The sequence below is a fragment of the Magnetospirillum moscoviense genome (assembly GCF_001650635.1).
GTDB lineage: Bacteria > Pseudomonadota > Alphaproteobacteria > Rhodospirillales > Magnetospirillaceae > Magnetospirillum > Magnetospirillum moscoviense.
The window spans coordinates 115,344-173,014 of sequence record NZ_LWQU01000130.1; the positions used below are offsets into that span (position 1 = coordinate 115,344).

At 64.0% G+C, this 57,671-nt stretch carries 49 protein-coding genes and 1 pseudogene (2 of these 50 cut by a window edge); 29 read left to right on the top strand and 21 right to left on the bottom strand.

The window, feature by feature from the left end; all coding sequences use genetic code 11:
* Both A6A05_RS08570 and A6A05_RS08575 read right to left on the bottom strand, forming a co-directional pair.
* Nucleotides 1–789 carry the 5' portion of a lipid A deacylase LpxR family protein gene (locus A6A05_RS08570; RefSeq protein ID WP_068499415.1) on the bottom strand. Its footprint begins 240 nt before the window's first position, so only the first 789 of its 1,029 coding nucleotides appear in the window; it begins with the start codon at nt 787–789; the stop codon falls past the left edge of the window.
* Between the two features lie 56 nt (nt 790–845).
* Nucleotides 846–1,136: a PepSY domain-containing protein gene (locus tag A6A05_RS08575; protein ID WP_068499416.1), complete on the bottom strand. Its 291-nt coding sequence runs from the start codon at nt 1,134–1,136 to the stop codon at nt 846–848.
* Between the two features lie 134 nt (nt 1,137–1,270).
* Here A6A05_RS08575 and A6A05_RS08580 point away from each other — a divergent pair, with 134 nt between their 5' ends.
* Complete coding sequence (locus A6A05_RS08580; RefSeq protein ID WP_156520968.1) at nt 1,271–1,525, top strand: hypothetical protein; 255 nt, start codon at nt 1,271–1,273, stop codon at nt 1,523–1,525.
* Nucleotides 1,526–1,542: 17 nt separating this feature from the next.
* Here the strand turns inward: A6A05_RS08580 and A6A05_RS08585 are convergent, their stop codons facing one another.
* The 4 genes from A6A05_RS08585 to A6A05_RS08600 all read right to left on the bottom strand — a co-directional run bounded on the left by A6A05_RS08585 (nt 1,543) and on the right by A6A05_RS08600 (nt 3,557).
* Nucleotides 1,543–1,767 (bottom strand): hypothetical protein, encoded by a 225-nt coding sequence (locus A6A05_RS08585; RefSeq protein WP_068499420.1) that lies wholly within the window; start codon nt 1,765–1,767, stop codon nt 1,543–1,545.
* Between the two features lie 78 nt (nt 1,768–1,845).
* On the bottom strand, nt 1,846–1,995 hold the full coding sequence (locus A6A05_RS08590; RefSeq protein WP_068499422.1) for a DUF3096 domain-containing protein: 150 nt from the start codon (nt 1,993–1,995) through the stop codon (nt 1,846–1,848).
* Between the two features lie 141 nt (nt 1,996–2,136).
* Complete coding sequence (locus A6A05_RS08595; RefSeq protein WP_068499528.1) at nt 2,137–3,006, bottom strand: ADP-polyphosphate phosphotransferase; 870 nt, start codon at nt 3,004–3,006, stop codon at nt 2,137–2,139.
* 56 nt (nt 3,007–3,062) lie between these two features.
* The gene (locus A6A05_RS08600) at nt 3,063–3,557 is read right to left on the bottom strand and encodes a Spy/CpxP family protein refolding chaperone (protein WP_082910809.1); all 495 of its coding nucleotides are present in this window, start codon (nt 3,555–3,557) and stop codon (nt 3,063–3,065) included.
* Between the two features lie 219 nt (nt 3,558–3,776).
* On the opposite strand from A6A05_RS08600, the gene A6A05_RS08605 reads away from it, so the two are divergent.
* Together A6A05_RS08605 and A6A05_RS08610 are read left to right on the top strand one after the other, a co-directional pair.
* Nucleotides 3,777–4,097, top strand: a complete 321-nt coding sequence (locus A6A05_RS08605) for a hypothetical protein (RefSeq protein WP_068499424.1) — start codon at nt 3,777–3,779, stop codon at nt 4,095–4,097.
* Nucleotides 4,098–4,109: 12 nt separating this feature from the next.
* Complete coding sequence (locus A6A05_RS08610; protein WP_068499427.1) at nt 4,110–4,529, top strand: hypothetical protein; 420 nt, start codon at nt 4,110–4,112, stop codon at nt 4,527–4,529.
* On the opposite strand, the gene A6A05_RS21285 is transcribed toward A6A05_RS08610, so the two are convergent.
* Both A6A05_RS21285 and A6A05_RS21290 read right to left on the bottom strand, forming a co-directional pair.
* Nucleotides 4,514–5,554: an acyltransferase family protein gene (locus A6A05_RS21285; RefSeq protein ID WP_068499429.1), complete on the bottom strand. Its 1,041-nt coding sequence runs from the start codon at nt 5,552–5,554 to the stop codon at nt 4,514–4,516. The genes A6A05_RS08610 and A6A05_RS21285 overlap by 16 nt on opposite strands.
* A complete protein-coding gene (locus A6A05_RS21290; protein WP_216635776.1) occupies nt 5,551–7,809 on the bottom strand; it encodes an RIFT barrel domain-containing protein in 2,259 nt (752 codons plus the stop codon). Before A6A05_RS21290 ends, A6A05_RS21285 begins: the two co-directional genes overlap by 4 nt.
* 320 nt (nt 7,810–8,129) lie before the next feature.
* Between A6A05_RS21290 and A6A05_RS08625 the strand changes: the two genes are divergently transcribed.
* Both A6A05_RS08625 and A6A05_RS08630 read left to right on the top strand, forming a co-directional pair.
* Nucleotides 8,130–9,038 carry a GNAT family N-acetyltransferase gene (locus tag A6A05_RS08625; RefSeq protein ID WP_068499432.1) on the top strand — a complete coding sequence of 303 codons (909 nt, stop codon included), beginning with the start codon at nt 8,130–8,132 and terminating at the stop codon, nt 9,036–9,038.
* Nucleotides 9,039–9,042: 4 nt separating this feature from the next.
* Nucleotides 9,043–9,969 carry a glycosyltransferase family 2 protein gene (locus tag A6A05_RS08630; protein WP_068499433.1) on the top strand — a complete coding sequence of 309 codons (927 nt, stop codon included), beginning with the start codon at nt 9,043–9,045 and terminating at the stop codon, nt 9,967–9,969.
* Here A6A05_RS08630 and A6A05_RS08635 read toward each other — a convergent pair.
* Genes A6A05_RS08635 through A6A05_RS08645 form a run of 3 tightly spaced genes read right to left on the bottom strand, consistent with a single transcriptional unit; the run spans nt 9,938 to nt 16,266 of the window.
* Nucleotides 9,938–12,658 (bottom strand): oligosaccharide flippase family protein, encoded by a 2,721-nt coding sequence (locus A6A05_RS08635; RefSeq protein ID WP_068499434.1) that lies wholly within the window; start codon nt 12,656–12,658, stop codon nt 9,938–9,940. The genes A6A05_RS08630 and A6A05_RS08635 overlap by 32 nt on opposite strands.
* Complete coding sequence (locus tag A6A05_RS08640; RefSeq protein WP_068499437.1) at nt 12,651–13,694, bottom strand: polysaccharide deacetylase family protein; 1,044 nt, start codon at nt 13,692–13,694, stop codon at nt 12,651–12,653. Before A6A05_RS08640 ends, A6A05_RS08635 begins: the two co-directional genes overlap by 8 nt.
* Before the next feature lie 46 nt (nt 13,695–13,740).
* Nucleotides 13,741–16,266 carry a chemotaxis protein CheB gene (locus A6A05_RS08645; RefSeq protein WP_216635777.1) on the bottom strand — a complete coding sequence of 842 codons (2,526 nt, stop codon included), beginning with the start codon at nt 16,264–16,266 and terminating at the stop codon, nt 13,741–13,743.
* 425 nt (nt 16,267–16,691) lie between these two features.
* On the opposite strand from A6A05_RS08645, the gene A6A05_RS08650 reads away from it, so the two are divergent.
* Nucleotides 16,692–16,907, top strand: coding sequence for a hypothetical protein (locus A6A05_RS08650; protein ID WP_068499438.1), 216 nt, complete (start codon nt 16,692–16,694; stop codon nt 16,905–16,907).
* 103 nt (nt 16,908–17,010) lie between these two features.
* Here the strand turns inward: A6A05_RS08650 and A6A05_RS08655 are convergent, their stop codons facing one another.
* Entirely contained in the window at nt 17,011–17,277 is a 267-nt protein-coding gene (locus A6A05_RS08655) for a hypothetical protein (protein ID WP_068499440.1), read from the bottom strand.
* A 378-nt stretch (nt 17,278–17,655) separates the two neighbouring features.
* Here A6A05_RS08655 and A6A05_RS08660 point away from each other — a divergent pair, with 378 nt between their 5' ends.
* Both A6A05_RS08660 and A6A05_RS08665 read left to right on the top strand, forming a co-directional pair.
* On the top strand, nt 17,656–18,453 hold the full coding sequence (locus A6A05_RS08660; protein WP_068499442.1) for a lytic transglycosylase domain-containing protein: 798 nt from the start codon (nt 17,656–17,658) through the stop codon (nt 18,451–18,453).
* A 27-nt stretch (nt 18,454–18,480) separates the two neighbouring features.
* Nucleotides 18,481–19,884 carry a mannose-1-phosphate guanylyltransferase/mannose-6-phosphate isomerase gene (locus A6A05_RS08665; RefSeq protein WP_068499444.1) on the top strand — a complete coding sequence of 468 codons (1,404 nt, stop codon included), beginning with the start codon at nt 18,481–18,483 and terminating at the stop codon, nt 19,882–19,884.
* Between the two features lie 3 nt (nt 19,885–19,887).
* On the opposite strand, the gene A6A05_RS08670 is transcribed toward A6A05_RS08665, so the two are convergent.
* From A6A05_RS08670 to A6A05_RS08675, 3 genes are all read right to left on the bottom strand, one after another.
* Nucleotides 19,888–20,112, bottom strand: a complete 225-nt coding sequence (locus A6A05_RS08670; RefSeq protein WP_068499446.1) for a hypothetical protein — start codon at nt 20,110–20,112, stop codon at nt 19,888–19,890.
* Nucleotides 20,113–20,124: 12 nt separating this feature from the next.
* Nucleotides 20,125–20,337: a hypothetical protein gene (locus A6A05_RS20770; RefSeq protein ID WP_156520969.1), complete on the bottom strand. Its 213-nt coding sequence runs from the start codon at nt 20,335–20,337 to the stop codon at nt 20,125–20,127.
* Between the two features lie 74 nt (nt 20,338–20,411).
* On the bottom strand, nt 20,412–21,317 hold the full coding sequence (locus A6A05_RS08675) for an ice-binding family protein (RefSeq protein WP_216635778.1): 906 nt from the start codon (nt 21,315–21,317) through the stop codon (nt 20,412–20,414).
* Between the two features lie 318 nt (nt 21,318–21,635).
* On the opposite strand from A6A05_RS08675, the gene A6A05_RS08680 reads away from it, so the two are divergent.
* The 12 genes from A6A05_RS08680 to A6A05_RS08730 all read left to right on the top strand — a co-directional run bounded on the left by A6A05_RS08680 (nt 21,636) and on the right by A6A05_RS08730 (nt 41,100).
* Complete coding sequence (locus A6A05_RS08680) at nt 21,636–22,622, top strand: NAD-dependent epimerase/dehydratase family protein (protein WP_068499450.1); 987 nt, start codon at nt 21,636–21,638, stop codon at nt 22,620–22,622.
* A 395-nt stretch (nt 22,623–23,017) separates the two neighbouring features.
* Nucleotides 23,018–23,779, top strand: a complete 762-nt coding sequence (locus A6A05_RS08685; RefSeq protein WP_068499452.1) for a PEP-CTERM sorting domain-containing protein — start codon at nt 23,018–23,020, stop codon at nt 23,777–23,779.
* Nucleotides 23,780–23,909: 130 nt separating this feature from the next.
* Nucleotides 23,910–24,068, top strand: coding sequence for a hypothetical protein (locus A6A05_RS20775; protein ID WP_156520970.1), 159 nt, complete (start codon nt 23,910–23,912; stop codon nt 24,066–24,068).
* Between the two features lie 116 nt (nt 24,069–24,184).
* Entirely contained in the window at nt 24,185–25,450 is a 1,266-nt protein-coding gene (locus A6A05_RS08690; RefSeq protein ID WP_068499453.1) for an NHLP bacteriocin system secretion protein, read from the top strand.
* Entirely contained in the window at nt 25,447–27,633 is a 2,187-nt protein-coding gene (locus A6A05_RS08695; RefSeq protein ID WP_068499458.1) for an NHLP family bacteriocin export ABC transporter peptidase/permease/ATPase subunit, read from the top strand. The genes A6A05_RS08690 and A6A05_RS08695 overlap by 4 nt, the downstream gene beginning before the upstream one ends.
* A 3-nt stretch (nt 27,634–27,636) precedes the next feature.
* On the top strand, nt 27,637–30,579 hold the full coding sequence (locus A6A05_RS08700; RefSeq protein WP_068499460.1) for an NHLP bacteriocin export ABC transporter permease/ATPase subunit: 2,943 nt from the start codon (nt 27,637–27,639) through the stop codon (nt 30,577–30,579).
* 342 nt (nt 30,580–30,921) lie between these two features.
* A complete protein-coding gene (locus A6A05_RS08705) occupies nt 30,922–32,355 on the top strand; it encodes a TIGR03013 family XrtA/PEP-CTERM system glycosyltransferase (RefSeq protein WP_068499462.1) in 1,434 nt (477 codons plus the stop codon).
* A gap of 114 nt (nt 32,356–32,469) precedes the next feature.
* Complete coding sequence (prsK, locus tag A6A05_RS08710) at nt 32,470–34,575, top strand: XrtA/PEP-CTERM system histidine kinase PrsK (protein ID WP_068499464.1); 2,106 nt, start codon at nt 32,470–32,472, stop codon at nt 34,573–34,575.
* A complete protein-coding gene (prsR, locus tag A6A05_RS08715) occupies nt 34,572–35,942 on the top strand; it encodes a PEP-CTERM-box response regulator transcription factor (RefSeq protein ID WP_068499466.1) in 1,371 nt (456 codons plus the stop codon). The genes prsK and prsR overlap by 4 nt, the downstream gene beginning before the upstream one ends.
* The gene (gene prsT / locus A6A05_RS08720) at nt 35,939–38,725 is read left to right on the top strand and encodes an XrtA/PEP-CTERM system TPR-repeat protein PrsT (protein WP_082910816.1); all 2,787 of its coding nucleotides are present in this window, start codon (nt 35,939–35,941) and stop codon (nt 38,723–38,725) included. Before prsR ends, prsT begins: the two co-directional genes overlap by 4 nt.
* 3 nt (nt 38,726–38,728) lie before the next feature.
* Nucleotides 38,729–39,958: a glycosyltransferase family 4 protein gene (locus tag A6A05_RS08725; protein ID WP_082910817.1), complete on the top strand. Its 1,230-nt coding sequence runs from the start codon at nt 38,729–38,731 to the stop codon at nt 39,956–39,958.
* Nucleotides 39,955–41,100 carry a glycosyltransferase gene (locus tag A6A05_RS08730; protein ID WP_068499470.1) on the top strand — a complete coding sequence of 382 codons (1,146 nt, stop codon included), beginning with the start codon at nt 39,955–39,957 and terminating at the stop codon, nt 41,098–41,100. Before A6A05_RS08725 ends, A6A05_RS08730 begins: the two co-directional genes overlap by 4 nt.
* Here the strand turns inward: A6A05_RS08730 and A6A05_RS08735 are convergent.
* On the bottom strand, nt 41,034–42,191 hold the full coding sequence (locus tag A6A05_RS08735; RefSeq protein WP_068499471.1) for a glycosyltransferase family 4 protein: 1,158 nt from the start codon (nt 42,189–42,191) through the stop codon (nt 41,034–41,036). The two genes, A6A05_RS08730 and A6A05_RS08735, sit on opposite strands and share 67 nt — an antisense overlap.
* Nucleotides 42,188–42,811: a hypothetical protein gene (locus A6A05_RS20780; protein ID WP_156520971.1), complete on the bottom strand. Its 624-nt coding sequence runs from the start codon at nt 42,809–42,811 to the stop codon at nt 42,188–42,190. Before A6A05_RS20780 ends, A6A05_RS08735 begins: the two co-directional genes overlap by 4 nt.
* A gap of 171 nt (nt 42,812–42,982) precedes the next feature.
* Here A6A05_RS20780 and A6A05_RS21780 point away from each other — a divergent pair, with 171 nt between their 5' ends.
* Nucleotides 42,983–44,128, top strand: a complete 1,146-nt coding sequence (locus A6A05_RS21780) for a GNAT family N-acetyltransferase (RefSeq protein ID WP_245644235.1) — start codon at nt 42,983–42,985, stop codon at nt 44,126–44,128.
* Between the two features lie 11 nt (nt 44,129–44,139).
* Here the strand turns inward: A6A05_RS21780 and A6A05_RS08755 are convergent.
* Nucleotides 44,140–45,294: pseudogene (locus tag A6A05_RS08755) on the bottom strand (putative O-glycosylation ligase, exosortase A system-associated); the annotation flags it as partial.
* 96 nt (nt 45,295–45,390) lie between these two features.
* Between A6A05_RS08755 and A6A05_RS21485 the strand changes: the two are divergent.
* The 3 genes from A6A05_RS21485 to A6A05_RS08765 are packed head-to-tail and all read left to right on the top strand — an operon-like array spanning nt 45,391 to nt 48,060.
* Nucleotides 45,391–45,543 (top strand): hypothetical protein, encoded by a 153-nt coding sequence (locus A6A05_RS21485; protein ID WP_156520972.1) that lies wholly within the window; start codon nt 45,391–45,393, stop codon nt 45,541–45,543.
* On the top strand, nt 45,540–46,571 hold the full coding sequence (locus tag A6A05_RS08760) for a polysaccharide deacetylase family protein (RefSeq protein ID WP_068499478.1): 1,032 nt from the start codon (nt 45,540–45,542) through the stop codon (nt 46,569–46,571). Before A6A05_RS21485 ends, A6A05_RS08760 begins: the two co-directional genes overlap by 4 nt.
* Nucleotides 46,558–48,060, top strand: a complete 1,503-nt coding sequence (locus A6A05_RS08765) for an oligosaccharide flippase family protein (RefSeq protein ID WP_068499480.1) — start codon at nt 46,558–46,560, stop codon at nt 48,058–48,060. Before A6A05_RS08760 ends, A6A05_RS08765 begins: the two co-directional genes overlap by 14 nt.
* Here the strand turns inward: A6A05_RS08765 and A6A05_RS08770 are convergent.
* Genes A6A05_RS08770 through xrtA form a run of 3 tightly spaced genes read right to left on the bottom strand, consistent with a single transcriptional unit; the run spans nt 48,030 to nt 52,184 of the window.
* A complete protein-coding gene (locus A6A05_RS08770) occupies nt 48,030–48,812 on the bottom strand; it encodes a YdcF family protein (RefSeq protein ID WP_068499482.1) in 783 nt (260 codons plus the stop codon). The genes A6A05_RS08765 and A6A05_RS08770 overlap by 31 nt on opposite strands.
* On the bottom strand, nt 48,805–50,739 hold the full coding sequence (locus A6A05_RS08775) for an XrtA/PEP-CTERM system amidotransferase (protein WP_068499484.1): 1,935 nt from the start codon (nt 50,737–50,739) through the stop codon (nt 48,805–48,807). The genes A6A05_RS08770 and A6A05_RS08775 overlap by 8 nt, the downstream gene beginning before the upstream one ends.
* Nucleotides 50,739–52,184, bottom strand: a complete 1,446-nt coding sequence (xrtA, locus tag A6A05_RS08780; protein ID WP_068499486.1) for an exosortase A — start codon at nt 52,182–52,184, stop codon at nt 50,739–50,741. The genes A6A05_RS08775 and xrtA overlap by 1 nt, the downstream gene beginning before the upstream one ends.
* A 223-nt stretch (nt 52,185–52,407) precedes the next feature.
* Here xrtA and A6A05_RS08785 point away from each other — a divergent pair, with 223 nt between their 5' ends.
* The 5 genes from A6A05_RS08785 to A6A05_RS08805 all read left to right on the top strand — a co-directional run.
* Nucleotides 52,408–53,619 carry a TIGR03087 family PEP-CTERM/XrtA system glycosyltransferase gene (locus A6A05_RS08785; RefSeq protein ID WP_068499488.1) on the top strand — a complete coding sequence of 404 codons (1,212 nt, stop codon included), beginning with the start codon at nt 52,408–52,410 and terminating at the stop codon, nt 53,617–53,619.
* A 120-nt stretch (nt 53,620–53,739) separates the two neighbouring features.
* Nucleotides 53,740–54,363 carry an XrtA/PEP-CTERM system exopolysaccharide export protein gene (locus A6A05_RS08790; RefSeq protein ID WP_068499490.1) on the top strand — a complete coding sequence of 208 codons (624 nt, stop codon included), beginning with the start codon at nt 53,740–53,742 and terminating at the stop codon, nt 54,361–54,363.
* 58 nt (nt 54,364–54,421) lie between these two features.
* Nucleotides 54,422–56,053 carry an XrtA system polysaccharide chain length determinant gene (locus A6A05_RS08795; protein WP_068499492.1) on the top strand — a complete coding sequence of 544 codons (1,632 nt, stop codon included), beginning with the start codon at nt 54,422–54,424 and terminating at the stop codon, nt 56,051–56,053.
* Nucleotides 56,043–56,930 (top strand): P-loop NTPase family protein, encoded by an 888-nt coding sequence (locus A6A05_RS08800; RefSeq protein ID WP_082910821.1) that lies wholly within the window; start codon nt 56,043–56,045, stop codon nt 56,928–56,930. Before A6A05_RS08795 ends, A6A05_RS08800 begins: the two co-directional genes overlap by 11 nt.
* Before the next feature lie 65 nt (nt 56,931–56,995).
* Nucleotides 56,996–57,671, top strand: partial view of a TIGR03016 family PEP-CTERM system-associated outer membrane protein gene (locus tag A6A05_RS08805; protein ID WP_068499493.1) — the 5' end (the start) only. 1,025 nt of this gene lie beyond the right edge of the window; 676 of the gene's 1,701 nt are visible here — the first part of the coding sequence; its start codon is at nt 56,996–56,998; its stop codon lies off the right edge, out of view.

A 57,671-nucleotide genomic window follows, 5' to 3' on the forward strand; every position in this document is an offset into this window, starting at 1 on the left:
GGAATATCCCAGCTTGCCGTCCAGACGCGCGCCGTCGAAATAGTCGGTCCCGGACAGCCCCGGCCGCACCCTGGCTCCGCCGTAATCGACCTGAAGATTGCGGCCCCAGCGCAGCATCGCGCCAGCGCTGGCATAGGTGAACACGTTGCCGATTGTCGCCCCGGCTTGCGGAACGACATCGACACCGCCCCCGGGACCGCCCAGCAGGGCGAAACGCCACAGCCGCTCGTAGCTCAAGACGATGCCCGGCTCGTTGTCGAGTTCCTCGCCCCAGCCCCAGGCCTGCTTGATGCCGATGAATTGGTGATAGTCGTTCTGACTGGACCGCCCCATGGCGCCGGGGCCGACGATTCCGACGGACAGCTCAAGGTTTTCCAGGCTGTTGCCGGCGCTTTCCTGCAGCAGGCTGGTGCCCAGATACAGCCAGCCGGCATAGGGGCGGTCGCGGCCGTCGGGCGACTTCCTGCTGACATCTTCGGGGGTGAACAGGCTTTGCCCGACGAAAACGGAATAGCGCCGCGAAACCGCCTGGCCGGAATCGGGCGGGGCGATCAGGGCGAACGGCTCGGCCCACGGGCTGTCGGCCTTGATCGCCCCGGTGAGAAGCGAAATGCGCAGGCCCTGGGTGTAGTGACGGTCCGAACCGGTATAAAGGGAATCGTTTTCTTCCAACACACCCATGCGCGGGCTGTCTTCGGCAAGCGCGGGCCCGCACAGCGACAGCAACAGCCCGCAGGCCACAATCCCCTTGCGGGAAGGCGGCGATCGCCGCAGATCAAATGACGACATCGGCACACCCCCTTCATGGCCAGGTTCGGCAGCCGCGCCCCCCCCGAGAACCAGCCCTAATTGCCTTCGATGATCACCTGACCTTGCGGGGTCAGAACGATATTGACCGCGACGCCATTCCTGACCGCCGTCGCATGCCAGAAATTGTCGCAGCTTTTCTTCAGGCCGCTGATGTCAAGGAACCCTGCCGCTTCCATCTTCTTCTTCGCCGATTGGGCCGAGGACGCATCGATGATGTCGCCATCGAGGCATCCTTCCGCCTGGGCCGGGGAAGAAATCCACGGCCATCCGCCGATACCAAGCGACACGATCGTCACCACCACCATGGTCCATATCTTGATCAACATTGGCCACCTCAATTGTATATTATTTTCTACGCCATGTTTTATTTTTATAAATCCGTTAAGTAGATTCCGATTCTTTCCACGAGCATGGCAACACATGACATTTGACCTGGTCACATGAGGATCGGAGGTCAGGCATGGTTGAGAGTCCGCTGCAGCCGAACAGGTCGATGCCTTTGCCCTTGGCGAAGTTGCGCGGCTATTCCACCCCGCTGCCGTCCGGTACCGATCCGGCGCTGCTCCGCATCATTCAACGCTCGGTCACGGATGCCCGTGACGCCGGACTTGACCAGTGCGGGCAGACCCGCCAGGCCGCCGAGGCGGTTCAGCGCGTGAGACCGGACTTCGCCGCCGACGAGGCGCTGACCCTGGTCCAACGGACCCGGGACTGACACGGCGATCGCGCCCGTTATCGCCGGCGATACAGTCCGCCCCCGATCATCAGCAGGCCCAGGGCCAGGACCGCGCCACTGGCCAGCGGCGGGATGGCATAGGATGTGGCTTCCTGCGTCTGCACCTTCAGGTCGCCGATGGTGGCGACATCGTGGGTCTGGCGCATGGAAAAGCTGGGAACCGCCAGGCCGATGCCGCCAAGCACCACCAGAAGCACGCCCAGGGACATCAGCATGTTCATGATCGAATTCTCCCTGCGTCGCCGACGATTCTTCGGGGGCCCGGTGCGGGACGGAGCCGGTTGGGTGCGCGGGCACAGCTACTTGAAGAGCTGCGGGTACAGTCCGACCACGCCCACGATGATCAGATAGATCGCGACGATGTAGTTCAGCAGCCGTGGCTGGACCAGAATCAGAATTCCGGCCACCAGGGCGATAATCGGCTCGAGCCGTAGCGATTGGAAATCCATGTGCCTTACCCCAGTGCGAGTTGGCCGCCGCGACGAACGCCGCCCTGACCAACGCCAGGCGGGATTCGTCAGCGAAGATCCACCCCCGACAGTAGCGGCCCGGCCCGGTTGCCGGCAGGATCGGAAACTACCTGCGGTCGTTCACCGGACCAGTTGGGCGCGGACCGACAACAATTGCCGCCGCCGTTCGGCATCCGATTCCGGGGGCGTCATCTTCAGCCCCTCCAGCGTATCGACGATGATCTTCGACACGATCAGCCGGCTGGTTTGCTTGTCGTCGGCGGGTACCACGTACCACGGCGCCTCGCGGGTGCTGGTCGCTCCCAGGCAGGCCTCGTACGCCTCGATGTAGGCCGGCCAGAACCGGCTTTCCTCGACGTCGGCGATGTTGAATTTCCAGTGCTTGCGCGGATCGTCGATGCGCTCGATGAAGCGCTTGCGTTGCTCGTCGCGCGAAAGGTGCAGGAAAATCTTGATGATCTTCGTCTGGTTCAAGTGCAGATGCGCTTCCAGATTGACGATCGAGCGATAGCGGTCGCGCCAGACCGAATTCTCGTTCTTGGGCAATCCGGGAATCCCTTCGCCCCGCAGGATTTCCGGGTGGACCCGCACGATCAGGACTTCCTCGTAATAGGACCGGTTGAAGATGCCGATCCGGCCGCGCTCGGGCAGATCGCGGGTGGTCCGCCACAAGAAATCGTGCTGCAACTCGGCCGGGCTGGGATGCTTGAAACTGAAGACCTGGCAGCCTTGCGGATTGACGCCGGACATGACATGGCGGATGGCGCCATCCTTTCCGGCGGCGTCCATGGCCTGGAAGATCACCAGCACGGCATATCGGTTCGAGGCGAACAGAAGTTGCTGCAACGCGCTCAGATGCGCGACATGCCGGGCCAGACGCTTCTGGTAGTCACCGGTCGAAGCGCAGACCGGCGCGATGCGGGTCGGCCATTTCCCCAGATCGACACGGGCGCCGGCATCGACACGGAAATCCGTGGTGCTGATCTTCATCGCCATCCCCTTTCCGGACAAGGGGCGCCAAAGCGCCCCCTCCCAGCGTGATCAGTCTATTTGTAGTCGTAGTGGCGGCGATGGTCCTTGTCGTGATGCTGGGCCATGATCAGGTCGGCCTGCTTCTTCTGCTCGGGGCTGAGAACCGCGTAAAGCGCTTCGACCTGAGGGACCAGTTGCTTCAGTCCGCTGGAATATTGTTCGAGCATGCCCTGCCTGAGCTTCAGGCTGTCCACCACGGTCATGGTCTTGCCGCGCGACATCATGTCGGCCCGGCCGGCCTGGAAGGTCTTGGCGTTGTCGCGCATGGTCTGGGCGACGTTGTTCCACAATTCCTCCTGCGCCGACGTGATGCGCAGCTTGTCGTGAATTTCCTTGATCTTGCGCTCGCCATCGCCCGGATCACGCATAGCCTTGCCCGACGACATGGTCTTGGTCGGACTGTCGGACGGCTGGGCCCAGGAGTTCGACACCGGCAGGGTGGCAAGGGCGGCGCCGATAAACCCGGCCACGGCAATGGCCCGTCCCGAGTGAATGGTGAAAAGTTTCATGATAAATCCTCGCAGGATTGGGCTTGAGCGGGAGAATCCCGCACAATCTCCACATCACACATTGAAACGCGCGCCAGACAATAGTATCGGCATGTACCTACACATATAAACGCGCAGCCCATGCTCAATCAAATTGAGTAGTTTCCACAACTCTACGCCAGCCACTATTAGACCCATTCTCACTTTATTGATTAATATCCATAATATGGAGAATCTTCCATGGCCGACCTGACCACACCCGAGGCGATTGGCGCCAAGTCTCCGGATCTGCAATTGGTGATGGCCGATATCGCCACTCTGAAGCGCGATCTGGCCGCCCTGCTCACCACCATGTCCGGAATCGTCGCCAGCGACGTAGCCGGAGCCAAAGGCCTGGCCGTCCATCTGGGCGACGACATGCGCCAGGCCTATCACGACCTGGCGGCCCAGGGCGAACGCACGGTCAAGGCCATCGGCCACCAGGTCGAGGAACGGCCGGTGGTCTTCCTGTTGCTGGCCTTCGCCGCAGGCTTCCTCGGCAGTCGATTGCTTCCGCGCTAGGGCCGCCGAGCGATGGAGCCCATCATCCGAGCGGTGGTTCTGTCCTTGGTTCAAGGCAGCGCGACCGGAAGTCGGCAATCGCCATCCAACAGCCTGGCCGCCGCCACCTTGTGGGCGGTGGCCAGCGCCGTGTTGGCCACCGCCGCCATCGCCGCCGCCGCCGTGGCGCTATGGCTGTGGCAAGCGGCCAGCATGGGGCCGATCGGCGCCACCCTTGTGGTGTCAGGGATGTTGCTGGCGGCCGCCCTGGCCGCCTGGGCCGCCCTGCGCCGTGCCCTGGTCCAGCCCAAGCATTCCCCCCCGGCATCGAGCGACGCCCTGGACCTGCTGCTGCGGGAATCGGGACGGCTGTTCCAGGAAAACAAGGGCGCGGCGCTGGCGGCGGCCTTCGCCGCCGGCTTGGCGGCAGAGCGCTATCAACGGGACAAATAGCGGAACAGACGGCGGACCAGGCGCATCAGCGGATATTCCACCAGCCGCGACACCACGATGCCGCCGCCGATCCCGGCGACCACCAGGATTGCGTATCGCGCCCAGACCCACTCGCCCAGCCCGATGCGGTCCCACAGCTTGTCCGCCAGGCCGATAAAGGTCAGGTGGAACAGATAGATGGAATAGGACGCACGCCCCAGCCACGCCATCGCCGCTGCCGACCGGAAATGGCCGCCACGTTCCCGCCCCACCAATCCGACGACGATCAAAGCCGAAGCCAGGCCATAGCTCCAGCGGGTCGAGGGGGCGTAACCATCGAACCAGCCGGCCACCTCGGCGGCGGCCAAGGCCGTGATGAGCGTCAGCCCCACCCAAAGAATGTCGCGGGAAAAGGCCACAGGGTCTTGCCGCACCCACCAGGCCGCGCCCATGCCCAGAAAGAATTCCAAATTATAGGCCGAAACGAAGACCGGCATCAGCCCGACCGGCTGCCCGGCAAGCGCGACGGCGATGGCGGCAAGCCACACGCCCAGCAGGGCCAGACCTGCGCCGCGATGAAGGATCAGGACGGCGAAAACCGCGTAGAAGATGATCTCGTGCTGCAAGGTCCAGGCGACGCCGACCAGCGGTTCCGCCCGCGTCGGCAACAGGGTTGCCGCCCATCCCACCTGGGCGGCAGTCGGCGCAGCAATCCGGCCCGACCAAAACGCAGCCGCCACGGTCAAGCCCAGGATGACCCAGTAGATGGGATAGATGCGGGTGAAGCGGCGGGCCGCGTAATGGCCCAGTCGCCGGGGCCGGCCCAGGTCGCCGCCATGGACATGCAAGATGATGAAGCCGCTGATGACGAAGAAGAAATCCACCCCGGCATGACCGAACTGAAAGGCCTGCTTGCCCAGCGGAAAGCCGACATTCTTATCGAGATGACGGGCGGCGTGATACAAAACGACGGCAATGGCGGCGACGGCTCGCGCCAACTCGACGGATTGCAGCTTGACGATGGCCGGGGCGGGACTGGCGGTCACCGCCGGATGCCGCGCGGCACGATGGCGAAGGTCGGGTTGGTCGGGAAGGCCCGCACCATGCCCGGGGCCTCGACCTGCAGCCGCCTGTACGCCATGGCCGCGCCGGCGATGTCGAAATCGGCGGCAATGGCCAGGACGGCGTTGGCGTTGGCGACATAACCCCCGGCACTGTCCGGTTCCCCGAAGGGAAAGGCCGGCGGGCACACCTTGACGTCGGGCCAGTTCAACTCGAACAAGGCGCGCCAGGTGGGAAGGATGGGCCCGCCCCGCTCGCGGATCTTGATGTAATAGGCCGGCGCCATCTGGTGGCAGAACCCGTCGGCATCGGCGGCCCAGCGGCCAACCGAAAACCGCCCCAACCAGCGCAGCACCTCCTCGGCCCCGGGAACCCCCTGCTGGGCCAATTGACCGAAGGCCATGAACAGGAAATCCTGCTGCCAGGGCGCCATCACCCCCGGATCGTCCGGCTTGGCGATGATCCCGAGCACCGAGCCTTGCGCCGGATCGGCATTGCCGGCATATCGCTTGATGTACCAGGCGACATTGGCCGCCAAGCGGCTGTTGAAATAGCCCTTCATCGGATGGGAATCGGGCAGGATCAACGCTGCCTCGCCCAAGGTTCGCAACGACCAGGCCTGGCCGCGCACCTCGTTGGCGAAGATCAGTCCGGCCGATCCGCCGCGATAGACCGGATCGACGCTGGCCAGCACCCAATTGGCCCAGAAGGCCACCTCTTCCAGATAGAACAGATCGCCCGACAGCAGATAGGGCAGATAGGACAAGGACGGATGATGGGCGATTTGTGCCGTCCACGGGCTGTCGCCGATGGTGACGGCCGGAAAGGCATCGCGAGGGCGCGCACGGCCCGGCCCCATGACCATGGTCGGGTGATCGTCAAGGCTGATCGGCAAGTCGGTACGCTTGTCGCGGTAATGAAGCGGAACCCCGGCCCCGGCATCGGCGTTGGCGAACAAGATCGCCCGCGCCCCGGAATCCATGGTCAGCAGGGCGACCACCGCCCAACGCGGCAACAAGCCGATATCCGGCCGGCCGCCGGCGGTCGGCATATAGGTCATCACCTGGGCCGTCCCCAGCGGACCGGTGTCGCGCTTGGCGAAGGACGCCACGTCACGCTGAACGACGGCTGCCGGAATCACCAGGGTGGGGTCGAAATGCGGGACCGCCCCGGATTGCAGCAGATAGGGGATGTGCTGGGCGATCTCGGGCTCGGAGAATCCGTCGGACCACACCACCTTGTGCCAACGGGCGCGATGGGTATGGGAGACGTCCTCATGGTGATAGGCGACCACCCCATTGCGTCGGATGGCGATATCATAGGTGAAGTTCCGCGGGTCCGGCTCGGTGGCCCAGCCGTTCTCGAGGATCACGTCGGCGCGAACCGCCTTGGACTGGCCGTACCGGCGGACATGCAGCCGGGCCGATAGCTGCGGATGGACCTGGCCGGTGACGGGCGAGGTGAAGGGCACGACGATGGCCTGTTCATCCGCCACCGGGCCGGCCAGCCACACCGCCCCCGCTGTTTTCGGCGGCAAAGCCGCCACCCACGTCGCGGGCGGCTCGACGGCCAGATAGGGCAACACCGACACCCGCCCCGGCCCGTCATGATCCGCCGACACGACAAACGTCTCGCCGCGCCGGATGGTGGTGACCCACAATTTCTCATAGCCGTCATTGGCGCCGTTCCAGCGGGCGCCATAGCGGGTGCTTTGTCCGTTGATCACCGCAACGAAAGCCTGGGCGATCCGCATGAAAGGCGCCATGTCGCCCCCGGACATCGTCGGACCGACCACCAGACTGAACCGCTCGTCGCCGATGGCCAGAGTGATGGTTTGGCCCACCCGGAACGGCACCCCCGGCGTGGTGCCCTTACGATCGCCGAATTTGACCACGCTGACCTGGCGCGAGAACACGGTGATCTCGACGCCAAGGTCGAAATCAGGCTTGGCCGGGACCGCGATGGCCGGGGCCTGACCGGGAAGAATCGCCAAGGTCGTCGGGGAATGGGCCAGATCGGCGCTGATCACGGCGAAGCGCAAGGAGCCGTCGGGATGGGTGGCCCGAGCGTCCAACTGCAACGTCACCGGCGCGCCGCGATCGTCACGCCCGATCAAGGTGGCGCCGCCGGGCACGTCACCCGGCCTGAACGGTTGCCCAAAGGTGACCGGCAGCGCCCCACCCGCCCCGACCTGTCCGGTGACCCGCACACAGGTGACGGCATCGGCGGGGCAAGCCAACACATCTGCGGCAACAACAAGGCCCGCCACAAAGACGGATAACATCTTTACGAGCATCGTCATATACAATCATAGTTTTTAATTCGAGAAATATCGAATATTTTTCACCGTGACATAGATTAAAGTCGCCGCCAATCCAAAACGTGCTAGCGTAGCAAGCTATTGAACTCACATTGATTGGAAGATAATTGTCTGAGTATTATCACTCACATACTTATTCACCATTTGATGTCTCCCTACAGGACCGCACCCTGTGGGCCGATATCTGCGCGTCATCGCCGGATCTGGCCTCAGCGTTTCTGGCCTTTCCCTACATCCTGATGGCGGCGCAGGACTTTCCCGGCATCCGGATCTGCGCGATCAAACGCGAGGGCCGCACGATCGCCTTCCTGCCCTATCAATTCGCCAGCCGGACCCATCGATTGTTGGGCTTTGGCCAGCGGGTCGGCGGCGAGTTGAACGATTCCTTCGGCCTGGTGGCCGCCCCCGATTGCGAACTGTCCCCACTTCGGCTGTTGCGCCTGGCCGGGCTGAACGCGCTGTTGTTCACCCATCTCGACCAGGGACAAGCGCGCTTCGGATTGGCGGGATCGCAGCCGCAGCCCGGCCTTCGCATCGATCTGTCCTTGGGCAGCGCCGCCTATTGGGAAGCGCTCAAGCGTCGGGACAAGCGTTTCGTCGCCGACACCGAACGGCGCGAGCGCAAGCTGATCGAGGCCCATGGCCCGCTTCGCCTGTCCTTTCACCACGACAATTCCGACGCGGAACTGACCCGGCTGATCGCCCGAAAGCGCGAGCAATACGCCCGGACCGGGGTGGCCGACAGCCTGGCCGACGCCAAGACCCGGCAATTCCTGCGCCGACTGGTCAAAAGCGACGATCCGCTGTGCCGGGGGGTGATGAGCACGCTCCATGCCGGCAGTACCTGGGTGGCGTCGCATTTCGGCCTGATGCATCACGGCACGCTGCACTTCTGGTTCCCGGTCTACAATCCCGACCTGCAACCCTTCTCGCCCGGCCGCATCCTGGTGGCATCGCTGATCGGACAGGCCGATGCCCTGGGAATTCGCTGCATCGACCGGGGCGTCGGCGACAGTCAGGCCAAACGTGATTTCGCCAACGCCGAACACACCTTCACCCGCGGATTGTGGCATCGGCACACTGTCTCGGCGGGGCTGATCCGCGCCGGGCTTTCGCTGCGATGGCGGCTGGACGGGATGGGGGCTTAGAAGCATGCCGCACGAACTGGTCAGCGTCGTCATCCCCGCCCATAATGCCGCCCGGACCCTTCACCGCGCCTTGGCGTCGGTGTTTATCCAAGACATCTCGCCGCTCGAGGTCATCGTCGTCGATGACGGCAGTTCGGACCGCAGCGCCGATCTGGCCGCCGACTTCGCCGGCGGCGTGGTGCGGGTGATCCGGCTGGACCAGTGCCGGGGCGCCGCCAATGCCCGCAATCACGGCGTCGGCGCCGCACGCGGTGATCTGATCGCTTTTCTGGACGCCGACGACGAATGGATGCCAACCAAGCTGGCTCGTCAGACGGATCTGCTGCGGGCCAATCCGGCCATGGATTTCGTGTCCTGCGGCGCCCGACTGATCGCGCCCGACGGCAGCGATTGCGGCAATCTCTATCCCGGCCGGCCGCCGGCCTGGGGGCGTGAGGCCTGGCGGGTCCTGCTGGCCTACAACTTCATCGCCACCCCCAGCGTCGTCGTCCGCCGCCAGGCCTTGAATAAGGCGGGGGCCTTCGACACGACGCTGAAGGTCGGCGAGGATCAGGATATGTGGATCCGCTTGGCCCTGGCCGGCGAACTGGGCTATGTCGATGCCATGCTGGTTCAGGTCCACGAGACGCCCAACAGCCTGTCCAATGGCAATTTCCAAGACCAGTTGGTCTATACCCTGCCGATGATCCGCCGCCATATCGCGGCCCAGCATGACCACCTGACCCCGCGCCAGGTCAACGCCATCATGGGCAACCGGCTGGGTCGGCTGGGCGGAGCGGCCCTGGGACGCGGCCTGCGCCGGGACGGCGCCGGCCTGATCGTCCGCGCCATGGTTCGGGGAAATCGCCCCCTCAAGAACGCCTTGCTGCTGCTGCGCGCCGCCCTTCCGGTGGAATGGCTCAAGCGGGTTCTTCGGCGACTTCATCGCTGACCGTTCCCACCACCCGGGCGAGGAACCCATCCATATCCGCCCGCAATTCCTCCTTGCGCCGCAAGATCGCCAGATTGAGGATGTCGCGCGTGCCGACCATCCTGGTCAGGTGCGCCACGATCTCGGCGGCATTGGCGGTCGCCGCCGGCACGATCTCGGTCAGCCCCATCAGCTCGTAGAAGGCCCAGTTCTTGGAATCATAAGCCAGGTTAAGGGTGGGCACGCCGACATTGGTGGCCAGGATGCAGGAATGCAGCATCTCGCATAGATGGATATCCAACAGGGCGTACCACGACAGCATCTCCTCTGGCGGGACATCGACCACGGTCAGCGGAATGCCGGCGCCTTGCAACAGCCGGGGGATCAGCCTTTCGGCGTCGGAATGGACGAAATAGAAGATGCGGCAATGGTGGGTGCGGCCAAGCGCCTGCAACACTTCGACCACCAGCGGAAACAGGCGCACCAGCAGCCGCGTCGAGGCCGGTCCGTGAAAGGCGAGGTTGAGCCCCAGCCACACCGTGCCGTCCGGCCTTTGCCGCGTCGGCACGATCTCCTTGCCGGTCAACAGCAGCGCCGGGTCGGGGATCAGGACGGGCATGCTGGCTCCGACCGCCAGGGCTTGGCGCGTCACCGCGTCGCGCACCGAGGTCAGGGTCAAGGTATCGACGAATTGTTCAAGCAACGCCGTCGATTTCGCCGTCAGCACCGGCTGGCCGGTTTGCTGGGACAGCAGGCAATTCAGCCCCAAGCCGAACCCGACGATGGGGCAAGTCAGGCACCGATAGGCCTCGAGGTGCCGGGACAGTCGCTCCGGCAGGTTGCCGTCGGCATCGCACGAGATATAGCCGCCGCCGGCGATCACCACCAGATCGGCGCGCTGGTTGGCCATGGTGACGAACGCCTTGTCGACCTGATCCCAGCCGAACTCGGTGATATCGATATCGCCGGGAAAGGCGCTGCGCAGCAACTGGATCGTGGCGCGCCGAATGGCGCTGTCGCCCCGGTTGGAATCAATGCGATCCTGGTAGGTGCTGTAATGGAAGTCCCACCGCCGCCACACCCGCCATTGGGCGATATCCAGCATCCGCCGGACGCGATTGCGGCCCCAGGCCAGCGGCGTCCTGGCCATGGGGCGTCCTTCGGCCTGGGACGAGAAGGTGCTGACGACGAAAATCCGGAGATGGCGGGATTGCGGCTCAAGGATCGACTGGGCCGGCTTGCGGGCGAAAGCGCTGATCAGGGCATATTCCGGCCCGGGCGGACGGCCGGCCAGCCACCACAGGAGCAACAGGCTGGCGGCGTAGGTCGAAGCCCCCAGACCGATGTCGAAGATCAGCCGTACCGGCGCCAGATCGGGAAAATGGGGATGGACCCAGCGGACCGCCGCCGCCATGGCGACGGCGGACAAGGCCGGCCGCCACAGCCGGATCAGCCAATCGCCGGGGCGCAGGGGAACGATCCGCGACAGGGCGACGAACACCCCGGGAATGAACGCCAAGGTCACCATCGTGCGGGTGGCGGCGACGGTCTCGACCGAGCCCAGCCACGCGGCGGCGACGATCGCCGGAACCGTCAGCGCAGCGCGGCTGACCGCTAAGGCGGCGCTGGTTCGGGCGTGGCCCGACGCCCCGATCAGGGTGATGCCGCTTTGCATGATCGCATAGAACGCTCCGCTCATGGCCAGCCATTCGACCAACGGCACCGCCTTGCTCCAGCGCGGCCCCAGCAGAACGGCGACAAAGTCCTCGGCCACCAGCATCACCCCGGTGGCGGTAGCGCAGACCACCAGGGCGGTGGTCGCGAACACCCCCAGATAGGCGTCGGCCAGGGCGGACTTGTCGCCGGCGATCCGCGAGAAGATGGGGAACAGGGCCCGGCTGGCGGGCAGGATCAGTTCGACGGTCGGAGCCGTGGCGGCATCGGCGGCGACGTTGTAATTGCCCATGGTGGCGGCATCGGTGGTGTTGCCGACGACCACTTCGTCGATCTTGTCTTGCAGGAACTGGGCGACATGGACCAGCAGCATCCAGGCGGAGAACGACCAGATTTCGGCCGTCTTGGTCAGGCACAGGCGGGGACGATAGGGATGAACCATGTAGCTGATCGCCACGGCGAAAACGCGGCCGCCCAGAATGCCCAGGACCAGGGCCCAATAGCTTTGCAGCCACAACGCCACCGCGATGGTGAAGATGAAGGTGATGACCCGCTGGGCGACCTGATAGGAATATTCCTTGGAAAACTGCAGGTCCTTGCGAAAGGCAACCACACCGATATTCTCGAAGCCACCGATGAAGGCCCGCAAGGCCAGCACCTCGATGATGTCGATGGCGCGCGGCTCATGGAAGAAGCCGGCGGCCCACGGCGCCAGTCCCCATAAGATCAAGGTGATGGCGGTGCCGATCAGGATCGACATGGTCCATACCGTATCGAAATGCTCGCGACTGGGATCGGGATGACGGATCAGGGCCAGGATCTGCCCGGTCTGGCCGAAAACCTCGACCAATCCGATCACCAGCACCGCCATGGCCGCCAACCCGAAATCTTCGGGCGACAGTAGCCGGGCCAGGATGAAGGTATTGACTAGGCCGATGGACCGCAGCGTCCAGCGCAGCGCCACCATCCAGGCCGAGCTTCGAACCAGGCTGCGGTTGACGTTGAAGACCGGCACCCGCGAGATCGCGTCACTCATGGACATCGCTTTCTTGGAGATTGGAGAGCGAGCGCAGCCGTCCCAGATGGCGGCGTTGCCGCAGAAACAACCATGTGGCAAGGCGATGGCGCTGCAGACGCCCGTGATTGTCGGCGATGTGTTGGGCCGCGATTTCCACCCGTCCCAAAACGGCCGCCGGCCGGCCGGCATTCAGCAGGTTGAGAACGCCGTCGCTGGTGAACAGCACCTTGAACCCGGCGGAAAAGGCGGCAGAGATCAGCGCCGGGGAATAGCGTCCATGGGGAAACGACATGGCGGGCCGGAAGGCCCCGGCCAGACTGCCCTCCAGGGCTCGCCACGACCGTTCGAGGTCTTCGAGCGGTTCAGCCATCATGGTCAGCGGCAGATGGGCCGCGCCATGCGACCCAACCTGCATGCCCGCCGCGACCAAGTCCCGAAGCCGCCCAGGCGTCAGCATGTGACGGGGTGATTCCTGGTCGATCCATGGCAACAGCGCCTGGTGGCGACAGCCGGGGGCGACGGCGCCATAGCGCACCAGGAGATCGAGGGCGGCGCAGTCGGCCGGAGGCGGTGCGCCATCCCCCTCGACCGCGTTCCATAATTGCGTGACGCTGGCCCGTTGGTCGCGCATGGCCGCCAGTAGCACCTCTTGCCACCAATACGGTCGCTCATCGAAGATCGCGTCGCTGCTGGCAAACGTCACCGCCGACATCGCCTCGGCCGCCAGGATCGGCGCCGCGTATTCAAGGTTGTCGTCCCAGCCATCGTCGAAGGTGATCAGCAGGCTGCGCCCGGGCAGAACGCCGCCGCCGCCCTGGGCGGCCATGACCGCATCGACATCGACGACGACATAATGACGGCGAAAGAAGGCCAGGCACTGGCCAAACAGTTCGGTGCTGACGGTGTAGGCCGGGTCCGCTCCGGCCAGGCGGGCGGCGGGAAGCACCCGGTGGAACATGACCACCGTCAGGGTCTGACGGTTCTTCAGGCGATGAACGGCATCAAGAAGACCGATCCGGTCGCCGCAGATCTTCGCCGCGTCGCGAACGCCCATGGCCGACCGCTCCTTGTCGTCTCGGCCTCCCCGGAGTGGGAAGGCGTTAATGCCGATACATCGTCGCCGACGCCTCCAGATTGCGGATGTTCGCGAAGGTGATGACCACTCCGTCGATGGAATTGTCCTTGGTGCGGTATGGCGATATGCGCACCCGATAGCGCTGCCCATCCCGGGCGTCGGCCTCACGTTCCTTGAAGGTCTCGGAGCCCAGGACCGCCTCGACATCATCGACCAGATGCGGATAGTCGAGAACGCTGACCATGTCCGACAGCGGGCGACCGACATCGGCCGGCATCAGCTTGAAAAGCTTGGTGGCCGATGGGGTGTAGCGGCGCAGGTGCATCCCGCCGTCCAGGAATATGGTGGCGACGTCCATGCAATTGAGAAGATTTTCCGTGTCGTTCTGGGCCGAGATCAGGCTGTCGATCTTGGCTTGGCGCTCGACGAGGATGGCCTGCAGTTCCTCGTTCATCGCCTGCACCTCCTCCTTCGCGGTCATCAATTCCTCGTTGGCGGATTGCAGGTCCTCGTTGCTGGAGGTCAACTCGTTGACCGAAGACCGCATTTCCTCGCGCATGACCAGCAAGGCGTCGCGCGCTTCCAGCAATTCCCAGGCATGGCCGTTACGGGCCAAAGCGGCCATCACCGGTCCTTTCGCCGCCGATTCCGGCCTCACCACGTTTTGAAAGACCACCAGCAGGCGGTCGCGCAGGGATTCTGGACTGTCGATCAACTGAACCGTGACGGCGACGACTTGCATCGTTCCGTTGATCTTGATCTCGACATCCTCGCCGCGAATCGTCCCGCCCTGCTGCTGGGCGCGGCGGATCAGGCCGGGCAGGACCGTCCGCAAGGCGCCACGCGCCATCGCATGGATGTTCAGGTTGACCTTGCCCGCCGCCGGTTCCAGATACGGCCCGATCTGCCCGCTGATATAGAGCAGATCGCCCGATCCGCTGATCAACACTGCCGGCGGAGCATAGGTCTGCTGGATCAGCTGATCGGTCAAGGTCGCGAAACTATCCAGCACGACCGCCCGCGGCGGCATGGAAGCCGTCTCGTCGGAACGGCCGGGTGTCGCGCCGGGATGCGGCTTGACCTCCGGCGCGGGCGGATCGAGCCGCCGGAACAGATGTGCCGCCCCCCCCACCGGTGCGAATAGACTGGCCGGCGGACCGGCACTTTCTGATCCGCCAAGAAGAAGCGTTCCGCCAGAATTCAACGCGTAACTGAAAATTGGCATCAATTTCGCTCGGAGGGCATCATTGAAGTATATCAGCAAATTACGGCATGATATGAAATCAAGCTTGCTGAATGGCGTGTCTACAATGATGTTATGGTGGGCGAATACTACCATATTCCTTATTTTCTTACACACATGGTATTTTCCATCATCCTCGACGAAGAATTGCGCAAGCCGCTCTGGGGACATGGTGGCGGCAATCGCGCCGGAATAGCACCCCTTGCGAGCCAGGATGACCGCCTCATGATCGAGATCGGAGGCATAGATCAGCACCTTTACCCTGTCTGCGGACTTACTGCGTTCCATGGCCTCGCGGAACAAGATCGCCAGGGAATAGGCTTCTTCACCGGTCGAGCATCCGGGAACCCAGGCCCGCACCGCGGCGCCATCGGATCGTCTTGCCAGGATCTCCGGGATCGTCGTCCTCTCCAGCTCCTCCCAGACCTCGGGATCGCGGAAGAACGCGGTGACGCCGATCAGCAACTCACGGGACAGCAAGTCGAGTTCGTGCGGATTGCCGAGCAAATAGGTCTGGTAATCGGCCAGATTGGCGATCTGATTGAGCGCAATGCGCCGCTCGATCCGTCGGATCAGGACCGTGCGTTTGTACAGTGAATAGTCATTGCCGCCATGGCGGCGCAGCAACGTGATGATCTCGTCAAGCTTGCCCTGGATCAAAGCTTCCGCCGCCGCATCTCCAGGCCTGGCCCGGATCGGATGTTTGAGATAGGCGGCGATCAGCGCGGGCATGTCCTCGGGCCGCGCCACGATATCGACGCCTCCCGCCGCGATGACCACCCGGGGAATGCCGTCGGACTGGGCACCGGCCGGGTCCTGAATCAGCGCCAGCCCAGCCCGTTCCCTGATCGCACCCAGACCGGCCACCCCATCGGCTTCCAGTCCCGAAAGCACCACGCCGATGGCGTCCTGCTGCCGATCCTCGGCCAGCGAGCGAAAGAAGGCGTCGATGGGCAAACGCATGCCATGCCGCTCGAAAGCCGGCGCCAGAGACAACATTCCGTGATGGATCGAAACGTCCTTGTCGGGCGGGACGACGTAGACCACGTTCGCCTCCACCACCATGCCATCGCTGACGGGGACCACGGTCATCCGGGTGACCGGACGCAGCAACTCGGCCAGAGCGCCGGCATGGTCCGACGACAAATGCTGGATAAGGACAAAGGCCATGCCGCTGTCGGCGGGAACGCTGGACAGAAACCGTTCGGTGGCATCCAGGCCTCCGGCCGAACATCCGATGCCAACAATCGGCAGTCCAAGGGCGGACGGAGCCGGCCGAGAACGGAGATCACCGGATGACAGAGCCATTTCCCACCTAACTCGATAGCTGAACCCCGGATAATAGAACCAGGGAACGCTCATCTAATACATTCGGAAAATACCCAGCCAAGATACCGGCCAAAGCCAAGGAACTTACACGGATGCCGACAACGCCTCCGACACCATTAGCGCCATTTTCATCACGATTTTCCTGTTGTTAGTTTTGTTGATATGATTTTTGTAATGCCATCCTTACACAATTTCCACATTATTTTAATGCAATGAATGAGTGAATTCCGACACTTATATACGTTATACGATGCTATACACTACACATACTGTCACACTTGAAACACATTGCACGAAAATCAGCTTTGAAATCTTGCCACATCATTGGTGGCAGCAATTATTTAGGAGATAATTCGATGTTACTCCCCCCTGTTCCTAATAGACTTAGCCTTCACGCGATTTCGATGCACCTTCTTTGGGCGAAAACCAATTGGCAGAACGTGCAGGAAGAGGCCTTGGACGGCTGCAGCGCCGCACAAGAACTGGTCTGCGCCCACAAGACGCATCACACCGTCTCCGTGGACACACTGAAGTCGTATCTGGCCCACCTCGCGTCGCGCCAGAACACCTGGAGCACTGCGACCGACGAAGGCCCCGCCAACGGCGCCATTCTCGCCTGACCTGCCGACATGGCAGCCCCACAACCAAGCCCGCCTTCCATGCCTGGAAGGCGGGCTGGCTGTTCACGCATCCGGGCCGCGACCGGGGTGCTTCTCGACCAGATCATTTGGATCCCGGCCACCGTGGCGGCATTTGCCCGGTGTGACGGACATAGCGCAACGCCAGCGACGCCTCGTGCAGGTGGCCGATAAGACCGTCCATCCGCGTAACAATCTCCATTTCCACCCGCGCCCCATCGACAACAGGAAAGCAGTTGCGATGAAGTAATTGCTCCGCCTCCGCCGCGAGTTTTAGCGCAACCGCATTCAACTCGTAAGCTATAACGGCAATTGTGGATTCCGGCTCACGCATATTCCTTTGCACGCTCATGACACGTCTCTCCCATGAAATTTTTTTATTTGTGACGCAGACTGGAAAAAAACAGACGAAAACACTACCACCCCACATCGTGGTCGCTGCTTTTTCCCATGACCACGGTAGCGAGACACCGGGGCGGTGGGTATCTTCGGGAAATACTCAATCAATACTTATAGATATCATTCATGGCAAATACATGGCTACATTCTAGTTATTCAGCGATCAGAGAACATGCCTCCGACACCTTACCGAAGCAAAATAAACAATTCACCACGAATGACCTGAAAACAAAAATCAAATGCCAAACTAACAAACATTATGGACAGCCACATAATGAATACCACGTCGATTATATTCATGGTTTTTGCTGCGGCCATGCTCGGGAGCACCATGGCTCACGCCCAGTATGACGAGGATGCCAGCGGCGAAGCCGCCCGCGCCATGGCCCTGCACTGTCCCTCGGCCGAGGCCGGCAGTGCCGAATCCCAATACCATCTGGGTTGGATGTATCTGTCGGGACGTGGCGTCAGGCGAGACGCCGTCAAAGCCGGGCGCTGGCTGGCCGATGCCGCCGCCAATGGCGACCCGCAGGCGGCCGCCGTGATGGAACGCTTCCGGATTGGCTCGGATGGCCTGGCGGCCCGATGCGCCTTGCGGAAGCCGCCACCGGGGCCGGCCGCATGGCGCGCCGTCGCCGCCCCGGCCGAGGTCGCCAGGCTTGTTTCCGACCTCGCCCCGCTGCACGGATTGGACCCCCGCCTGGTCTTGGCCGTGATCCAGGTGGAATCCGCCTTTCGGGCCGACGCGGTCTCGCCGCGCAACGCGCAAGGCCTGATGCAGGTGATTCCAGCAACCGCTGAACGGTTCGGAATCGATGACCCGCTGGACGTCCGCGGCAACCTGACCGCCGGCATGAAATACCTGCGGTGGCTGCTGTCTTATTTCCGCGGCGACGTCTCGCTGTCGCTGGCCGCCTACAATGCCGGGGAAAAGCGGGTGTTCGATTATGGCGGCATTCCGCCATTCCCCGAGACCAGGGCCTATGTCCTTCGCATCCGAACCTATTACCCCGCACTTCGCCACCCCTTCGACCCGCAGGTGGCGGCAGGAAGCGGTCGTCCCTGGCCGGCCATCTGTTCCGGGGACGATGTCACCGAGCCACCGGTTCGTTGCCCGACCGCCGACTGACCCATTCTTCTTCAGGAGTCTCGTCCGATGAAGCACCCGACCCCGGTAATCCTGTCCGGCAGCGCCGATTCCCAATTGTGGCCGCTGTCGCGCGACCTCACTCCCAAGCAATTCCTGGAATTGACGGCATCGCGCACGCCGCTCCAGGAAACCGCCCTGCGGTTGGATCATCCGCCGATCGTGGTGTGCAGCGCCGAGCATCGCTTCATCGTCGCCGAGCAGTTGGGGCAGATCGATGTCGCCCCCTTGGCGCTGGTGATCGAACCGGTCGGGCGCGGCACCGCGCCGGCGGCGGCGGTGGCGGCGTTGATCCTGGCCGACATGGATCCCGATGCCCTGATGCTGCTGATGCCGTCCGACCACCTGGTCGGCGATCCCGCCGCCTTGCGCCGTGCGGTCGAGGTGGCGACAATGCTGGCCGAATCGGGGGCCATGGTCGCCTTTGGCATTACCGCCACCACCGACAACCCCGCCTATGGATATATCCGGATCGGCAAGCCGCTTGCGGGCGGCTACCGGGTCGATCGGTTCGTCGAAAAGCCGGGCCAAACAGCCGCCCGGGAATACCTGGCTTCGGCCGAGTATTGCTGGAACAGCGGCATCTACCTGCTGCCGGTCGGTCTGTACCTGGCCGAGTTGGAGGCCTTCGCCCCCGGCACGGTCGCCCTGTGCCGCGACGCCCTGGCGCAAGGCCGGTCCGAGTCGAAGTTCATTCACCTGGATGATCAGGCCTTTGCCCAAATACCGGCGCAGTCGATCGATCATGCGGTGATGGAGCACTCCTCCAAGCTGGCGGCGGTCCCCGTCGATATGGGCTGGTCCGATATCGGATCGTGGGCGAAGCTGTGGCGCGAATCGCCAAGGGACGGCGACGACAACGCGATTATCGGCGATGTCGTCGCCCTGCAATCGTCGGGCTGCTACCTGCGCAGCGAAGACCGGCTGCTGACGGCGATCGGGCTGACCGACCTGGTCGTGGTGGTCACCGACGACGCCGTGCTGGTCACCGACAAGGCGCACGAACACGACATCGGCACCATGGTCACGCATCTGAAACAAGATGGCCGCGCCGAGGTGAGCACCGGAACCAGGGGCTGGCGGCCGTGGGGGTGGTTCGAGACCATCGAGGAAGGCGAGCGTTTCAAGGTCAAGCAGATCCACGTCGAGCCAGGCGGCAAACTCTCGCTGCAGAAACATTGGCATCGTTCGGAACATTGGGTGGTGGTCAAGGGGACGGCAATGGTCACCCGGGGCGAAACCACCCACATCCTGCGCGAGAACGAATCCATTTTCATCCCCGCCACCATGGCGCACCGGCTGGAAAATCCGGGACGGGTCCCGCTGCTGCTGATCGAGGTGCAATCCGGCGAATATGTCGGCGAGGACGACATCGTGCGCATGGACGATGTTTACGGACGCTCGGACCGGTAAGGATCAGTCCACATCATCGTCGCGGGATTCGGGCGGAGATGGCGCCTGGCCGACGGCCGGCCCGGGATCCAGCCAGCTGCGGCCGCAATAGGGCTGCCACCGCGGCGGATCAGAACACCAGCCGCCGACATTGTCGTCCGCGTTGGGAACGATCAGATCGATGAATTCACCCGGGGAATTACGCGTCGTCACGGCAACGACGCCGTGGATTTCCGTCGGAGGCGCCATGGCGGGGTCCGATCATGCCGAAAGGATGGAAGAAAGTCGCCGATGGACCTTGGCTCTCAGGGGATCGGCCATCGGCGGCGCAAGGCAGGTCAGGGCCAGACCGGCGCTCCAGCGTATCCCCTCCGGTTCCTCTCCGATCCGCCACAGGACGAACCGGAGCATCGCATCGGCCATCTCATCCGGGGGCGTGCCCTGAGGCAAAACCGGGATGGGAACGCTGTTCATGACGTCGCCTTTCGCACCACCGCCTTGGCGGGCGCAGCCGGAAGGGCCACGTCCGATCAAAGGACCAATTGCGGTCAGACCTTCGGGCCCTGCCGACGACGAGCCAGGCCAAGGCCGGCAAGGCCAAGGGCCAGAAGCGCCAAAGAGCCCGGCTCGGGCACATCGACCAAGTGGCCGATCAGACGAAAGCCACCGCCGGAGACGGATTCATAGCCGCCGCCATAGCCGCCCACACACCCCGAGCCGTCATTGATGGCAACGCGATTGCCGTCGGCCATGGTGACTGCGCCGCTGGTCGCGTTGATCCCGGCCAACGCCCTGCCGCAGGCGATCTGCGCGAACGGAGCAAGCGTAATGCTGGTGTTGGCAAGGATATTTCCCAAAAACAGCGTGCTGTCGCCCAGCGTCGCCGAACTCCCGACTTGCCAATACACGCCGTCGGCGGGATCACCATTGATCAGCGAGACCACCGATGACGACGCCGTCGTCAGCGTGCTGCCAATCTCGAACAGGAACACCGAATTGCTGACACCCTGAGAATCAAGGGTCAACACCCCGGTCAACTGCGCCGACGTGGCAAATTTGTAGACGCCGGGATAAAGAGTCAGCCCGCCCAGATCCACCCCTGTCAAAACCTGAGTCGGCAGCTGAAGGGCCAGGAAATTATATGCGACCAGGGCGTCGGCCTGGGCGAGTTGCGACACAGTCGTGCTGGACAATGCGCCGCCGGTGATGGTGGCGGGGGGAAATCCGGTAACGGAATTGGTGGGGGCTGCCCCGACGTTGCCGTCGATGGTGGTGGCTCCGGAACTGGTGACCCCGCCGCCGCCCAGGACGGCAAAGGTGCTTGCGGTGTCGCTCAGAAGAAGCGAGGCCGAGGCGGGTGAATAACAGGCGACAGCCAATGTCAGGCCAATCGTCGATGAAATGAGATTTCTGGTTTTCACGTGCGTGTCTCCTCGACAGCAACCGACGTCCATGACGGGCTCCGGAAATTCCCCCTTAAGTTCACAATACCCACCAAACCAAGCAATAAACGGGCCAACCTCTGAATAGCGCGGAACGGCTGGCATGTTGCGGTCGCACATTATGGTTCCTGTAAAGCCAGCCTTTCAGTCTACCCAAGGACTTCAAACGCCTTCCTATGCGCAAGTAAGTATCCGACGCGGGTTAAGTGTTTTCCGATGATGATGCCACCAGGCGGAGCACAATAAGATATGCAGGCAAGCTCGGATGCCGGACCTTCCGCCGATCCAAGTCTGTTGATATTATGGCAATATGTCCGGGGTCTTGACGACATGTCGATATACCTGATCACCGGAGGCGCCGGTTTTATTGGCAGCCATCTTGCGGAATGGCTCTTGAACGAGGGCCATGCGGTACGAATTCTCGATGATCTCTCCACCGGACGACGAGAAAATGTGCCGGACGGCGCCCGTCTGGTCATCGGTGACGTCGCCGATCCGAACGCCGCCATGGCGGCCATGGTCGGTACGGCCGGCTGCTTTCACCTGGCGGCGATCGCCTCGGTCCCAAAGAGCAACGAGGACTGGCTGGGCACGCATCGCACCAACCTGAGCGGAACCATCGCGATCCTGAACGCCGCACGCCGATGCGGGCGGATTCCGGTGGTTTACGCGTCGTCGGCGGCGGTGTATGGCGACAACCCCACCATGCCCCTGGACGAAGCGGCCCGCACCCTGCCGCTCAGCGCCTATGGCGCCGACAAGTTGGGGTGCGAGTTGCACGCCCGGATCGGCACCCTGGTCCACGGCATTCCCTCGACCGGATTTCGCTTCTTCAACGTCTATGGCCCCCGCCAGGACCCCCATTCACCCTATTCGGGGGTCATATCGATCTTCGCCAACCGCCTGCTGGCGGGAAGTCCGGTCACCGTCTTCGGTGACGGCCTGCAGACCCGCGACTTCATCTATGTGGGCGACGTGGTCGATCATCTGGTCGCCGCCATGCGGCACCCGCCGCCAACCGCCAGGATCTTCAACGCCTGCACCGGCAGACAAACCACCCTGCTTCACCTGATCGAGATCTTGGGCGGATTGATCCATGTCACGCCGCGAATCGACTTCGCCGCCGCCCATTCCAGCGACATCCGCCATTCCCTGGGGTCGCCCGACCTTTGCGTGCGGGAACTGGGCGTCCGCGCCGCGACCGGCCTGCCACGGGGGCTCGAGGCCACCTTGGACTCTCTGCGCGGCCTGCCGGCCGGCGGGATTGTGGAATTCCCACACCGTGTTCACCAAAGCAGGCTGGGCCGATTCATTTAGGCTTCGCTGATCATCGCTGCTATACCTCGCTGACCGGCCTGACCGTCAGCGGGGGATCATCCATGACCGAAAGCAGCACCCCGTCACCCAAGGGCTTCGCCCTGATCGTCGTCTTGTCGGTCCAGGCCCTGGTCTGGCTGGCCATCGGAATTGGCATCGGCTACTGGCTGGCGCCATAACCCGTCGCCGCCCCGGCCGGCCGTCGCCGAAGCGCGCTGAAGGCACGCCGCCGCCGGGCCGAGCGATGTCGCCAAACTTTACACTGCAGCACGAGATGAATATTCTTTAGCGTTGTTTTTCAACGCCTTAGCCATGTGGCACGATTCCTGCGTCAGAACCGTTACCCGCTTGCAATATTCATTCGCAGCGATGGTCTGATCAAAGGAAATTTCAAAATGGCATTCATCAACTCTCTCAAGTATGCCGGCGTCATCAGTGTCGGCATCCTGGCCATCGCCCTTGGCACCCCTGCCCAGGCCGGTGAAATCACCATCGACTTCACCGCCGCGTCGCCGATCGGCAGCGGCATCACCTACGACCTTACCTTCACGCTGAACACCGCCGACTACATCAACGCCCACCACAACCAGGCGGCCCCCACCATCGCCAATCCCAGCGCCGTCATCAATTACGGGGCGTACACCATCAATTCCATCACCGGCTCCCTGACCAAGATCCTGGTGGCCGACAACAGCGTGCTGGCCTCGGGCACGTTGAGCACCCTGCAGCCGGTCGGCACCGTCGTCGGCGCCAACAATCCCACCGACAACCTGATGTATCCGCTGCTTGCCAGCGGCAGCTCGCTGATCCTGGACGGCGACGGCAATGCCCAGACCGACACCGGTCCGGCCATGGACGTCAACGCCTTCGCCTTCGATGATCAGGGCTTCGCCTTCCTGATCGGTTCGCAGTTGGTGCAATTGACGGCGGACCTGGCCAATACCGGCCTCTACGTCCTGACCACCCCGACCGTCACCGTCCTGCTGCGTCAGGGCAGCACCAACTTCCAGTTCGAATCCTTCAGCAACGTCCGCCAGGTGCCGGCCCCCGCTCCGCTCGCCCTGCTGGGTGTCGGCCTGCTCGGCCTGGGCATGATCCGCCGCCGCAAGAACGCGGATACCGGCGTCAGCAGCCCGCAGGACGCGGTCACTGCTTAATCGCACGACATTCAGAAGATCGTATTGCCACGACACCGCATATTTCAACCAACCCGGCGCCAGTGCTGACGGGCCTTCATTAAGTCGACACATGCCGGGGGGCGATACAGAAATTGAAATGGAGAAAACTATGTCCACCAATCAAACCAGCAACGACAAGAATAAGCCTGATCCGATGAAGGACAAGAAGGCCGACGAGATCAAGAAGCCCCATGAACTGACCCCGGAAGAGCTTAAAAAGGTCTCGGGCGGCAAGCTGGGTGCTCCGATCTACAAGAAAAAGCCCTGATCCTAAACCAGGCCGTTAAGTGATGTCGCCGCAGGAGCCGGAGCAAACAAGCCCGTCCCCTGCGGCGCCTTCGCCTTTCCCGCCGGGAGCGAGTCCCGGATTGGAGGCACCGACCGATGGCCCGACAGATCTTCCGCCAGACATCGCTGGATCACCTTTCGACACCGGAGCAACTGGATCAGGTCATGCACGTCACCTCATCGGCGGCGTGGGTGACCATCGCCACCATGTTCGTGGTGGTGGCGGCCGGGCTGGTCTGGAGTTTCATCGGCACCGTGCCGATCAAGGTCACCGGGCGGGGAATTCTGATCAGCCCCGGCGGCGTGCTGGACGTCATTTCATCGAGCCAGGGTCGCATCACCCGCTTTCTGGTCGTCCCCGGCGACTGGGTGGAAAGCGGCACCGTGGTCGCCCATGTCGCGCAGCCAGACATCGAAAGCCAGTTGGACGTCGCCAGGGCCGAGGCCTTCGAGGCGCAAAACCAATTGCAGCGGATCATGGAGTTCCAGCAGCGCGAACGGACGGCCCAAGGCGGCTTCCTGACCCAGAAGCGTGCGGTCCTGGCCCAGGAACTGAGCTTCCTCGAGGACCGGCTGAAATGGCTGCGCGAACGCGAGACCGTCGATTCCGAGCTGACCGCCAAGGGCTTGATCGCCCGCAACCGGGTCATCGACACCAAGATCGAAATCAACACCACCAGGGAAAAGGCGGCCCGGGCGGCCAACGAAATCAAACGTCTCGACCTTGAGGAAAGCAACCTCGGCATGCTCAAGGAGAAGGAGCAGATCGAGCAGAAGCTGAAGATCGCCGGTATCCAAAGAAAGGAAGAAGCCACCCACGACGCGCTGAAGCGCAAGGGTGAACTGGTCAGCCCCTATTCCGGTCGGATCGTCGAATTCAAGGTCAATGCCGGTGAAGTGATCGAAAGCGGGCGCGCCTTGTTCTCGATGCTGCCGCAAGCCCAAAGCGGCCGCCGCCGCACCGATCTGATGGCCGAACTCTATGTCCGCCCCGAAGACGGCAAGAAGGTCCAGCCGGGGATGCATGTGCAGATCTCGCCATCCACCGTGAAGCGCGAGGAATACGGCTTCATGGAAGGCACGGTGACCAGCGTTGCCACCATTCCATCGACCGAGGAGGGCATGCTGCGCAAGCTGAAGAACAAGCAATTGGCCCAGCAATTGTCCGGCGGCGGGGCCCCGTTCGAGGTGGCGGTCGAACTCTCGCTCGATCCCGGCTCGCGCAATGGCTTCAAATGGTCGTCATCGGCTGGACCCGAGACGGAAATCAACCCCGGGACCCTGGCCGAAGGCACCATTACCGTCCGCCGCGTCCACCTGATCGGTTTGTTGATTCCCTTGTTCGAACGCCTGTTCGAATGACCCGGCCCTCGCCCATTTGGCCGGCCACCGGAAACCGGATCCGCGTCCCCACCATCTTGCAAATGGAAGCGGTGGAATGCGGAGCCGCCTGCCTGGCGATGATCCTTGGCCATTACGGCCGCCACATACCGTTGGAAGTCCTGCGCTACGAGTGCGGCGTGTCCCGCGACGGGTCCTCGGCCAGCGGCATGGTCAAGGCGGCCAGATCCGAAGGGCTCGTCGCCACGGGGTTCACCTGCGAACCCGAGGCGCTGGGCACCATCCCCCGGCCCTTCGTGGTCTTTTGGAACTTCAACCACTTCATCGTCGTCGAAGGGTTCTCGCGCCACGGGGTCTATGTCAACGATCCCGCCAGCGGCCCGCGTGCGGTCCCGTGGGCCGAATTCGACACCGCCTTCACCGGCATTGTCCTGACCTTCGCCCCCGGCCCATCCTTCACCCGGTGGGGACGGCGACGCAGCGTCTGGGACGGGTTGATCCGGCGCCTGCACGACACCGGCACAGCGGTCGCCTTCGTCGCCCTGGTCAGCCTGGGACTGGTGGTTCCGGGCCTGCTGGTGCCGGCCCTTTCCCGCATCTTCGTCGATTACATCCTGATCCAGGGTTTTTCCGACTGGCTGACGCCGCTTTTGATCGGCATGGGTGCGGCAGCGCTTTTGCGGGCGTTCCTGACCTGGTTGCGCCAGCACACCCTGCTGCGCCTGCAGACAAAGCTGGTCCTGCGCGGGGCGTCCGCCCTGTTGTGGCAGGTGCTGCGCCTGCCGATGCGCTTCTTCTCGCAGCGTTATGCCGGCGACATCGCCTCGCGCGTCATGCTGAACGACCGCGTCTCGGAGCTTCTGGCCGGCGATCTGGCCGTCACCGCCCTGAGCCTGGTCACCATGGCGGTCTACGGCGCCATCATGGCCGAATTCGACCTGGTCCTGACCGGCCTGGCCGTCATCTTCGCCGCCCTGAACCTGGCAGCCTTCGCGCTGGTGGCCCGCCGCCTTTCGGACGCCTCGCTGAAACTGCTGCAAGATGAAGGAAAGCTGATCGGCGTCGCCATGCAGGGACTGCAGATCATCGAAAGCATCAAGGCCAGCGGAGCCGAGGATTTGTTGTTCAGCCGCTGGGCCGGCCACCTGGCCAAGGTGGTCAATACCGAACAGGACCTGTCCCGGACCCGCGTGCTGCTGGGGATGTCCCCCATCCTTCTCTCGATGCTGGGCTCGGCCGCTATCCTGATCGTGGGTGGCTTCCGGGTGATGGACGGCACCATCAGCATCGGAACCCTGGTGGCCTTCCAGGCGCTGATGTTCAGCTTCTCGGCCCCCCTGGTCGATCTGGTCCATCTGGGGGGCCAGGTTCACGAAGCGGCCGCCGACATCACCCGCCTGGACGACGTTCTGGTCCACGAGATCGATGCCGAGTTCCGCCCCGCCGCCTTAGAGGGCGTTCCACCGCGCGAGCCAGGCCGGCTGAAGCTGGCGGGCCGAGTGCAGCTTCGCGGCGTCACCTTCGGCTTCAGTCCCACCGCGCCGCCTTTGATCAAGGACTTCTCGCTGGACCTGGAACCGGGAACCCGGGTGGCCTTGGTCGGCGCCTCGGGCAGCGGCAAATCGACCATCGGCCGATTGATCGCCGGCCTGTACCAGCCGTGGGGCGGCACGATCATGTTCGACGGCATCGCGGCCGCCACCATCGACCGCGCGGCTTTGCGGGAATCGCTGGCCTTTGTCGATCAGGACGTGATGCTTTTTCGCGGCACCGTCTCGGACAATATCAGCCTGTGGGACCCGACCATGCCCGACGAGCGCATCATCCGGGCCGGCCGCGACGCCCAGATCCACGACGAGATCAACGCCCGCCCGGAAGGATACGACTACCAGCTGCGCGAGGGCGGCCAGAATTTCAGCGGCGGCCAACGCCAGCGCATCGAAATCGCCCGCGCCCTGGCCACCCATCCGGCGGTGCTGATCCTGGACGAGGCCACCAGCGCCATGGACAGCGCGGTCGAGCGCCAAGTCATCGACAGCATTCGCTGGCGCGGCTGCGCCTGCCTGATCATCGCCCATCGGCTGTCCACCATCCGCGACTGCGACGAAATCATCGTCCTCGACCGGGGCAGCGTGCAGGAACGGGGACGCCACGACGCCCTGATCGCCGCCGACGGTCTTTACCGGCAATTGGTCGAGAGTTGAGCCATGCCCGCGCGCAGCCAGACCCCGGTCCTAGACCCCGTCATCCGCGACCGGATCGAGAGCGAAGGCGAAACCCTGTTGCTGGAATCCGGTGCGGCCCACGTCTTCGCCGACGCGTCCAGCGTCTGGTTCATCCAGCAGGGCACCATCGAACTGTTCGCCATCCAACGTCGGGACGGAATGCAAACCGGGCCGCGTGAGCATCTGTGCACGCTGTCGGCCGGCGGCCTGATCTGGGGGATCAGCCAGGATCCCGATCACGACGGCATCCACCTGCTGGCCCTGGCCAACGGCGATTGCCGTCTGTCTGGCATCGCCGTCGCCTCGCTGAAACTCTGGGGCCGCCGGAACACCTTGACCCTGCCGCTGGCCGATTGCATCGATTCGTGGATCGAGGGCCTGTCGTCCGGGGTCGCCAAGAGCATTACGCCCCGCAGCCAGCCGCGGCGGTCCATCGCCGCCGGCCAGAATCTGTGTGTGGCCGAAGCCGATCGAATCGTCAGCCACCGCGGGGTGACCTGGGCGCAATTGGGGCCGGGAATCGCCTTCTATATCGATATCCAGGCGGTCGGGAGCGAGGACGGGACGATTCTGGTTCCGCTGACACCGCAGGGTTGGCTGCGCGCAGGTGGTGTTCGCGCGCTCAAGGGAATGGCGACCACCGATATCTTGCACGCCGACCGCATATCGCTGCGGATGAACGCCTTTCACCAATGGGTCCTTCATAATCTGGCATTCGGTTTTCGCGATGTCGCGTCGGTCGAGAATGCCCGCCTCACGCGGCGAGCCCTTCAACTGACCAGCGACACCAAGAGCACCTTCTTCGGCTTCGCCAAGCTCATGGATCCAGCGATCCGGCGCGGCGCGGCGCCGGTCGGGGGTGATTGCCTGTTCGAATGCTGCCGAGCCATCGGCGCGGCATCGGACATCACCTTCACCCGCCCGCCAATGGCCAAGTGGCGCCGGATCGAAGACCCGGCAATGTCGGCCGAAGACATCGCCGCCGCCTCGCAGGTCCGCATGCGCTCGGTCAGCCTGCCGCCGGGTTGGTGGCGGCAAGATGGCGGGCCGCTGCTCGCCTTTCGCAAGGATGACGGGGCGCCGGTGGCCTTGCTGCACAAATCGGCCGCGGTCACCATCATGCTCGATCCGGCCACCGCCACCGAAGTGGTGGTGACCGAAGCGGTGGCGCAAACCTTGGCGCCGCTCGCCTGGTCCTTCTATGCCGGGCTGCCCGATCACCCCGCTGACCTGCTCGACCTGATGCGGCTTTGCTTCAAGCCGTGCAAGGCCGATCTGCTGGCCATCGCCATGGCCGGCGCCTTAGGCGGACTGGTCGCCACCGTCATCCCACTGGCGACCGGCTATGTGTTCGATTCCGTCATTCCCGGACACCACAGCATGGAGATGCTGCAGGTCGGCGCCGCCATCATCACCGCCGCATTCGCCGCCGCAGCCTTTGAGTTCAGCCGCAGCATCGCCCAGTTGCGCGTCGAGGGACGCATCGCCGGAATTGCCCAGGCCGCCATCATGGATCGCCTGCTGCGTCTGCCCGCCGTGTTCTTCGGCGAATATTCCGCCGGCGATCTGGCCCAAAGGACCATGGTCATCGAGATCGCCCGCAAGAGCCTGACCGGTATCGTGACGGCCTCGCTGGTTTCGGGGGCGTTTTCCGTCTTCAGTTTCGGGTTGTTGATCGGCTATTCCCCGATCGCCGCGCTGGTGACCGGATCGCTGATCCTGATCCTGGCCGCCGTGACGCTGGCCGCCGGATTGCGGCTGATGACCGTCACCGCCCGGGTGCAGGACGTCTCGGGGCGGATCAGCGGCCTGCTGCTCGAGATCATCACCGGCATCACCAAGCTCAGGATCGCCGGCGCCGAGGAACGCGCCTTCAACAATTGGGGCGACGATTTCAGCAAGCTCCAGGCCGGCGAGTTGCACTCGAAGCGCATTCACAATCGCTTCCTGGTGTTCTGGAGCGCCTTCGAGATCGTCGGGCCAGGATGCATTTTCGCCACCATCGGCTTGATCAGCCAGGCGGGGATGAGCACCGGCACGTTCCTGGCCTTCGTTGCGGCATTCTCCGGCCTGATGGCGTCGCTGTTCGCCCTGTCCAAGTCGGTGATCACGGTCTTTTCGGTGGTACCGCTCTATCGCCGCGCGGCGCCCATCATGCAAACAGTCCCGGAAACCACCGCCACCAAGGCCGATCCCGGCCGCCTGAGCGGCGCCCTGGAACTCAACACCGTGTCCTTCCGTTATGCCCCCAACGCCCCGTTCGCCCTTCATGGTCTGTCCCTGACGGTCAGGCCCGGCGAATTGATCGCCGTGGTCGGGCCGTCCGGCTCGGGAAAATCGACCTTGATGCGGTTGCTGCTGGGCATCGGCCAGCCGGAATCCGGTGCGGTCTATTACGACGGCCGGGACCTGCGCGGCCTGAACGTGCGATCGGTGCGCCGCCAGATCGGCGTGGTCATGCAAAACGGTCGGCTGATGCCCGGATCCCTTTACGAGAACATCAAGGGCGCGACGCGCGCCGACATCGACGAGTGCTGGGATATCGCCGCCCGGGTGGGGTTGGCGGACGACATCATGGCCATGCCCATGGGGATGCACACCTTGCTGACCGATGGAACCAGTACGCTTTCCGGAGGCCAAGTCCAGCGCATGCTGATCGCCCGCGCGCTGGTCGGCAAACCGGCCCTGTTGCTGCTGGATGAAGCGACCAGCGCCCTGGACAACAAGACCCAGGCGGTGGTGATGCGAAACCTGGATCACCTGTCGGTGACCCGGATCGTCATCGCCCACCGTCTGAGTACCGTCATCAATGCCGACCGCATCTACGTCCTCACGGATGGTCGCATCGTGGAATCCGGCTCGTATCAACAGCTGATGGACAATAATGGGGTCTTTTCGACTTTCGCCTATCGCCAGAACTTGTGACGCCCGGACGTCGCCCCCCTATGGATTGCGGGTGCAGTCGCTTGCACCCGGTCGAGGGAGCCCCATGGATTGACGTTCATCAAATTAAATACATTCAAATAAATTTTCTGGAACCTGCGTAATTTCCGAACCTATCTAATTGTTTTTCATCAATGTAGCCTGCACAAATCAATTTTTCTCAGTTACTGCACTTACCTTTACTTCGCTCTACTTAACACACAAGCAAAATATTGCCGCATATATGAAACTATTCTTTTGCGCTTTTTCTTATTGGCGTCATGTATCAGCATAACCACGTCATTATTTCCACTTGCTCTAGGCAAGTGGTTAGTGGAGGCAGTCATGTTCCGCCTATTCAAGCACTACGTTAACGGCCCATCCATTCTCCTGTCAGCAGTAGAAACATTCTTTCTGTTTGGGCTTGCGATCATAACATACGACATATTCAGGTCGCTTAATTTAAACATCAATCCGAATATTGGTGGAGCCGGAGCAACGTATATGGCCCTGCTGACAACAACCAGCATGGCATGCGTCGGGATGTACAACAGACAGCATTTCATGAATTACTCAGATATCATCTCACGAATCACCGTCATCATACCGGCGATACTTATTATTATTGTTTCAGCACTCTTAATTCGCGACTATGTGACAGATGTCGAGCGCATCAACGGCGACTACATGTTTTTCTTTGTTGTGCTCAGTGCATTCTCGCTGTCATTGCTCGCGTGGCGCGCCATCTTCATCAAGGTGATCGACCGCACCGCCACCTTCAAACGGCGAGTTCTGATCCTGGGAACCGGCAGCCGCGCCGCCAACATCGAGAAGCTCAGCCAGGAACACCGTCACAAGACCATCAGCATCATCGGCTATCTCCGCCTGGGTTCGCGGCCGGTTCATCCGCATTCGGATGCGGGCGGACGGCGCAATGGCGAACGGCGCGCCGATTTCTGGGTCGCACCGGCCGAACTCGCCCAGTTCTGCCAGGCCAACGACGTCGAGGAAGTGGTGGTGGCCAGCACCGAACGCCGGGGCATGCTGCCGGTCAGCGAGTTGCTGGCCTGCAAGTTCCAAGGCACCCAGATCACCGAATATGCATCGTTCTGGGAACGCGAAAGCGGCCAGGTCGATCCCGACGAGATCAGCCCCAGCTGGATGCTGTTCTCGGACAGCTTCGGACTGGGCATCGTGCGCCGATTCGTCAAACGTGGTTTCGACATCGTGGTCAGCAGCCTGGTGCTGGTTCTGACCCTGCCGATCACCATCCCCACCGCATTGCTGATCCTGCTGGAAAGCCGTGGACCGCTGTTCTATCGGCAAGAGCGGGTCGGGCTGCACGGCAAGCCGTTCATGGTCTTGAAGTTCCGTAGCATGGGCACCGACGCCGAAAAGAACGGCCCGGTCTGGGCGGCCAAGAACGATCCGCGGGTCACCCGGGTCGGGGCCTTCATCCGCAAGGTCAGAATCGACGAGATCCCGCAGGTCATCAACGTGCTCTGCGGCGACATGTCCTTCGTCGGGCCCCGCCCCGAGCGGCCGGTGTTCGTCGAGGCCTTGGCGCGCAAGATCCCCTATTACAACGAACGCCACGTCATCAAGCCCGGCATCACCGGTTGGGCACAGATCAACTATCCGTACGGCGCCACGGAACACGACGCCAAGATGAAGCTGGCATACGACCTGTACAGCATCAAGAACGGCGGACTTTTCCTGGACATCATCATCATGATGCAAACCGTCAAGGCCGTTATTTGGCACGACGGCGCCCGTTAGAGCACTTTCCGATCTGACGGGGTCGGATCGGAAAGTGCGACAAGCCCGCGCGGACCCGGCCACGGGCCGTACAGACAAATCGAGATGCATGACGGAGGAATTCATTTGAGCGACATGTTCGATGCCGCCAGCTACGGAATTTGCGCCATTGCCTATGGTGGCCTGGCGGCCATCGCCTTGAACTCCGAGACCGAAGGGATGAGGCGGCGGCACTTCGTGGTCGCCGGACTGGCCACCGCCCTGTGGGCCGGACTGATCGCCGCAACCTGGCTGATGGCGATTCCTGCGGCGCTGCTCAATCTGAGCGAGGTGCTGCGCGTCGGCAGCTGGCTTTATTTCCTGCTGACCTTGTGGGGGCGCCTGGACGACAGCCGCGGCGCCACCGTCCGGCGCATCCTGGTCACCCGCGCCTTTGTTCCCATTGTCGTGGTGATCGGTCTCGTCGCCCTTCCCACGTCTCTCGACATCGGCGCGTTGCACGAGCAGGCATTGCCGATCAAGGCCCTGGTCAACATCGTCTTGCCGGTAATCGGTCTGCTGCTGATCGAGAACCTGCTGCGGATCAGCGGCACGACCGGCCGGTGGGCCATCAAGCATCTGGGCCTGGGCCTGGGCGCGGCGCTGTCGTTCGATTTCTTCATCTATTCCGACGCCCTGGTGCAAGGCGCCGTCGGCGAGGTGTTCGTCACCGCCCGCGCCCTGGTCGCCATCCTGATCGTCCCCTTGCTGTGGGTCTCGTTCCATCGGCTGCGGACCTGGAAAAGGGATGCCGAAATCCGCCTGATCGCCTCGCCCAAGGCCGCTTTCTACACCATGGCGCTGGTGGCCAGCGGTTCGTACCTGCTGGTGATGGCCGGCGTCGCCTATTACATCCGCATCGTCGGCGGCAAATGGGGCGCGCCGTTGCAGATCGCCTTCATGGTGGCGGCGCTGTTGATCATGCTGGTCAGCATCGCCTCGTCGCGATTGAAGTCCCACGCCAAGATCTTCGTTCTCAAGAACTTCTTCGCCTATCGCTACGATTACCGCGAGGAATGGCTGCATTTCCTGCAGATCATGTCGGCACAGCAGCCGTCGGCCCTGGCCCCTCGCCTGGTCCGCGCCATGGCCGACCTGATGGATTGCCCGGCCAGTGCGCTGTGGGTCCTGCTCGGCCCCGAGCAGTGCTTCTTCTCGGCCGCCGCCTGGAACTTGCCGCCGCCCCACCCGCCGGTTCGCTCGGATTGCGCCATGATCGGCTTCTTTCGCCGCACCGGCCGGGTCATCGACATGGATGAATACCGCAAGGCCCCTGCACGATACGAGGGAACCATCCTTCCCGACTGGATCGTCGCCCGCCCGGCGGTGTGGCTGGTGGTGCCCTTGGTCCATCGCGGCGACGTTCTGGGCTTCGTGGTTCTCGATCAGGCCCGGGCACCTCGCCGCCTGGACTGGGAGGATCGCGACCTCTTGGATACCACCGCCATTCAGGCCGCCAGCTACCTGGCCGAGGAACTGACCACCGAAGCCTTGCGCGCGGCGCACCGCCTCGAGGATTTCAATCGGCAATTCTCTTTCGTCGTGCACGACATCAAGAACGTGGTCGGACAGATGTCGCTGCTGCTGGGAAATGCCAAGACCCACGGCGACAACCCCGATTTCCAGAAGGACATGCTGGAAACCGTCGGCAATTCCGTCAGCCGGATGCGCGCCATGCTGGAACAGTTGGCGATCCAGCGCCAACCGCCGGCGCCGCCGCAAGTTCTGGACCTGGCGACCATTCTTGACGGCGTCGCCGCCCATTGGGGCAAAAGTGCCGCCAACCTGACCTTTGCCCCCCCGGCACAGCCGGTCTTCGCCCCGGTCGATCCGACGAAACTGGTCTCGGCGCTCGACTTGCTGATCGACAACGCCCTGACGGCGGTCGCCCTCTCGGGGTCGGTGGAACTGCGCCTTTGCACCGCTCCCGGCCACGCCCTGATCGAGGTTGCCGACGACGGTCCCGGCATGGATGCCGCCTTCATCGCCACCGAGCTGTTCCGCCCGCTGGCCTCGACCAAACCCGCGGGCTACGGGATCGGCGCCTTCCAGACCCGCCATCTGGTGGGCGAAATGGGCGGCCGCCTGGAAGTCGATTCCATCCCCGATCACGGCACCACCATGCGGATCGTTTTGCCCCTGGCCGCCGCCCCGTCAGCACTTCCCGATGAAACCTCTGTCTTGAAGGCACGACACGGATGAACGACGACAAACGCAAAATCCTGGTCATCGAGGATGATCTGGGCCTTCGCACCCAGTTAAAATGGGCGCTGGCCAACTTCGAGGTCCTGGTCGCCGAAGACGGCCCCAAGGCCCTGCACCAGTTCGAACGCAAGCGCCCCCCGGTGGTCATCTTGGATCTGGGGCTGCCCCCCGATCCCAATGGCGCCAGCGAAGGGCTTGCCACCCTCGAGAAGCTGCTGAAACTAGCGCCCCTGACCAAGGTCATCGTCGCCAGCGGCAACGACGAGCGGGGCAACGCCTTGAAGGCGATCGAGCTCGGCGCTTATGACTTCTATCCGAAGCCGGCCGACCTTGATGTCATGCGGCTGATCATCGACCGCGCCCTGACCTTGCACGATCTGGAAGAGGAAAACGAGCAACTGGCGCTGGGACGAACCTCGCCCCTGGCCGGGTTGGTGGCGTCGTCGCCGGAAATGCTGGGCCTGTGCCGCAGCGCCGAACGGGTCGCCACCGCCAATATCGCCGTGCTGATCACCGGAGAAAGCGGCACCGGCAAGGAAATCCTGGCCCGGGCGGTGCACGATCTCAGTGCCCGCGCCCACCAACGCTTCGTTGCCATCAATTGCGCGGCCATTCCCGACAATCTGCTGGAAAGCGAATTGTTCGGCCACGAAAAAGGGGCCTTCACCGGCGCGGTCAAACAGACCATCGGCAAGGTCGAGCAGGCCCATCATGGCACCTTGTTCCTGGACGAGATCGGCGACATGCCCCTGTCGCTGCAGGCCAAGCTGCTGCGCTTCCTGCAAAACCGCACCATCGAGAGAATCGGCGGCCGCAAGGAGATCGAAGTCGATGTCCGCGTCCTGTCGGCCACCAATCGCGACCTTGCCGCGATGATGACCGACGGATCGTTCCGCGAGGATCTTTATTATCGTCTGAACGAAGTCAGCATGCACATGCCGCCGCTGCGCGACCGCCCCGGCGACGCCATCCTTCTGGCCCGCTACTTCCGGGCCAAATATGCCAAGGACTTCCAGCGCGCCCCCAAGACCTTCACCACCGATGCCCTGGCGGCCATCGCCCGTTACCGATGGCCCGGCAATGTCCGCGAACTGGAAAATCGGGTCAAGCGGGCGATGCTGATGGCCGATGGCAAGGCGATCTCGAGCGCCGACCTCGAGCTATGCGACGATACCGACATCCTGCAGATGCCGACCCTGCGCCAGATCCGCGCGCAGGCCGAGGCCGAAGCGGTCCTCCGCGCCCTGGCCATCACCGACAACAATGTCTCGGATGCGTCGCAACTTCTGGGCGTGTCGCGCCCGACACTCTACGAAATCATGCACGCCGCCAACATGCCCATCAATAGGAGGGACCGGTCATGAAACTCGCGCTTCTCTGCGTCACGACGATGTTGATCGCCGGAACCGCCCATGCGTCCCAGAACTCGGCCGCGGACATCTCGGAAAGCGGCCGGCTTCTGACGGCCGGCCGGGCCTTGATCCAGAACGGGGAATATCGCCCGGCGATGATCCAGTTGAAGAAGGCGGTCAAGGCCGATCCCGGCAACGCCGAGGCCAGATTCGAACTGGGGCTGCTGCATTTCCGCGGCGGCGATTTCCTGGCGGCGGAAAAGGAATTCCTCCTGGCCCGCGAAGGCGGCTTCGATCTCGCCCAGGTCAATCCGCTGCTGGCGAACACCTATCTGGCCGCGGGCAAGTTCCAGCGCGTCCTGGACGACATCGCGCCGTGCCCCGCCGATCCGGCCTGCAAGGCCGATGTGCTGGCCTTGCGGGCGCGCGCCTTTCTGGCCCTGCGCAAGCCGGACGACGCCGACAAGGAATCCCTGGCCGCGCTGGCCGCCGACCCGGATAGCGAGACCGGGCGGACCACCCGGGCCATCATCTTGATGGTGCGCAACGACAATGGCGAGGCCGAGCGGATCATCGACGCGGTCTTGCTCGGCAATCCGAGAAACGGCGAGGCCCAGACCGCCAAGGGGGACCTGCGCCGCCGGGCCGGCGACCTTGATACCGCCCGCATCCATTACCAAACGGCGCTGGAAACCGCGCCCAACGACACCCGGATTCGCCAGAGCCAGGCCTTGACGCTGATGGCGTTGGGCAAGGACGACGAGGCCAGGGCCGAGATCACCCAGGTCCTGGGCCTGACCCCGAAGGCGCCGATGGCGCTATACCTCAAGGCGGCCTTGCTGGTCCGGGCGAATAAAATTCCCGAGGCCCTGGACACGGTCCGCCCGGCGGAATCGGCCATCGCCCAGATCCCCCAGGGGACCTTCCTGCTGGCCTTGATCCATTCGCGCAGCAACAATCTGGAAGAGGCGGTGAACTATGCCACCAAGTTCCACAATACCGCCCCGGACAGCCTTGTCGGCGCGAAGCTGCTGGCCGATATCCACTTCCGCCTGCACGCCTTTCCCAAGGTCATCGCCATCCTGGCTCCGCTGCGCGACCGCCTGGGCGACGACGACGAGAGCTTAAGCCTGCTGGGTTCGGCTTACCTGGCCGAGGGCCAGATCAAGGAAGCCAACGAGCTGCTGACCGAAGCGGCCAAGACCAGGCCCAACGATCCCTCGACCCGCGCCCGGCTGGCCTTAAGCCGCGCCGGTCAAGCCTCGACCCGCGAGGAAGGCATCCGCGAGCTGGAAGGCCTTGTCGCCAGCGGGGCCGACACCGCGCAGGTGGATCTGGCCCTGGTCTCGAGCCATATCGGTAACGGCGATTACGACAAGGCCATCGCCGCCGCAGCCGCTATGGCCGCCCGTCAGCCCAAAGCCCCCCTGCCGCCGACCTTGAGCGGGGCCGCCCGGTTGGCGAAGGGCGATCGGCCGGGGGCGCGCGGCGACTTCCAGTCCGCGCTGGCCGGGAACCCCGATTACGTCCCGGCCGCCGTCTATCTGTCCGAATTGGACATGCAGGACGGATTGTTCGATTCCGCCCGCCGCACGCTCGACACCATCTTGAAGCGCAAGCCGGGCGATCTGCGTGCCTTGCAGGCGCGCGCACAGGTCGAGACCCGGGCGAACAAGCCGGCGGCGTCCATTCCCTTCCTGGAAACGGCGATAAGGCTGCATCCGGGGGAAATCCCGCCGCGCGTCTACCTGCTGCGGGCGCATTCGGCCACCGGCGACAAGAACAAGCTGGCCGCCACCGCCTTGGACCTGGCGCGGACCCAATCGGGCAATCCGGCCGCCATCGATCTGGCGGCGCGAGCCTTGTTGTCGGTAGGACGATCCGAGGACGGGCTGAACCTTTATCGCCAGATGCAGACCCGGTTCCCCGACATGGCGCAATCCCACGAACGCTATGGTCAGGCCCTGGCCCTGCTGGGACGCGACGACGAAGCCCGCACCGCGTTCGATCGCGCCATTTCCGCCGAGCCGCGCGCCCTGTCCGCCTGGATCAACCGGATCGCCCTGGAACGCAAGATAAGCGGCCATGATGCGGCCATGGCCATGGCCGAAACCGCCAGAATTCGAAACCCCGACGTCCCGGCCGCCCAGGTGATCCAAGGCGACCTGCTGTCGTCGGCCGGAGACGCGGCGCAAGCCGAGACCGCGTATCGCAAGGCCTTCGAGCAAGCGCCGTCATCGGTCACCGTGGTACGCCTGTTCCATGCGCTGGCCAGAAAGGGCGACTCCGCCGCCGCCGGCAATCTGCTGACGACCTGGCTGAAGGCCAACCCCGACGATTCCAGCGTGCGGGTGGTGCTGGCCGGCCACAAATCCCTGCACCGAGACTATCGTGGCGCCGCCGCCGAGTACGAGGCCGTCGCGGTCAAATTGCCCCGCAATGCCGCCGTGCTGAACAACCTGGCCTGGACCTACGGTCATCTGGGTGATGCCAGGGCGGTCGAGACGGCCAGACGCGCCTATTCCATGTCGCCGGACAGTCCGGCCATCATGGACACTTACGGCAGCCTGCTCTATCGCGACGGCCTGCGGCCCCAGGGCCGGGAATTGGTGAAGCGGGCCTTCGCCGCCACACCCGGCGACCCGCAGGTGGCCTATCACATGGCCGTCATCTTGGTGGACAGCAAGGACCTGCCCGAAGCCCGCTCCATCTTGAAGGGCGTGGTGGACTCGAAGGTGGCCTTCGACGGCGCCGACGAGGCCCGCAAGCTTTATTCCGACTTGAGCGGGAGCTGACCCATGGACACCGACGGCAACCGTCCCTTGCGGGTCCTGACCTTCTCGACCCTGTTTCCCAATGCGGCGCAGCCGGTCAACGGCGTTTTCGTCGAAAACCGCCTGAGCCACCTGGTCCAAAGCGGCGAGATCACCGCCCGCGTCGTCGCACCTGTCCCGTGGGTTCCCCAACCCTTGGTCCGGCCCGGCCGCTGGGATCGCATCGCCGCCGCGCCGGACCATGAGGAGCGCCATGGACTTGGCGTATGGCATCCGCGCTATCCGGTGATCCCCAAGATGGGCATGAGCGTCGCACCATTGCTGATGTATCTGGGCGTGCGCAACACCGTCGCCCGCCTGCTGGCCGCTGCGGATTGCGACCTGATCGACGCCCACTATTTCTATCCCGACGGGGTTGCCGCCGCCCTGCTCGCGCGGCAATTCAAGAAGCCGCTGGTGATCACAGCCCGCGGCACCGATCTCAATCTGATCCCCCGTTTCGCCCTGCCGCGCGCCCAGATCCGCTGGGCGGCCCGGCGGGCCGACGGATTGATCACCGTTTGCCACGCCTTGAAGCAGCCTTTGATCTCGTTGGGCATTCCGGCCGAATCGGTGACGGTCCTGCGCAACGGCGTCGATCTGCAGGCCTTTCGGCCGCGAGACCGGGCGGCGGCGCGCCAGAGTCTGGGGGTATCGGGTCCGGTTGTCGTCTCGGTGGGGCTGCTGATCGAACGCAAAGGCCATCATCTGGTCATCGACGCCGTTGCGCGGATGCCCGAACTCACCTTGCTGATCGCCGGCGACGGCCCCGAGCGGTCCGCCCTGACGGCAAGGGCCGCCGCCGCCGGCCTGGACGGGCGGGTCCGTTTCCTGGGCGAGGTGGCGCATCGCGACCTGCCCGACATCTACGGCGCCGCCGACGCCCTGGTCCTGGCCTCGAGCCGGGAAGGCTGGGCCAACGTCTTGCTGGAATCCATGGCCTGCGGCACCCCGGTGGTGGCCACCGATGTCTGGGGCTCGGGCGAGGCGGTCACCTGCCCGGAAGCCGGCCTGCTGATGCCCCAACGTTCCCCCGACGCGATCGTGGCGGCACTATCGGCCCTGCTCGCCGCGCCGCCCGACCGGGCCGCCACCCGCCGCCACGCCGAGCAATTCAGTTGGGACGCGACGACCACCGGGCAATTGTCGCTGTTTCGCCGAATCGTCGCCGGCCACGGTCATCCGCAGCGCACGGCCAGGATGGTGGCGGCATGAGCCAGTCTTCCCCCCGCACCCTTCTGCACGTCTTCCCGTCCTTCGCCATCGGGGGCGCGCAGATGCGCATGGTCCAGCTGGCCAACCATTTCGGGCCTCGCTATCGCCATCTCATCATCTCGATGAACGGCAATTGCGATGCTCTGGGCCGGCTTGCCCCCGACATCGATGCGCGCCAGTTGGAGATTCCGGTCAGGAAATCCGGGCTGTGGTCCAATCTGAACACCTTCCGCCAGGTGCTGAAGGATGAGCGGCCCGATCTTCTGGTCACCTCGAACTGGGGGACCATCGAATGGGCGTTGGCCAATATCCCGGGATTATGCCCACACCTGCACATGGAAGACGGCTTCGGGCCGGACGAGGTGGCGCGCCAGCTGCCACGCCGGGTGATGACCAGGCGCCTGGCCTTGCGCCGCACCACCGTCATGCTGCCATCGCAAACGCTTTACAGCATCGCCAGGAACGTCTGGCATTTGCCCAAGGACAGGCTGCGCCACATTCCCAACGGCGTCGATTGCCGTCGCTTCGGCGGCCAGGCCGACGACGGACTGGCGGCACGGCTGGGGCTGAATGGACCCGAACCGGTGATCGGCACGGTGGCGACGTTGCGGTCGGAAAAGAACCTGTCGCGATTGCTGAAGGCCTTCGCGCTGGTGTCGGCCACCCGCCCCGCCCGGCTGGTGATCATCGGCGACGGGCCGGACATGCCCTGTCTGACCACCCTGGCCCGCGTGCTGGGATTGACCGACCGGGTGGTCTTCACCGGCGCCATGGCCGCCCCCGAAAGCCTTCTGCCGGCCTTCACCATCTTCGCCCTGTCATCCAATACCGAACAGATGCCGTTGTCGGTGCTGGAAGCGATGGCGGCCGGCAAGCCGGTGGCGGCCACCGATGTCGGCGACGTCCGCGACATGGTTTGCCGGGAAAACCGGCCCTTCGTGGTTGCCCCCCGGACTCAGGCGCTGGCCCAGTCCATCGGCGCCTTGTTGGACGACCCGGCCCAAGCCGGACGCATCGGCGCAGCCAATGCCGACCACGCCCGCGCCACCTTCGATGAATCCTTGATGTTCCTCGCCTATGGCGCCCTGTTCGACGGCCCCACCCCGGCCAGGACCCGGCGGACATTGTCGTCCCAGGTATAGCCCTTGTCGTCGATGGTGCGCGTGGCGCTGCGGCCCAGTCGTCCGCGAAGAGCCTCGTCGCTGCACAATTGCGCGATCCGCTCGCGGAAGTGGGCCGGGTCATCGGGACGAAACAGCAGGGCATTGTCGCCATCGGTCAGGATTTCGCGGATGTTGGGCTGGTCAGGCGCGATGATGGCGCGGCCAAGCCCCATATATTCGAACAGCTTGAGCGGCGAGGCGTAGGGCTCGACCCGCGGATTGAGGGCAATGTCGAAGGCCGCGACATAGTCGGAAACCCGGTCGCGCCCGACCAGCCCGATGCAGGTGACGCAATCCGCCATACCCAGCCGCGCGGCCTGATCGATGACCGCCGCCAGGCCGGGGCCCTCGCCCGCAATCAGGAAATGCAGGGAGGCTGGGTTCTCCAGCGCGGCCATCGCCGTCAGCACGTCCGGCAGCCGATGCCAGTCGCGAACGAAGCCGACGAAGCCCAGCACGACCTTGCCGGTCAGGCCCAATTCCGCCCGGATCGCCGTTCCGTTGCCGTCAAGGGGGAAGCGTTGCCGGTCGATACCGTTGGGCACCACCCGGATGCGCCGTTCGGCCACCCCGGCGGCGCGCAGGAAGTCGGCAAGAACCTCGGTCACCGGAAAGGTCATGTCGGCGCCGCACCACACCGCCCGTTCGCTCCAGCCGGCCAGCGCTTTCAGGGCCAAGCCGCCATGGCGGTCGCGTTCGTGGGCGAGAGGTGAATTGACCTCGAGCAGATAGGGAATGTCGGCCCATCGCTTCATCCACAATCCGGCCAGGAAGAACAGGTTGTAGCGCTCGTAAAGCACGTCGGGACCGAAGGCGGCGCAGGCCCGTTCCAGCCGGAAGAAGGCCGGCACCGAATAGGCCAGTTCGAGAACCTCGTAAAGCACCCTGGGCAGCAGCCGCTTGATCCGCGCCACCACACCGCCGTCATGGCCGAAGGACGCGCCCTTGGCCCCGCCCGGAGCCACCACCAGGACCTCGTGGCCCTGGCGCCGCATCGCCGCCACCATTTCCTCGATATGGACGTCCTGGCCATCCCGCGACGCCGTACGGTGGTGATAGAGAATCTTCATCCCGACCGGGGCCAATACTTGCTCATGTGGCGGATGGAATCGATGAATCCGCGCGCCCAATGGCCTCGTTCGTCAGGGGTTTGATAGGGATTGAGCACTTCCATCGCCGCATCCATCTCCTCGATGGCGGGGTCGATCTGCTCGCGCGCGACGAAGCAGCCCTCGGCATAAATCCGCGCCAAGGCGGTGCCGGTGGCGCGGGGGGCGGACAGTCCCACCGTCTCCGTCCACCGTCCGGTGCGGTCATAGGTGGAATGGTGCCCCAGCAGCCGTGGCTGTGGCGCCGCATACGGCAAGTATGGCAGCGGGTCCCGGGTGACGTTGAACAATGTCGACATCGCGCCCTCGTCAAGGAAGTCATCGAACTGGCAGTGCAGACCTTCCCTGCCACTATTCACAACATTACAAAACAACGACCTTCGGTGAACCTTCAGGTCGATCCGATTTTCTTTTAATGGATTCGGAGAACCAATCATTGCGACGCATAATCCGCCGCTGCTGAGATTGGTGATGACGCCAAGGCTCCCGTTTTTCGCCTTGCTGACAACAACGGCTTTTTGCGACGACAAATATCTTATGCCGTGACGTAACTCTGAATTCATGACTTTATAAATCCACATATGGCATCTTATTTATAACATCCAAAAACATAATCAACCGACCATCGACCAATCCAGTATCGGAAAATACTCATACCACGCATAACGCAATCAAAGACGACTTCATATTTCAATTCTTGCTGTAGCATAAACCATTGCCCGAACAATTGCTGGTGAGCAAAGATGAGTTGTGTGGCCACGTTCACTCCCGGCCCGGTGCCACCCGGATTAGAGGAGGAGTGGCGGGACCTGGAAAGCAAATCCTCGGGCTCGGCCTTCCTGTCCTGGCCGTGGATTGCCGCGACAGGGATCGCCCAGGAGGCGGACACGGTGCTGGTCCGGGTCAGGGACGACGGACGGACCATCGGCCTCGGCTTGTTGGGAATGGGGCACAGCCGGCTTTTCGCGCTACGGCCGCCCGCCCTGCATCTCAATGAATCCGGTTATCCGGCACGCGACCGGATCATGACGGAATATAACGGGCTGCTGACGTTGGCCGGCAGGGAAAGCGAAGCCGCCTGGGCCTTGCTGGCCGCCATGAAGACAGACAAGAGCTGTGGGAAACGGGATCTGGCCCTGTCGGGCGTCGCCGGCCACTGGCGCCCGCTGTGCCATGGCCTGGGGCTGGCGACATGTCTGCTGCGCCCACCGCAATCCGCCCCCTTCGCCGCCCTGCAAATTCGGCCCGAACACGATCTGCTGGCCGCCATGACGCGAAACAGCCGCCAGCAGATTCGCCGGTCCATGCGCCACTACGAAGCCCATTCGCCACTGATCCTGGACCGGGCGAGCGACGCCGCGCAGGCGCTTGAGTGGCTGGACCGGCTCGAGGCGCTGCATACCCGTTCGTGGCGCCAACGCGGCAAGGCCGGCGCGTTTGCCGATCCCGCCTTCGGGGATTTCCACCGCCGCCTGATCTCGACCGGCTTTCACGAGGGGGTGACGGACCTTTTGCGCATCCAGAGCGGCGGCGAGGTCATCGGCTATCTCTATAACCTGCGCTGGCGGGGCGTGGCCTATGCCTACCAGAGCGGTTTTCGCTTCGATGACCACGCCCAGGCTCGGCCGGGCCTGGTGGCCCATGTCCTGGCCATGCAGCTTTATCGCGGCGAAGGCCTGACCACCTATCGTTTCCTGGCCGGCCAATCCCGCTACAAGACCAGCCTGGCCTCGGGGCAGGACGAGTTGGCGTGGATCCTGGCCTATCGGCCCGGTCCGCTGCGCTGGCTGGCGAGCATCGCCGAACGCACCATCGGCGCCATCGGCGCGATCGCAGCCCGCTCGACCATGCCGCGCAGGATCGAGGAAAAGGCCTGCAGCAACAAGAAGCCGTCGTAATAGGCCATGGACAGCGCCGCCCCACCCACATAGAAGCCGACCAGGCTGACCTCGACCATCGAGGCGAGATCGCCCGCCCATGCCAGTTCCGGCCGCCCGCGACAATGCTTGATCACCATGCGCGTGTTGCGCACCGACAGCAAGGCGATCAGCAGATACAGGAACAAGGCGGGAAAGCCGTGCTCGCCCAGGACCTGGAAATAGATGCTGTGCGCCGCATGGGTCTCGGCATTGGGGAAATAGTAATTATAAACCATCTTCAGCTGCGGCCCGGCGAACCCCGCCCCCAGCGGGAAATGGTCGGTGGCGAAGTTGGTGGCCACTTTCCAGGCGGTCAGCCGCCCCTGGAAGGATTCGTCGGTCTGGGCCCCGTCGATGGACTGGACGCGATCGAAGAAGGCCGGCGGCATGACCAGCACGGCCCCGGCCACCAGCACGGCCGCGACCACCAGTTGGACCACCTTGCGCCCGCTGCGCAGCCAGAAGAACCCGGCCACCACCGCCAAGGCGATCAGCCCGCCCCGGGAATAGCTGCCCAGGACGGTGGCGATCTGCAGCGGAAAGGTCAGGCCGATACCGATGCGCAGCCAACGGTTCCTGGTATGGAGGAACAGGTAATAGGCCAGCGGCAATGTCATCACCACCGCCAGCGCCAGATGATTGTTGTCGCGAATGATGGTGTTGTCGGGCCCGTAGACGTGATAGGCGCCCCCCTTGAGCAGGGTGAACACCCCGCCCTTGGCGCCAAAGAAGCCGATCGAGATGACCATGACCCAGACCATGGCGTGCAGCCTGGCCTTGCTGTCGATCATCGCCAGGCACAGAAAGATAAAGGCATAAATCTTGACGACGCGCCCCCACAGCGGCCACGACCAGTCGGGATCAACGGCGAACAGCGAATCGAAGCTCATCCAGATGACCAGGGCGACCATCAGCCACGGCAGACCATCCCCCGGCCATCGCCGGCTCCCGCCCGACAGCAACCACGCCGCCCCGGTGACCACGGCCACACCGAAATTGAACGGCCAGCCCAGGGCGAAGCCATAGACCATCATGTGGGGATTCATGATGGTGAGCCACCCCCAGGTCAGCGTCCCGGCATAGGGATAGCGCAACGCCACTCCCAAGAAAAATATAATTGCCACAAGAAGCACGATGTCCCGCATGAAATCTGTTATATATCCAAACAAGCCTACCAGATAACTTATTCATCACCTGGTATCGTGAGTATTTTCCGCAACTGATGCAGTATGGATACTCATATGGAAGGCTTCATACTTCTTCTGTCGATTGTCGGCATCGGAATCGTCATCTTGTGGGCCCGACGCAATGACAAGGTCCCGCTGGATGGCGAGACCACCGGATTGCTGGCCATGGGGACGGCAGGGCCAAAACGCAAGCGAGAGCGTGAATGAAACCAGACGAAACCCGACTGGCCTTCCCGGCGCCGGATCGCTTCATCCACTTTCCGGTCGACAGCCCGCCCCTGCTGCTGGTCATCGTCGATGCCGAAGAGGAGTTCGACTGGACCAGCTATCGCCGCACCGCCGTCAGCGTCGACAACATCGCCCGGCAGATCCTGGCGCAGGAGGTGCTGGACCGCTTCGGCGTGGTTCCGACCTATATGGTCGATTATCCGGTGGCATCGCAGGACCAAGGAATCCGTCCCCTGGCCGAGTTTCTCGCCGACGGGCGGTGCCGGATCGGCGCGCAGTTGCATTCGTGGGTCACGCCGCCGTTCGACGAGGAAATTTCCCCTCACACCTCGTTCGCCGGCAACCTGCCCCAGGCGCTGGAAAGCGCCAAGATCAAGCGACTGACCACCGCCATCGAAACCAGCTTCGGGGTGCGCCCCACCATCTACCGCGCCGGCCGCTACGGCTTTGGCCGCAACACGGCTGCCGCACTGTGCACGCACGGCTACAACATCGATTGCAGCGTCCTGCCCTGGGTCAATCTTCAACCGCGCCACGGCCCCGATTTCAGCGCCTTCGGCCCCGATCCGTTCTGGCTGGACCCCGACCGCAGCCTGCTGGAGCTGCCGCTGACGGCAGGAATGGTGGGGCTGATGGATCGCCTGGGCCTGGCCGAGACGGTCTATCCATGGACGACCTCGCCATTGGCGGCCAGGTTGCGCCTGCCGGCGGTGATGTCGCGCCTGCGCCTGCTGGACCGCATCCCGCTCACCCCGGAAGGCACCACCCTGGCCGAGGCCAAACGGGTCACCCGCTGGCTGGCCGCCGCCGGCCATCGCCTGTTCTCGGTTTCCTATCACAGTTCATCGCTGCTGGTCGGCGGCACGCCCTATGTCCGCAACCAGGCCGACCTGACCGCCCTGCTGGATTGGCTTCAGGGCTATCTGGACTTCTTCTTCGACGAGATGGCGGGCAAGGCGGCCACGCCGCAGGACATCCGCAGCCGGGCCCTCGATGGACCCGGCTGACACCGGCACCGTCGGTCGGGCCATGGTCCGCGGCACGCTGTGGATGGTGTCGATGCGTTGGGTCATCCGGCTGATCGGCCTGGTCAACACCGCCATCCTCGCCCGCCTGCTCAGCCCCACCGATTTCGGGCTGGTCGCCGTGGCGATGATCGCCGTCGATCTGATCATCACCATCACCGACGGCGATATCGAGATGGCGCTGGTGCGCGCCGCCGACGCGCCTGCCGAATTGCTGCACACCGGCTGGACCTTGAAGATCATCGCCGGCATCGTCGCCTGGGGTCTGGTCACCGCCCTGGCCGTGCCGGTCTCGATCCATTTCGGCGACCCGCGCATCGCCGACATCTTGCGCATCGTAGCCCTTCGGCCGCTGATCCTGGGCTTCGAAAGCATCGGAATCATCTGGTTCCGCCGCACTTTGAATTTCGCCATGGAGTTCCGCTATCTGGTCGGACAGCGGGTGCTGAGCTTCCTGTCCGGCATCGCGCTGGTCCTGGTCTTGCGCGATTATTCCGCCCTGGCCTGGTCGATGCCGGCCCAGGCTTTGGTAACCGTGGCGCTGAGCCATGCCATCGCCCCGGCGACGCCGGGCCTGCGCCTGAGCCTGTCCTGCTGGCGCGATTTCTGGCAGTTCTCACGCTGGCAGATTCTGTTCAACGCCGCCCGGCTGGCCGGCGAACGCTGCGACCCGCTGGTGATCAGCCGGCTGGGCACCCTGGGCGAGACCGGCCTTTATGTGGTCGGCTTCGACCTGGCGATGATGCCGACGCGCGAGATCATGCTGCCGGCAGGACGCGCGCTGATGCCGACCTATGCCCGGGTCGCCCATGATGCCAAGGCGTTGGCAGGCAGCTTTCGCCTGGTCCTGGGGTTCGCCGCCATCATCGCCTGCGCCGTCGGCGTCGGCATGTCGGTCATCGCCGAGGATGCGGTCCTTGTGGTGTTGGGCGAGCAATGGCGGGGCGCCATTCCCTTCGTCCGTTGGCTGGGCATCTTCGGCGCCCTGGAAGGGGTGTGGCTGATGCTGGACCCGGTGCTGATCGCCAGCGGTCGGGAACGGACCTTGGCCTTCGCCAACCTGGCCTTCGCCGTCATCGCCGTCATCGCCGTCACCGCCGCCGCCACTGTGCTGGGCATCGACGCCATTCCGGCCGCGCGCATCGCGGTGATGGTGGCTGTCCTGGCCGGCATCTTCGTCCGCATCCTGGCCTGGAAGTGGATTTCCCCGGCGGAGCTGGCGTCGATCCTGTGGCGTCCGGTGGCCGCTGCGGCGGGGATGGCGGCGGCCATCACCCTGCTGCACCCCGACAGCCTGTCATCGCCTCTGGCCGGAATGGCCGTGGATATCGCCCTCGGCGCCGCGGTCTATCCGGCGCTCCTGCTGGGCTTATGGCGGCTGTCCGGATGCCCCGGGGGGCCTGAGTCCGCCTTGCTAGGCACAGCCCTGGCCCGCTGGCGTCACAGAAGGACGCCCGGGCCTGACGGATAGGCCATGCGATAAAAGGCCTGCCCCAGTATCTCGTGAAAGGCGAGATAGCTGTTCTGCATCGCCCTGGCCGAGGGCAGGAATTCGCGGACCCATTCGCCGACACGGCCGCCCCGACCGGATCGATCGACCGTGAAGGCGGTCGGGGCCGCCATCACGGTCAGTCCCGCCCCCTCGAACACCCGCTTAGCCCGGGGCATGTGCCAGGCATGGGTGACCAGGATGACCCAGGAAATCCCGTCGGCCTTCAAGATGGCGGAAGCCCGCACGGCATTCTCGTGGGTATCCTGGGACAGCCCCTCGACCCAGGATACCGGCACCTGGAAATCCTCGGTCAAGGAACGCTGCATGACCGATGCCAGACTGAAGAATTGGCCAGATGGCACGCCGCCGCCGACCAGGACCGGCAATCCGGTGGCCCGGTGCACCACCGCGCCGTAACGCAGACGCTCCAGGGTCATCGAGCCGGGGGACGGCGCGACATATTCAGGCGTCGATCTGGCCTCGGCGCTCAGGATGACGATCGCCCCGCCGCCGTCCGGCCACGGCTCGTCCACCGCCATCGGCGGAATGACTTCCAAGGCGGCCAGGATGCCGTCGCCGACCGCAGGGGTGGACAACAGATAAAGCAGGAACAGGGCGGCCACGGCCAGCCGCCGCATCACCGCGCCGGCCCGCCACAACATCAGTCCGACGACCGCGAAGATCAGAAGCGATGCTGGCGGCAGAATGATCGTTTTGAGGATCTCATACATGGTAGCCGTTGACCTCGCCCGGTTGACGAAGCGGCACTTGGGCCGCGTGGGACAAAAACGCCTCGAACATCAGCAGCAGCCACAGCGCCGCCGAATGGTCATGGCGACCGGACGCGTGCTGGCCGACCAGCCGGCGCACCTCGTCCATGTCGAAGATTCCGCTACCCTCCAGGGTCCGCCCGGCCGCCATGGCCTGCAGGCGGGGCAGCAGCGCCCCGCGGAACCACCGCGCCAACGGCATCGAAAACCCCTGCTTGGGACGATAGAGCAGATCGGAATCGACCAAGGGCTCGACGGCGCGCTTCAGCACCGCCTTGCCCTCGCCGCCCTTCAGCTTCAGATCGGGGGCCAGTCCGGCGCTCCACTCGGCCAGCCGGCAATCAAGAAGCGGCGCGCGCACTTCCAGCGAATGGGCCATGCTGGCCCGATCGACCTTGACCAGAATGCCACCCGGCAGCCAGGTCTTCATATCCAGATACTGCACCTGCAGCACCGCATCGTCGGTATCGGCCCGGCGCATATGCCCGCGCAGCACCTCGACGGCGCCATAGCCCTGGAGGTCGCGGCGAAAGGCGGGGCTGAACAGCCGCGCCCGGCCGGCATCATCGATCGCCGATACCGCCTGGAAATATCCGTCGCAGGTCTCGAGCGCCAGTTCCTGGAAGGTGGTCCTGGCGCGAAACCGGCGCGGCGCCCAATCGGCCTTGGGATAGGCGCGGCCAAGAAAGCCGAACAACGGTCGGCGGATGGCGGCAGGGATCAGGCGGCGCGCCGCTTCGGTCCGGGCATGCAGGGCGTAGCGCCGATAGCCGGCGAACAATTCGTCGCCGCCATCCCCCGACAGCGCCACCGTGACCCGCTGGCGGGCCAGGGCGCAGACCCGGTAGGTGGGCATGGCCGAACTGTCGCCGAACGGTTCGTCATAGATTTCCGCCAGCCGGTCCAGCAGCGAGAAATCATCGGTGCCGACCGTTCGGCTGTGATGGTCGGTGGCGTATCGCCGGGCCATGCGCAGCGCATAGGCGCTTTCGTCGAAGCGGGCGTCGTCGAAGGCGATCGAGAACGTCTTGACCGGCTCGGCGGTCAGGCCGGCCATCACCGCGACCACCGCGCTGGAATCCACGCCCCCCGACAGGAAGGCCCCCAGCGGCACTTCGGACACCAGCCGCAGGCGGGTCGCCTCGGTCAGGCGCTCGATCAACTCAGCCCTGGCCTGGTCCATGTCGGTCACGGCCGGCCGATGGAAACCCAGATCCCAGAAGGGCTGGATCCGGGGGCTGGCCTCGCCGCGCCGCCACACCAGGAGGTGGGCGGCCGGCAACTTCCTGACCGCGCGATAGATCGAGCGCGGATCGGGGATGTAGCCGAAGGCGAAATAATCCTCGACGGCCAGCGGATCGAGATCGCGGGGCACTGCCGGACAGGCCAGCAGCGCCTTCAGTTCCGACCCGAATACCAGCATCCCGTCGGCGAGCGCGCCGTAATATAGCGGCTTCTTGCCCAGGTGATCGCGGGCCAGGACCAGGGTCTGTCGGTCCTCGTCCCACAGGGCGAAGGCGAACATGCCGCGAAACCGCCGGACCGAATCCTCGCCCCACTGCTCCCAGGCATGGACGATGACCTCGGTATCGCTGTGGGTGCGAAAGACATGGCCCAGGGACTGGAGCTCGACGGCCAGGTCATGGAAATTGTAGATCTCGCCATTGAAGACCACCACCACCCGACCGTCTTCGTTGTAAAGCGGCTGATGGCCGCCGCCGACATCGATGATCGCCAGGCGGCGATGTCCCAGGCCGATTCCCGGTCCGACATGCTCGCCCCGGCCGTCGGGGCCGCGATGGGCTAAGGAATCGGTCATCCGCCGCAGGGTGGCGCCGTCGATTTCGCGACAGCCCCGGCTATCGAACAGGCCGGCCAATCCACACATCAGCGCCCCCGCCCGGACAAGGTGTCGAAGGCCGCCGACTGTCCCGACAGGAAATCGTGCAGCGCCTCGGCTGCCGCCGCTTCGCCCGAATCCGCCGAGGTTGCGGCCATCACCAGCACCGCGTGGCGGTGCCCGGCCAGTTCCGCCTTCAGGTCGGCAAGGGCGACCGGCCAGCCCGGTCGGTGCCAGCCATCGCCGGTCCAGAACAGCGACCAGATCACCCGGCGACGATGCCCATTGGCCTCGAGGTCCTTCTGAACCGGAACCTGCAGGCCGCCGATCGGTTCGGCCGCGACCTGTCGGGCGATGCGGGTCCACCCGTCGCCGGCACCGACCCAACGCTCGACGCCCACCAGCTTGCCCCGCCGGACCGGCCGGTCCAGTGCGGCCATGACGAAATGAATCCGATGGCCATTCCCGCCGCAATCGATGGCCGCCAGGCTATCGACCTCGGCGACATCGGCCGACCATTCCGGGTCGGCAGCCAATTTTCCCAGCACCCCGCAGGACAGGACCGGCAAGGCGAGGGCCGCCCGCGCCTCGGCCGACCACATCACCCACACCAGGGCCGGGGCCAAAATCACCAGCACCGCCGCGACGGCGGTTGCCGAAAGGATTGCGGCACGGGGCGCCGAACGCTCACGCGGCGGGATTTTTCCGGGGCCATGGTCCTGGCGCCATCGCACCCCCAAGGCCATGCCGCCCAGCAGCAGCACCGAAAAGAAAGCCCAGCCATAAAGGATGTGGTCGTCGGCGATGTTGCCGACATCTTCGATCAGGTGGGCGATGGCGATGATCAGGAAAACCCGCAAGGCATTGCCGGCCACCGCCAGCACCACCATCCCCAGCACGAAGGCCAGCCGCCGCCCCCAGGTCCGGTAAACCAGTTCGGCATAGGCCAGCGCGGTGGCCAGCGCGGCCAGCACGAAATTGAGCCCGGCGCAGCCCGGCGCGACCAGGTAGGTCCCGGACGCCACCTCGATGGTCAGTCCGTCGAGGAAATTGTCGATGCCGACCAGTTCCAGCAATCGGGCCGCCGCATGGGCGGTGAAGGATTGCAGCATCGGCACCAGGAATTCCCCGCTGGGCACCAGAAGCCACAGATAGCCGAACGGCAGCAGCAGCAGCCCATAGAGGCGCCAGCCCAACTGGGTCAGCAGAACGCCCTGGATCATGCCGACGATGGCGAATTGCGCGGCCTCGGCCACACCCGACAGGGTGGACAGCACCCAGACCCCGCCGAAGGCCAGGATGATGGCGCCGCCCCACAGGGTCGGTCGCGGCGAAAATCCGCGCAGTTCCGCCCGCTTGGCCCACAGCATGAAGGCGAAGACCGGCAAAATAAGGAGTCCGTGGCTATAGGCGCTGGAACTCAGCCACAACCCGACCGCTGCACGCACGTCCCCCCGGAACAGGACCACGATCAACAGGAAGACCAGGCACACGCCCCCAACCGCCAAAGACCATGTCCGGCCATCGACAACCTGACTTGCGTCACCGCCCTCACGGGTGCCAGGACCACTCGGCAAATCACGACAATCTTTCATGCAGACCACACCAAGCACTGACAAGGTTTTGTTCATCTGAGTACATATACTCATATGGGCGTTAGTAGTGTGCGTACATTTTTTTATATACAAACAATCCATTGATGTAACAATTTTCACCATGAACCATTTATTGCTACTTTGCCAGCGGATACCTTACCCCCCCAACAAGGGGGATAAGCTCCGGTCGTTCTCGATCCTGAAGCACCTGTCCAAATCGTGGCGGGTCCATCTGGGCTGTTTCATCGATGCCCCCGAGGACTGGGACTATGTCGATGATCTGCGCCCCTATTGCCTGGACATCTGCTGCATCGGCCTGAACCGGCGCAGCGCCAAGCTGCGCAGTCTGTCGGGGCTGTTCAACGGCACCTCGATGAGCGAGCCCTACTTCCGCAGCCGGCGTTTGCAGGCATGGGTCGATAGCGTCTTGCTCAACCTTCGCCCGCCCGCCGCCTTTCTGTATTCCTCGGTCATGGGGCAATATCTGCGCCCCGACGCGCCCTATCGCCCCGAGCGGGTGGTGATGGATTTCGTCGATGTCGATTCCGACAAATGGCGCCAGTATGCGGACATGCGCCCATGGCCGCTCAGTTGGGTGTTCGAGCGGGAAAGCCGCTATCTTCTGGCCTACGACGCCCAAATCGCCGCTGCAGTCGATGCTTGCGTCTTCGTCTCGTCCGCCGAGGCGGCGTTGTTTCGCGATCTGGTTCCGGCAGCCTCTGCCAAGACCGTCACAATTTCCAACGGTGTCGATACCGACTTCTTCGCCCCCGACGCCGCACGGCCAAATCCGTTCCCCCCGGGAACGCGCCCCGTGGTGTTCACCGGGGCAATGGATTACTGGCCGAACGAGGACGCCGTCACCTGGTTCGCCGAAAGCATGCTCCCGACCATTCGCCGCTCGGTGCCGGACGCGGCGTTCTTCATCGTCGGCAGCAATCCGACCGCCCGGGTCAATCGCCTGAGGGCCCTGCCCGGCGTCACCGTCACCGGCCGCGTGGCGGACATCCGCCCCTATCTGGCCCATGCGGCGGTCTGCGTCGCCCCGATGCGGGTGGCGCGCGGCATTCAGAACAAGGTGCTGGAAGGCATGGCAATGGCCAAGGTGGTGATCACCACCGGACCCGGCTACGAGGGCATCGACGCCGTAGCCGGGCGCGATCTGTTGCTTGCCGACAATACCGCCACCTTCATCTCGGCGACGGTGAAGGCCCTGAACGACCCGGCCGGGTCCTCGATCGGCGAGGCGGCCAGGCGCCGCATCCTCGGCTCCTATGACTGGGACGACAAACTGGCGGCGCTGGAACGCCTGCTCGTTCCGGTCAAAGGATGAGGTGCGGCAACCGGCGCATGAGTAGTTTCCGACCCTGGCCGCCATCAAGGGCGGGCGCTTATCGTCGCTGCCTGCGGGCCGCCGGGCTGATTTCTTGTTCGCACCAAAGGGGGCCACACCATGATCGCGCGCAACATCTTCGCCGCGGCAAGCGTCTTGATCGCCACCGCGTTGCTGGCCGCCTGCTCGGTTCCGGGTCCCGACGCCCCAGCCACGATCTCGCCGGGATCGGCCGTCACCAGGGACTACACCATCGGCCCCGGCGATCAGCTGCAGGTCTTCGTGTGGCGCAGTCCCGAATTGTCCACAATGGTCCGGGTCCGCCCGGACGGACGCATCTCGGTCCCGCTGATCGACGATCTGGCGGTCGAAGGCAAGACACCCTCGGCAGTGGGGCGCGAGATCGAGCAGAAGCTGTCGGAATTCGTCAAGGGGACGGTGGTCACGGTGATGATGACCGATTTCGTCGGACCGCTGGACCGCCAGATCCGCGTCATCGGCGAAGCATCCAAACCGCAATCGATCAGCTATCGCAACGGCATCACCGTGCTGGACGTCATCATCTTGTCCGGTGGCCTGACCCAGTATGCCGCCGGCAACCGGGCGTCGATCGTGCGAGCCGTCGATGGTCGAAGAATGATTTACCGGGTCCGCCTGGACGATCTGCTGAACGACGGCGACATCTCGGCCAATGTGCCGGTCGCGCCGGGCGACATCCTGATCATCCCGCAAAGCTACTTCTGAGTGGACAGGACCCCGTGATCGACGCCGAACCGCTGTCGGACGGAACAAGAGGCGCCCCATGAACACCATCATTCCAGCGGCATTCTGGACCGAACTCCGGGCCTATTGGCGTCAGCGGCGGATTATCCTGGCCATCGGCTGGATCGTGTCGGTCGGCGGCTGGCTGGTGATCATCGTGCTGCCCGACCGCTACGACGCCATGACCCGCATCTATGTCGATACCGAGAACCTGCTGACGCCGCTGCTGCGCAACATCACCGTGCAGGCCGACGTGATCAAGCAGATCGAGGTCTTGCAGCGGACCTTGCTCAATCGCAAGAACATGGCCTCGGTGGCCCATTCCGCCGACCTTGATCTCGACCTGGAATCCGAGCAGGACAAGGAACGCCTTTATACCAAGCTTTCCAGGCAGATCGTCGTCAAGACCGAGGGCAACAACCTGTTCTCGGTCACCTATTCCAATTCCGATCCGCAGATGGCCAAGAAGATCGTCGAGGCCCTGCTGAACATCTTCGTCGAGACCAACCTGGGCCAGAACCGTTCGAGCATGGGCAACGCCCGCAATTTCATCGAGAACGAAATCGCCAATTACGAACGCAAACTGAAGCAGGCCGACAGCCGCCTGGCCGAGTTCAGGTCCCGCCATGTCGGCGTCCTGGCCGGCGAGGGCAACGTCAGCTTTTCGACCCGCATCGACGCCGCCCAGCGCGAGCTGACCATCGCCAAGGCGAAGGTCGAAGACATGATCGCGCTACGCGCCCTGCTGAACGCCAATCTCGCCACCATCTCGCCCTATCACGATGTGGATTCGCCGGGGTCGGTGATCATCTCGGGCGGGACGGCGACCCAGATGTCGGCCCGGGGCCGCGTCCAGCTACTGGAAACCGAGATGAACCAGTTGCAGGCCCGCTATACCGAACTGCACCCCGATGTCGTCGCCACCCGGCGCTCGCTGGAGCATGCGCGCCAGCAGGCCGAGCGCGAGGCCCTGCAGCCCAGCGACGAAAAAGGCGCGCGCGGCGGCGGACGGGGGCGTGCCTCCAATCCGCTTTACGAACAGGTCAAGCTGCGGCTGATCCAGGCGGAAGCGGATCTGGGCCAGGCGCAAAGCCGCGCCAGAATCGCCAGCGACGAGGCCAGCCGCCTGCAGACCCTGGCCGAGGGCGCCCCGGCCATCGAGGCAGAGGCGGCGGACCTGAACCGCGAATACGGCGTGATCAAGGCCAAGTACGAGGAATTGCTGGGCCGGCGCGAATCGGCCCGTCTGAGCGAGGCCGCGGAAACCAGGGGCGACAAGATCCAGTTCCGCATCATCGAGGCCCCACAGGTTCCCACCAGCCCGGCATTCCCCAACCGGCCGCTGCTGGTGACGGCGGTGCTGGTCATGGCCCTGGCCGCCGGCGGTGGCGTGGTCTTTCTCCGCCAAGCCATCGACGACACCATTGGATCGACGGCAATCCTGGCGGCGAGATTCAATCTTCGGGTCTACGGCACCATGCCCCTTGTCGACAATGTGGTCGGACGGGCGCGGCGGCGGATCGAAGTCCGCAACTTCACCTTCGCCGCCGGCGGCCTGTTCGCGGTCTATATCGTGATCCTGGCGACAGCCTTCGCCCAACAGGCATTTCCCTCGCTGCTTCGCCTGGACGTGCCCGCCATCCTGCAAAGGGTACTGAACCATGTCGGTTGATCGCCCCGACGGCGGCTCGCTTGCCGAACGCGTCGCCAGCCGTCTGGGCGGCGGCCACACGATGCCGATGCCGCCGCCCAGGATCATCGAAGCCGCCGTGCCCATCGCGGCGCCGGAAGTCGATGAGACGATCGTCCCGGTCAATCCGGGCGGCGCCTTCCTCGACATCAATTTCGCCAGATTGCAGGCCGCCGGCTTCATCACCCCCGACACCGGGCGAACCGCCAGCACCGAGGCCATCCGCGCCATCAAGCGCCAGCTGCTGAAGACCGCCTTTCCCAACGGGCGCAAGGGCGTTTCCGGTGGCAGCCACCATGACAACGTCATCATGGTCACCAGCTCCATGCCCGGCGAGGGCAAGACCTTCCTGGCCCTGAACCTGGCCATGAGCTTCTGCGCCGAACACGATCTGTACGTCTTGTTGATCGATGGTGACGGTCATCGCCGTTTCCTGGGCGACTTGCTGGGTGCCCGCGAAGGATGCGGGCTGGTCGATATCCTGGTGGACAAGACTTTGCAGGTCGGCGACCTGATCCAACGGACCAGCGTGCCGAACCTGTCGTTCGTCTCGGGCGGCAGGTCGCACCCGCACTCGGCGGAATTGCTGGCCAGCAAGCAATTCGGCCTGTTGATGCAGGAACTGGCGGCCCGCTACCCCGACCGCATCATCATCATCGACACCCCGCCGATCCTGGCCAGTACCGAAGCTGTCGTGCTGTCCGGCTATGTCGGCCAGACGCTGGTCATCGTCGAAAACGACCGCACCACGGTCAGACAGCTTCGACGAACCCTCGACATGCTGGAAGGAGCAAGAAATCTTGGCTGCATACTCAATCTGGTGCCGGAAGAAGAAAATTTTTCTGGTTACGGATATTAAAACTTTGACGGGTACGGTCGTTAATCCGACTCTTGTGTCGGATATTGCCAACCCGGGAGGCAGAATTGCGCATTAAGACGGCCGTATCGATCTCCGGCATCCTTTTGTTGGCTGCGCAGCCGACTTTGGCCCAGCAGGCCGACACGCCCCAACGCCCGACGTCCCAATTGGCGCCGCAATCGCTGCTGAATGCCGGGGCCGGAGGATATGGGGCGGCGCCGCTATTTGCCCCCTTCCCCACCGCGGGCGCCTTGCTGCCGCCGTCATTCCAGGTTCCCGACCTGAAGCCGCAAGCCGACGCGCCCCGCCCGGTGGCCGTCACCGTCAGTGCGGCCGGCCGCGAGAAATTCACCAACAACGTCTACAGGACCGCCGGCCCGACAAAGTCGGACTTCGTCACCACCGCCAATGGCACGGTCGCCGCCGATGTCGATAGCCGTCTGATCAAGGGCGGGCTGAAGTACGGCCTGGGCTACGACAAATACGCCACCTATTCCGAGATGGACGGCTTCCGCCACAACGGCATCGGGCTGTTCGACGCCGAACTGATCGATCAGCGGCTGTTCCTGGCCGCCAGGGCCAGCGTCAGCGAGCAAAGCGTCAGCCAACGGGAACATACCGGCCAGACCGGGCAGTCCACCGGCGCCGGCAGCACCTCGGCCGGCAACACCGTCCGCGTCTACACCCAAAGCATCGCGCCACGCTTCCAACAGCGCTTCGGCGATGTCGCGCTGGGGCAGA

Coding starts and splice junctions, on each gene's coding strand:
- A6A05_RS08690 (WP_068499453.1), top strand. CDS start 24,185: ATGGCCCGACAGATCTTCCGCCAGACATCGCTGGATCACCTTTCGACA.
- A6A05_RS20780 (WP_156520971.1), bottom strand. CDS start 42,811: ATGTGGATTTATAAAGTCATGAATTCAGAGTTACGTCACGGCATAAGA.
- A6A05_RS08655 (WP_068499440.1), bottom strand. CDS start 17,277: ATGAGCGTGCAAAGGAATATGCGTGAGCCGGAATCCACAATTGCCGTT.
- A6A05_RS08675 (WP_216635778.1), bottom strand. CDS start 21,317: ATGGACGTCGGTTGCTGTCGAGGAGACACGCACGTGAAAACCAGAAAT.
- A6A05_RS08770 (WP_068499482.1), bottom strand. CDS start 48,812: ATGTATGAGATCCTCAAAACGATCATTCTGCCGCCAGCATCGCTTCTG.
- A6A05_RS08765 (WP_068499480.1), top strand. CDS start 46,558: ATGGACCCGGCTGACACCGGCACCGTCGGTCGGGCCATGGTCCGCGGC.
- A6A05_RS08580 (WP_156520968.1), top strand. CDS start 1,271: ATGGTTGAGAGTCCGCTGCAGCCGAACAGGTCGATGCCTTTGCCCTTG.
- A6A05_RS08650 (WP_068499438.1), top strand. CDS start 16,692: ATGCACCTTCTTTGGGCGAAAACCAATTGGCAGAACGTGCAGGAAGAG.
- A6A05_RS08695 (WP_068499458.1), top strand. CDS start 25,447: ATGACCCGGCCCTCGCCCATTTGGCCGGCCACCGGAAACCGGATCCGC.
- A6A05_RS08795 (WP_068499492.1), top strand. CDS start 54,422: ATGAACACCATCATTCCAGCGGCATTCTGGACCGAACTCCGGGCCTAT.
- A6A05_RS08645 (WP_216635777.1), bottom strand. CDS start 16,266: ATGGCTCTGTCATCCGGTGATCTCCGTTCTCGGCCGGCTCCGTCCGCC.
- A6A05_RS08725 (WP_082910817.1), top strand. CDS start 38,729: ATGGACACCGACGGCAACCGTCCCTTGCGGGTCCTGACCTTCTCGACC.
- A6A05_RS08585 (WP_068499420.1), bottom strand. CDS start 1,767: ATGAACATGCTGATGTCCCTGGGCGTGCTTCTGGTGGTGCTTGGCGGC.
- A6A05_RS08605 (WP_068499424.1), top strand. CDS start 3,777: ATGGCCGACCTGACCACACCCGAGGCGATTGGCGCCAAGTCTCCGGAT.
- A6A05_RS08630 (WP_068499433.1), top strand. CDS start 9,043: ATGCCGCACGAACTGGTCAGCGTCGTCATCCCCGCCCATAATGCCGCC.
- A6A05_RS08575 (WP_068499416.1), bottom strand. CDS start 1,136: ATGTTGATCAAGATATGGACCATGGTGGTGGTGACGATCGTGTCGCTT.
- A6A05_RS08625 (WP_068499432.1), top strand. CDS start 8,130: ATGGCGGCGCAGGACTTTCCCGGCATCCGGATCTGCGCGATCAAACGC.
- A6A05_RS08705 (WP_068499462.1), top strand. CDS start 30,922: ATGTTCCGCCTATTCAAGCACTACGTTAACGGCCCATCCATTCTCCTG.
- A6A05_RS20770 (WP_156520969.1), bottom strand. CDS start 20,337: ATGAACAGCGTTCCCATCCCGGTTTTGCCTCAGGGCACGCCCCCGGAT.
- A6A05_RS08735 (WP_068499471.1), bottom strand. CDS start 42,191: ATGAAGATTCTCTATCACCACCGTACGGCGTCGCGGGATGGCCAGGAC.
- A6A05_RS08660 (WP_068499442.1), top strand. CDS start 17,656: ATGGCTCACGCCCAGTATGACGAGGATGCCAGCGGCGAAGCCGCCCGC.
- A6A05_RS08685 (WP_068499452.1), top strand. CDS start 23,018: ATGGCATTCATCAACTCTCTCAAGTATGCCGGCGTCATCAGTGTCGGC.
- A6A05_RS08610 (WP_068499427.1), top strand. CDS start 4,110: ATGGAGCCCATCATCCGAGCGGTGGTTCTGTCCTTGGTTCAAGGCAGC.
- A6A05_RS08665 (WP_068499444.1), top strand. CDS start 18,481: ATGAAGCACCCGACCCCGGTAATCCTGTCCGGCAGCGCCGATTCCCAA.
- A6A05_RS08600 (WP_082910809.1), bottom strand. CDS start 3,557: ATGAAACTTTTCACCATTCACTCGGGACGGGCCATTGCCGTGGCCGGG.
- prsK (WP_068499464.1), top strand. CDS start 32,470: ATGTTCGATGCCGCCAGCTACGGAATTTGCGCCATTGCCTATGGTGGC.
- A6A05_RS08800 (WP_082910821.1), top strand. CDS start 56,043: ATGTCGGTTGATCGCCCCGACGGCGGCTCGCTTGCCGAACGCGTCGCC.
- A6A05_RS08730 (WP_068499470.1), top strand. CDS start 39,955: ATGAGCCAGTCTTCCCCCCGCACCCTTCTGCACGTCTTCCCGTCCTTC.
- A6A05_RS08775 (WP_068499484.1), bottom strand. CDS start 50,739: ATGTGTGGATTGGCCGGCCTGTTCGATAGCCGGGGCTGTCGCGAAATC.
- A6A05_RS08680 (WP_068499450.1), top strand. CDS start 21,636: ATGTCGATATACCTGATCACCGGAGGCGCCGGTTTTATTGGCAGCCAT.
- A6A05_RS08635 (WP_068499434.1), bottom strand. CDS start 12,658: ATGAGTGACGCGATCTCGCGGGTGCCGGTCTTCAACGTCAACCGCAGC.
- A6A05_RS21485 (WP_156520972.1), top strand. CDS start 45,391: ATGGAAGGCTTCATACTTCTTCTGTCGATTGTCGGCATCGGAATCGTC.
- A6A05_RS08790 (WP_068499490.1), top strand. CDS start 53,740: ATGATCGCGCGCAACATCTTCGCCGCGGCAAGCGTCTTGATCGCCACC.
- A6A05_RS20775 (WP_156520970.1), top strand. CDS start 23,910: ATGTCCACCAATCAAACCAGCAACGACAAGAATAAGCCTGATCCGATG.
- prsT (WP_082910816.1), top strand. CDS start 35,939: ATGAAACTCGCGCTTCTCTGCGTCACGACGATGTTGATCGCCGGAACC.
- A6A05_RS08785 (WP_068499488.1), top strand. CDS start 52,408: ATGAACCATTTATTGCTACTTTGCCAGCGGATACCTTACCCCCCCAAC.
- A6A05_RS08640 (WP_068499437.1), bottom strand. CDS start 13,694: ATGGGCGTTCGCGACGCGGCGAAGATCTGCGGCGACCGGATCGGTCTT.
- A6A05_RS08590 (WP_068499422.1), bottom strand. CDS start 1,995: ATGGATTTCCAATCGCTACGGCTCGAGCCGATTATCGCCCTGGTGGCC.
- A6A05_RS08760 (WP_068499478.1), top strand. CDS start 45,540: ATGAAACCAGACGAAACCCGACTGGCCTTCCCGGCGCCGGATCGCTTC.
- prsR (WP_068499466.1), top strand. CDS start 34,572: ATGAACGACGACAAACGCAAAATCCTGGTCATCGAGGATGATCTGGGC.
- A6A05_RS08595 (WP_068499528.1), bottom strand. CDS start 3,006: ATGAAGATCAGCACCACGGATTTCCGTGTCGATGCCGGCGCCCGTGTC.
- A6A05_RS08670 (WP_068499446.1), bottom strand. CDS start 20,112: ATGGCGCCTCCGACGGAAATCCACGGCGTCGTTGCCGTGACGACGCGT.
- A6A05_RS08700 (WP_068499460.1), top strand. CDS start 27,637: ATGCCCGCGCGCAGCCAGACCCCGGTCCTAGACCCCGTCATCCGCGAC.